Annotated in this window: 50 protein-coding genes and 3 tRNA genes (2 of these 53 running past the window's edge); 35 read left to right on the top strand and 18 right to left on the bottom strand. The window is 36.2% G+C overall.

From position 1 onward, the window contains the following. A protein-coding gene (dnaE, locus tag ACHZAX_RS17880; protein ID WP_320020042.1) for a DNA polymerase III subunit alpha crosses the window boundary here: on the bottom strand, positions 1-1880 show its 5' end (the start). 2497 nt of this gene lie to the left of the window's left edge; 1880 of the gene's 4377 nt are visible here — the first part of the coding sequence; the start codon lies at positions 1878-1880; the stop codon falls past the left edge of the window. Between the two features lie 291 nt (positions 1881-2171). On the opposite strand from dnaE, the gene ACHZAX_RS17885 reads away from it, so the two are divergent. Both ACHZAX_RS17885 and rimM read left to right on the top strand, forming a co-directional pair. Continuing rightward, positions 2172-2717 (top strand): 30S ribosomal protein S16, encoded by a 546-nt coding sequence (locus ACHZAX_RS17885; protein WP_101310026.1) that lies wholly within the window; start codon positions 2172-2174, stop codon positions 2715-2717. A gap of 10 nt (positions 2718-2727) precedes the next feature. After that, entirely contained in the window at positions 2728-3270 is a 543-nt protein-coding gene (rimM, locus tag ACHZAX_RS17890) for a ribosome maturation factor RimM (RefSeq protein WP_101310025.1), read from the top strand. 74 nt (positions 3271-3344) lie between these two features. On the opposite strand, the gene ACHZAX_RS17895 is transcribed toward rimM, so the two are convergent. Then, positions 3345-3767 (bottom strand): acyl-CoA thioesterase, encoded by a 423-nt coding sequence (locus ACHZAX_RS17895; protein WP_180327299.1) that lies wholly within the window; start codon positions 3765-3767, stop codon positions 3345-3347. A 223-nt stretch (positions 3768-3990) separates the two neighbouring features. Here ACHZAX_RS17895 and ACHZAX_RS17900 point away from each other — a divergent pair, with 223 nt between their 5' ends. Then, positions 3991-4710, top strand: coding sequence for a head GIN domain-containing protein (locus tag ACHZAX_RS17900; RefSeq protein WP_320020043.1), 720 nt, complete (start codon positions 3991-3993; stop codon positions 4708-4710). 35 nt (positions 4711-4745) lie between these two features. Here ACHZAX_RS17900 and ACHZAX_RS17905 read toward each other — a convergent pair whose 3' ends face one another. Both ACHZAX_RS17905 and ACHZAX_RS17910 read right to left on the bottom strand, forming a co-directional pair. Beyond that, positions 4746-5309: an L-threonylcarbamoyladenylate synthase gene (locus tag ACHZAX_RS17905; RefSeq protein ID WP_101310022.1), complete on the bottom strand. Its 564-nt coding sequence runs from the start codon at positions 5307-5309 to the stop codon at positions 4746-4748. A 95-nt stretch (positions 5310-5404) separates the two neighbouring features. Further along, positions 5405-6223 carry a 2,3,4,5-tetrahydropyridine-2,6-dicarboxylate N-succinyltransferase gene (locus tag ACHZAX_RS17910; RefSeq protein WP_101310021.1) on the bottom strand — a complete coding sequence of 273 codons (819 nt, stop codon included), beginning with the start codon at positions 6221-6223 and terminating at the stop codon, positions 5405-5407. 274 nt (positions 6224-6497) lie between these two features. Between ACHZAX_RS17910 and ACHZAX_RS17915 the strand changes: the two genes are divergently transcribed. From ACHZAX_RS17915 to ACHZAX_RS17925, 3 genes are all read left to right on the top strand, one after another. Then, entirely contained in the window at positions 6498-7241 is a 744-nt protein-coding gene (locus tag ACHZAX_RS17915; protein WP_320020044.1) for a uracil-DNA glycosylase, read from the top strand. Positions 7242-7351: 110 nt separating this feature from the next. After that, positions 7352-8194 (top strand): carboxypeptidase-like regulatory domain-containing protein, encoded by an 843-nt coding sequence (locus ACHZAX_RS17920; protein WP_143470892.1) that lies wholly within the window; start codon positions 7352-7354, stop codon positions 8192-8194. Between the two features lie 21 nt (positions 8195-8215). Beyond that, a complete protein-coding gene (locus ACHZAX_RS17925; protein WP_320020045.1) occupies positions 8216-9049 on the top strand; it encodes a carboxypeptidase-like regulatory domain-containing protein in 834 nt (277 codons plus the stop codon). Here ACHZAX_RS17925 and cls read toward each other — a convergent pair. Further along, positions 9033-10505: a cardiolipin synthase gene (cls, locus tag ACHZAX_RS17930; RefSeq protein ID WP_320020046.1), complete on the bottom strand. Its 1473-nt coding sequence runs from the start codon at positions 10503-10505 to the stop codon at positions 9033-9035. The genes ACHZAX_RS17925 and cls overlap by 17 nt on opposite strands. Positions 10506-10669: 164 nt before the next feature. Between cls and prmC the strand changes: the two genes are divergently transcribed. The 5 genes from prmC to prfB all read left to right on the top strand — a co-directional run bounded on the left by prmC (position 10670) and on the right by prfB (position 15800). Continuing rightward, positions 10670-11533, top strand: coding sequence for a peptide chain release factor N(5)-glutamine methyltransferase (prmC, locus tag ACHZAX_RS17935; protein WP_320020047.1), 864 nt, complete (start codon positions 10670-10672; stop codon positions 11531-11533). Continuing rightward, a complete protein-coding gene (locus ACHZAX_RS17940) occupies positions 11533-12024 on the top strand; it encodes a regulatory protein RecX (protein WP_320020048.1) in 492 nt (163 codons plus the stop codon). Before prmC ends, ACHZAX_RS17940 begins: the two co-directional genes overlap by 1 nt. A gap of 74 nt (positions 12025-12098) precedes the next feature. Beyond that, the gene (locus tag ACHZAX_RS17945; RefSeq protein WP_320020049.1) at positions 12099-13508 is read left to right on the top strand and encodes an LPP20 family lipoprotein; all 1410 of its coding nucleotides are present in this window, start codon (positions 12099-12101) and stop codon (positions 13506-13508) included. Between the two features lie 155 nt (positions 13509-13663). Beyond that, positions 13664-14263, top strand: coding sequence for a hypothetical protein (locus tag ACHZAX_RS17950; RefSeq protein WP_320020050.1), 600 nt, complete (start codon positions 13664-13666; stop codon positions 14261-14263). A 438-nt stretch (positions 14264-14701) separates the two neighbouring features. Further along, positions 14702-15800 (top strand): peptide chain release factor 2 gene (gene prfB, locus ACHZAX_RS17955; protein ID WP_320020051.1). Its coding sequence is split into 2 segments (ribosomal slippage): positions 14702-14764 and positions 14766-15800, totalling 1098 coding nucleotides; the frame shifts between segments, so codons are not numbered across the junction. A 26-nt stretch (positions 15801-15826) separates the two neighbouring features. Here the strand turns inward: prfB and ACHZAX_RS17960 are convergent. Continuing rightward, positions 15827-16030, bottom strand: a complete 204-nt coding sequence (locus ACHZAX_RS17960) for a hypothetical protein (RefSeq protein ID WP_101310011.1) — start codon at positions 16028-16030, stop codon at positions 15827-15829. A gap of 410 nt (positions 16031-16440) precedes the next feature. On the opposite strand from ACHZAX_RS17960, the gene ACHZAX_RS17965 reads away from it, so the two are divergent. Further along, positions 16441-17127, top strand: coding sequence for a toxin-antitoxin system YwqK family antitoxin (locus ACHZAX_RS17965; protein WP_320020052.1), 687 nt, complete (start codon positions 16441-16443; stop codon positions 17125-17127). 188 nt (positions 17128-17315) lie between these two features. On the opposite strand, the gene ACHZAX_RS17970 is transcribed toward ACHZAX_RS17965, so the two are convergent. Beyond that, positions 17316-17522 (bottom strand): hypothetical protein, encoded by a 207-nt coding sequence (locus ACHZAX_RS17970; RefSeq protein ID WP_320020053.1) that lies wholly within the window; start codon positions 17520-17522, stop codon positions 17316-17318. Positions 17523-17629: 107 nt separating this feature from the next. Between ACHZAX_RS17970 and arsC the strand changes: the two genes are divergently transcribed. From arsC to ACHZAX_RS18015, 9 genes are all read left to right on the top strand, one after another. Continuing rightward, positions 17630-17971, top strand: a complete 342-nt coding sequence (arsC, locus tag ACHZAX_RS17975) for an arsenate reductase (glutaredoxin) (RefSeq protein ID WP_101310007.1) — start codon at positions 17630-17632, stop codon at positions 17969-17971. Positions 17972-18008: 37 nt separating this feature from the next. Beyond that, positions 18009-19409, top strand: coding sequence for a class II fumarate hydratase (gene fumC / locus ACHZAX_RS17980; RefSeq protein ID WP_320020054.1), 1401 nt, complete (start codon positions 18009-18011; stop codon positions 19407-19409). Between the two features lie 50 nt (positions 19410-19459). Then, on the top strand, positions 19460-20509 hold the full coding sequence (locus ACHZAX_RS17985; RefSeq protein WP_320020055.1) for an endonuclease/exonuclease/phosphatase family protein: 1050 nt from the start codon (positions 19460-19462) through the stop codon (positions 20507-20509). 222 nt (positions 20510-20731) lie between these two features. Further along, positions 20732-22594: a methylmalonyl-CoA mutase family protein gene (locus ACHZAX_RS17990; protein ID WP_320020056.1), complete on the top strand. Its 1863-nt coding sequence runs from the start codon at positions 20732-20734 to the stop codon at positions 22592-22594. Between the two features lie 45 nt (positions 22595-22639). Then, positions 22640-24796 carry a methylmalonyl-CoA mutase gene (scpA, locus tag ACHZAX_RS17995; RefSeq protein ID WP_320020057.1) on the top strand — a complete coding sequence of 719 codons (2157 nt, stop codon included), beginning with the start codon at positions 22640-22642 and terminating at the stop codon, positions 24794-24796. Between the two features lie 91 nt (positions 24797-24887). Next, complete coding sequence (locus ACHZAX_RS18000) at positions 24888-25397, top strand: thioredoxin family protein (protein WP_320020058.1); 510 nt, start codon at positions 24888-24890, stop codon at positions 25395-25397. A 32-nt stretch (positions 25398-25429) separates the two neighbouring features. After that, on the top strand, positions 25430-25888 hold the full coding sequence (locus ACHZAX_RS18005) for a hypothetical protein (protein WP_101310001.1): 459 nt from the start codon (positions 25430-25432) through the stop codon (positions 25886-25888). Continuing rightward, positions 25881-26327, top strand: coding sequence for a DUF2752 domain-containing protein (locus ACHZAX_RS18010; protein ID WP_320020059.1), 447 nt, complete (start codon positions 25881-25883; stop codon positions 26325-26327). The genes ACHZAX_RS18005 and ACHZAX_RS18010 overlap by 8 nt, the downstream gene beginning before the upstream one ends. A 25-nt stretch (positions 26328-26352) precedes the next feature. Next, positions 26353-26688, top strand: a complete 336-nt coding sequence (locus ACHZAX_RS18015) for a hypothetical protein (RefSeq protein ID WP_143470890.1) — start codon at positions 26353-26355, stop codon at positions 26686-26688. Here ACHZAX_RS18015 and ACHZAX_RS18020 read toward each other — a convergent pair. Next, positions 26681-27523, bottom strand: a complete 843-nt coding sequence (locus ACHZAX_RS18020) for an MBL fold metallo-hydrolase (protein ID WP_320020060.1) — start codon at positions 27521-27523, stop codon at positions 26681-26683. The two genes, ACHZAX_RS18015 and ACHZAX_RS18020, sit on opposite strands and share 8 nt — an antisense overlap. Positions 27524-27634: 111 nt before the next feature. On the opposite strand from ACHZAX_RS18020, the gene ACHZAX_RS18025 reads away from it, so the two are divergent. Further along, positions 27635-29002 (top strand): UDP-N-acetylmuramate--L-alanine ligase, encoded by a 1368-nt coding sequence (locus ACHZAX_RS18025; protein WP_320020061.1) that lies wholly within the window; start codon positions 27635-27637, stop codon positions 29000-29002. Positions 29003-29067: 65 nt separating this feature from the next. Further along, the gene (locus tag ACHZAX_RS18030; protein WP_320020062.1) at positions 29068-31404 is read left to right on the top strand and encodes a tetratricopeptide repeat-containing sensor histidine kinase; all 2337 of its coding nucleotides are present in this window, start codon (positions 29068-29070) and stop codon (positions 31402-31404) included. A 115-nt stretch (positions 31405-31519) separates the two neighbouring features. Here the strand turns inward: ACHZAX_RS18030 and ACHZAX_RS18035 are convergent, their stop codons facing one another. Continuing rightward, entirely contained in the window at positions 31520-32833 is a 1314-nt protein-coding gene (locus tag ACHZAX_RS18035; protein WP_101309995.1) for an acetyl-CoA hydrolase/transferase family protein, read from the bottom strand. A 533-nt stretch (positions 32834-33366) separates the two neighbouring features. Here ACHZAX_RS18035 and ACHZAX_RS18040 point away from each other — a divergent pair. The 6 genes from ACHZAX_RS18040 to upp all read left to right on the top strand — a co-directional run bounded on the left by ACHZAX_RS18040 (position 33367) and on the right by upp (position 36603). Then, positions 33367-34308: a hydrogen peroxide-inducible genes activator gene (locus ACHZAX_RS18040; RefSeq protein ID WP_320020063.1), complete on the top strand. Its 942-nt coding sequence runs from the start codon at positions 33367-33369 to the stop codon at positions 34306-34308. 235 nt (positions 34309-34543) lie between these two features. Then, positions 34544-34615, top strand: a tRNA-Glu gene (locus ACHZAX_RS18045). A gap of 60 nt (positions 34616-34675) precedes the next feature. Further along, a tRNA-Glu gene (locus tag ACHZAX_RS18050) sits at positions 34676-34750 on the top strand. 29 nt (positions 34751-34779) lie between these two features. After that, a complete protein-coding gene (gene rpsT / locus ACHZAX_RS18055; RefSeq protein ID WP_101309993.1) occupies positions 34780-35031 on the top strand; it encodes a 30S ribosomal protein S20 in 252 nt (83 codons plus the stop codon). Positions 35032-35154: 123 nt separating this feature from the next. Beyond that, complete coding sequence (radC, locus tag ACHZAX_RS18060; protein ID WP_101309992.1) at positions 35155-35850, top strand: RadC family protein; 696 nt, start codon at positions 35155-35157, stop codon at positions 35848-35850. A 96-nt stretch (positions 35851-35946) separates the two neighbouring features. After that, the gene (upp, locus tag ACHZAX_RS18065) at positions 35947-36603 is read left to right on the top strand and encodes a uracil phosphoribosyltransferase (protein ID WP_124993529.1); all 657 of its coding nucleotides are present in this window, start codon (positions 35947-35949) and stop codon (positions 36601-36603) included. A gap of 47 nt (positions 36604-36650) precedes the next feature. Here the strand turns inward: upp and folK are convergent, their stop codons facing one another. Further along, positions 36651-37139, bottom strand: a complete 489-nt coding sequence (folK, locus tag ACHZAX_RS18070; protein WP_320020064.1) for a 2-amino-4-hydroxy-6-hydroxymethyldihydropteridine diphosphokinase — start codon at positions 37137-37139, stop codon at positions 36651-36653. Positions 37140-37320: 181 nt separating this feature from the next. Here folK and sppA point away from each other — a divergent pair, with 181 nt between their 5' ends. Both sppA and lpxK read left to right on the top strand, forming a co-directional pair. Next, on the top strand, positions 37321-39114 hold the full coding sequence (gene sppA, locus ACHZAX_RS18075; protein ID WP_101309989.1) for a signal peptide peptidase SppA: 1794 nt from the start codon (positions 37321-37323) through the stop codon (positions 39112-39114). 269 nt (positions 39115-39383) lie between these two features. Then, entirely contained in the window at positions 39384-40511 is a 1128-nt protein-coding gene (gene lpxK, locus ACHZAX_RS18080) for a tetraacyldisaccharide 4'-kinase (RefSeq protein WP_320020065.1), read from the top strand. A gap of 216 nt (positions 40512-40727) precedes the next feature. On the opposite strand, the gene ACHZAX_RS18085 is transcribed toward lpxK, so the two are convergent. After that, on the bottom strand, positions 40728-47030 hold the full coding sequence (locus ACHZAX_RS18085) for a lamin tail domain-containing protein (RefSeq protein ID WP_320020066.1): 6303 nt from the start codon (positions 47028-47030) through the stop codon (positions 40728-40730). Positions 47031-47124: 94 nt separating this feature from the next. On the opposite strand from ACHZAX_RS18085, the gene ACHZAX_RS18090 reads away from it, so the two are divergent. Continuing rightward, positions 47125-48114, top strand: a complete 990-nt coding sequence (locus ACHZAX_RS18090; protein WP_101309986.1) for an aspartate-semialdehyde dehydrogenase — start codon at positions 47125-47127, stop codon at positions 48112-48114. A 122-nt stretch (positions 48115-48236) separates the two neighbouring features. Here ACHZAX_RS18090 and hflX read toward each other — a convergent pair whose 3' ends face one another. Together hflX and ACHZAX_RS18100 are read right to left on the bottom strand one after the other, a co-directional pair. Beyond that, positions 48237-49463 (bottom strand): GTPase HflX, encoded by a 1227-nt coding sequence (gene hflX / locus ACHZAX_RS18095; protein WP_101309985.1) that lies wholly within the window; start codon positions 49461-49463, stop codon positions 48237-48239. Positions 49464-49687: 224 nt separating this feature from the next. Further along, a complete protein-coding gene (locus tag ACHZAX_RS18100) occupies positions 49688-50371 on the bottom strand; it encodes an energy transducer TonB (RefSeq protein WP_101309984.1) in 684 nt (227 codons plus the stop codon). Positions 50372-50928: 557 nt separating this feature from the next. Here ACHZAX_RS18100 and ACHZAX_RS18105 point away from each other — a divergent pair. Further along, positions 50929-51002, top strand: a tRNA-Ala gene (locus tag ACHZAX_RS18105). Between the two features lie 87 nt (positions 51003-51089). Here ACHZAX_RS18105 and ACHZAX_RS18110 read toward each other — a convergent pair. Continuing rightward, positions 51090-52301, bottom strand: a complete 1212-nt coding sequence (locus ACHZAX_RS18110) for an ATP-binding protein (protein ID WP_320020067.1) — start codon at positions 52299-52301, stop codon at positions 51090-51092. A 230-nt stretch (positions 52302-52531) separates the two neighbouring features. Here ACHZAX_RS18110 and ACHZAX_RS18115 point away from each other — a divergent pair, with 230 nt between their 5' ends. After that, positions 52532-53026 carry a helix-turn-helix domain-containing protein gene (locus ACHZAX_RS18115; protein ID WP_320019846.1) on the top strand — a complete coding sequence of 165 codons (495 nt, stop codon included), beginning with the start codon at positions 52532-52534 and terminating at the stop codon, positions 53024-53026. Continuing rightward, entirely contained in the window at positions 53001-53588 is a 588-nt protein-coding gene (locus tag ACHZAX_RS18120) for an IS630 family transposase (RefSeq protein WP_320020068.1), read from the top strand. Before ACHZAX_RS18115 ends, ACHZAX_RS18120 begins: the two co-directional genes overlap by 26 nt. A gap of 297 nt (positions 53589-53885) precedes the next feature. On the opposite strand, the gene ACHZAX_RS18125 is transcribed toward ACHZAX_RS18120, so the two are convergent. From ACHZAX_RS18125 to ACHZAX_RS18140, 4 genes are all read right to left on the bottom strand, one after another. Beyond that, positions 53886-55559 carry a glycoside hydrolase family 28 protein gene (locus ACHZAX_RS18125; protein ID WP_320020069.1) on the bottom strand — a complete coding sequence of 558 codons (1674 nt, stop codon included), beginning with the start codon at positions 55557-55559 and terminating at the stop codon, positions 53886-53888. Positions 55560-55582: 23 nt separating this feature from the next. Further along, complete coding sequence (locus ACHZAX_RS18130; RefSeq protein ID WP_281256430.1) at positions 55583-55711, bottom strand: hypothetical protein; 129 nt, start codon at positions 55709-55711, stop codon at positions 55583-55585. Positions 55712-55799: 88 nt separating this feature from the next. After that, a complete protein-coding gene (locus ACHZAX_RS18135; protein ID WP_320020070.1) occupies positions 55800-57467 on the bottom strand; it encodes a glycoside hydrolase family 43 protein in 1668 nt (555 codons plus the stop codon). Between the two features lie 46 nt (positions 57468-57513). After that, positions 57514-57671 carry the 3' end of a pectinesterase family protein gene (locus tag ACHZAX_RS18140; protein WP_320020071.1) on the bottom strand. It continues 796 nt past the right edge of the window, so the window shows 158 of its 954 coding nt (coding positions 797-954); its start codon lies beyond the right edge, outside the window — the gene reads right to left on this strand; its stop codon occupies positions 57514-57516.

Genomic DNA, 57671 nt, shown 5'->3' on the forward strand with positions numbered 1-57671 from the left:
CCCATTGTTTTAATGGTGTTCAACTCAAAATTCAGGCGCTCAATTATATGATCTTCCAGAGTATCGCCATAACGTTTTTTCGCACCTTCGAATGCAAGATGTTCCAGGTAGTCCGCCTCTAACTTAATTGGCAGCACCTTATCATAACCTCCAAGCTTCTCATAACGCTCCTCTTCAAACTCCTTAATAAGTGTTGTTTCGTCGTATTTCTCTTTATAGTCTCCCAGAGTGCCGAATTCTTCAGGTATGTCAAATGAAGGCATTATGGGATTGGAATTTAATTCAAAAGCCTCCACTTTTTCAGCAATCTCCATGGTATTTGCAAGTGCATCCGGCACATCAGCAAAGAGCTCATTCATCTCTTCGCTTGTTTTAAACCATTCCTGCTTGGTGTAACGCATGCGTGTACTATCATCGTAATCACGCCCTGTATTTAGGCACACAAGTACATCGTGAGCTTCGGCATCTTCGGGATTAACAAAATGGGAATCATTCGTGGCAATCACTTTAACACCAAGTTCTGCTCCCAATCTACGAATCACTTTATTCACTCTCACCTGATTTTCCCAAACATCGCTCTTTAAGCGTGGGTCATTGTTGGGATGACGCATAATCTCAAGGTAATAATCCTTATCAAAAACATCCTTAAACCAAAGAATAGTTTCTCTTGCCTTATCAATATTACCACCCATGATGTGCTGCGCAACTTCACCACCCAGGCAAGCACTACTTACAATTAGTCCTTCGCTGTATTCTTCAAGTAAATCCTTGTCGATACGCGGTTTGTAATACATCCCGTCGATGTGGGCAATAGATGTTAACTTTAAAAGATTCTGATATCCTTTATAGTTTTTAGCCAGTAAAATAATGTGATAACCTGACCCATCCCCTTTATTTTCTTTTATTAAATGTCCCCGTCTTGCCATATAGGCTTCAACACCAATAATTGGTTTGATGCCAACTCTGCCACAGGCTACGTGAAACTCTTTTACTCCAAACATACTGCCATGATCGGTAATTGCAACAGCCGGCATACCGTCTTCCTTTGCTTTGGCTGCAATATCAGCTGTTTTGGCTGCTCCGTCGAGTATGGAATACTGAGAATGAACATGCAAATGAACAAAAGCCTGTGGAATGATATTCTTTGCAGCCTCGTGTCTCTTGCGCTCTTCTTCTTCAATGGAAATTTCGTCGAAAGCAGTATTGACCTTAAAAGATTCGTATTCGATACCTACCAACTCAATAGCATCGGGATTGTTGAGTTTAAAGGCTTGAATCTGCTCCAAAGACATTTTCAGAAGTTCGGATCTTAGTCCGTCGACCCGAATCAACTCCAGAAAACAACGGGAAGTAGCCTCCACATCGGCAGCAGCATTATGAGCTTCAGCAAAAGGAACACCAAACAGCTTCATATGAAGTTCGGTAAGAGTAGGATTTTTTAGCTGGCCTTTGCGTTTCAAATCACAATATTCCTTACTGCCGGTCATTGTATCAAGAGCAGACACCGAAATAAGCTCCTGTTCGTTCATCTCACAACGCAGCAGTTCACAGCCTGCTATATTTATATCGAAGGAAACATTGTGTCCGACAACATACTTCGATTTCCTGACATCCTCCATAAAGTCAAGCAGGGCTTCATTGAGCGGAATTCCTTTTTCCAGAGCTATTTCAGTTGAAATACCATGCACCGCCACTACATCTTCAGGAATAGTAAAGCCTTCAGGTATGATAACATGATTTTTAGCAAAGAGAAATTTCCCCTCCATATCATGACATTGCCAAGCCAGCTGCACCATGCGCGGCCAGTTGTCAAAATCACTTAACGGTGCTTTCCATTTTTTTGGTAAGCCTGTAGTTTCTGTATCAAATATTAAAAACATCTCAGTATCAGAATTATTATAGTTATGCCTTTAAATGAGTGGCGATTTGCGAAGATTTAAGGAATTCATCCAAGCAAAATTAGTAAATATAGACGTACTATTCTTTCTAAATTACCAACATCTGTATAATATGGTAAAGGGCTTGTATGCAACATTCTTATATACATGAGTATTAGACTATGAAATAATCTTTTTAAGCGCTGTTTTTAATCAAAAATAAAATAGTATCTTTGTCGCGCTTATAAATCGTGGTATGTATACCACAACTTATTCATTTATTAAAATAAAGTTATGCCAGTAAAAATCAGACTAGCTAGACACGGTCGTAAAAGAAACGCATTCTACCACATTGTGGTAGCAGATAGCAGATCACCACGTGATGGTAAATACATTGAGCGTATTGGATCTTACAATCCAAACACCAATCCTGCTACAATTAACCTGGATTTTGACAAAGCTGTTAACTGGCTTGGAAACGGTGCTCAGCCTACTGACACTGCAAGAGCAATTTTATCTTACGAAGGTGTAATGATGAAAAGACACTTGCTTGCCGGTGTGAAAAAAGGAGCTTTTGATGAAGCTGCTGCTGAAGTAAAATTCGAAGCTTGGAAAAAAGAGAAAGAAGCAAAAATCAACGCTAAGAAAGAAGGTCTTTCGAAAAATGCTGATGATGCATCGAAAGCTCGTTTAGAAGCTGAAGCTAAAATTAGCGCAAACAGAGCAGAAGCTATCGCTAAGAGAGCTGCTGATGCTGAAGCTGCTGCCAAAGCTGAAGAAGCTGGAGCAACTAGCGAAGAGGCTGCAACTGAAGAAGGTTCAGAAGAAACTGAAGCTTAATATTGAATGCATGCTTAAAATAGAGGATTGCTATCTTGCCGGAACATTTACTAAAACTCATGGAGTTAAAGGCGAATTAGTTGCCAGGAAAAACAGCAACCTTCTTGAAAAAAATAAATTGGAATCAGTTTTTGTCGATATCGACGGAGGACTGGTTCCTTTTTTTATTCCTAAAAACGGAATTACTCCCCGAAATCATTCTACAGTTCGTATTGTTATAGAAGATCTGGATTCGGAAGCGAAGGCACAGCGATTTATTGGCTGTGATATTTACATTCCCATGAAGGATGCTCCGGAATTTATTGAAGAAGCGGATGATCTTGATCCGAATTTGCTGATTGGTTTCCTGTACATTGATGAGGAAAAAGGTGAATTGGGGGAAATTGAGGATATTCAGGATTACTCGGGAAACATTGTTTTGGTTATTTCGGTTAATAACCAGGAAGTTTTGATTCCTTTTGCCGAAGAAAACTTCATTGAAATAAATGAGGAAAATAAAACCATCACTATGGAAACTCCCGATGGTCTTATCGATATGTATCTTAGTGAATAAATCACTTCATGTTCTGCTGCATTACAAAACTTATTTTCCTGTAACCTGCTAATTAAAAATCTGTTATCTGTATATTATTTAATTAACAGCTCTCCTTCGAACTCAAGAATTCTAATTTTTAAGGTTTCGGGAACTTTTATGCTTTCTCCTAATTTTTGACTGTAGGCTACCATTACCTGTGATGTTTTGGTTTTAATCTCGCCTGTTTTTAAATCGACAATATTCTGGTACATTCCTACACTTTTATTGCCAATCCGAAAAATTTTTGTTTGCACTTCAATTTTATCACTCAGGGTGATGGATGACAAATAATCTATCTCCAAATGAGCTACGATTAATGCTGATTCGTTCCAATCAATTACTTCCCCATATACTTGCTGAAAATAATCCATTCGTGCCAAATCGAGGTAGCTTAACTGCACTCCGTTATTCGCATGTCCGATTAAATCGATATCGCCAAAGCGGATTTGTATTTTCTTTTTGTGCTTGAATTCCATTGTGCTAATTTTTATGCGAATGTATATACAAATTGTGAAAAGAATCAATGAGATGCAGATTTTTATGATTTTTTTAAGGTGCACTACTGTTCCTAAGTATACTTTGTATGTTTTAAACTTAGTTACTCGAATATTTAAAGCATTAAAATATTTCTTAGTGCAACTTTTCGCCAACTTGTTCGTCATTTATTAGAACATGATTTTTTATCTAAAACTAATTTATATGAACACAAAACGTATTACTTCCCTGCTGGCAGTTTTTGCTCTTGTTTTTAGTGGTAGTTTAGCCTTTGCCCAAAAAACAGAAACCCGGAATGTTGGATCATTCGAATCAGTTAGTCTTGCCATTCATGCCAAGGTATTTATCACTCAGGAAAATTCTACTTCGGTAAAAATGAAAGGCGATGCTGATGATTTAGAAGAAATTATTACTGAAGTTGAAAATGGAACTCTGAAAATTAAACGCAAAAAAAATAAAAGCTGGGGCTGGAACAATTCATTCAAAAATATTGAAGTGTATATTTCTTCCTCGCAAATAAAAAATTTAAGCATTTCCGGATCGGGTAACATTGTTGCCAAAAGCCCAATAGAAACTACCAATGCGAAATATGCAATCAGCGGAAGCGGCAATATTTTTATTGAAGATTTATCTGCCGAAAATGTTGAGTGTCATATTTCCGGTTCGGGAGATATTAATCTAAAAGGTAATGGATTGAAAGAACTTGAAATTCACATTAGTGGTTCGGGTGATGTTGATGCAGGTAATTTGAAATCTGAAAACGTAAGCGTTCGCGTATCGGGCTCGGGAGATTGTAAGGTGTATGCAACAAAAAACCTAAATGCAAGAGTAGCTGGCAGCGGTGACATTTACTACCGCGGAAAACCGGACTCCTTGGATTCAAAATCCGCAGGTTCCGGTCACATAAAATCAATTGGAATGTAAAAAATATATTCGTAGGGAAACAGAATACTGTATCCCTACGGTCTTATAATTTGAATCTCGCCTCCCAATCCAATTTTAATGATACTGGAAGCTTTGCATTTTTCCATATCCTCTTGCCGGTATTCCACAATATAATCCACCGCTTCTTTTATTTCATCACCAATCTCGTAAAAGTTGGCAGGCGAAACGTCTCCACTTCTATTTGCTGAAGTAGAAACAATGGGTTTCTTAAATCGTTGAATCAAATTTTGTGTAAACTCTTCATTGGTAATTCGAATACCAATGGTTCCATCTGAATTAATCAGATTTGGCGCCAGATTTTTCGCCCCGGGATAAATCAGAGTCATCGGCTGATCATTCGTATCAATTAAATCCCAGGCAATTTCCGGGACCTCATCAACATAGGAATTCAGGCGATTGGGATTCTCCATTAAAACCAGCATGGCTTTGGAATCTTCCCTGTTCTTAATTTCATAAACTCTTTTTACCGCTTCAGGATTTGTTGCATCGCATCCTATTCCCCAGATAGTATCGGTAGGATATAGAATAACTCCACCAGCGTGAAGTACTTCCAAAGCTTTTTTAATGTCGTTGTGCATTTCTAATTTGTTAGTATTCTTTCAAATCATTAGAAACAAATGAGTAATCAACTTTCATTGATTACTCATTATTGATTTATTCATCATTAATTAAACTATACCGCTACATTGTATTCACGCAATGCATCGTTCAACGAAGTCTTTAAATCTGTTGATGGTTTTCTTTTTCCGATGATCAAAGCACAAGGAACCTGATAATCCCCTGCAGGAAACTTCTTGGTTCTTGTTCCCGGAATCACTACCGAACGAGCCGGAATAAATCCGCTGTACTCAACAGGTTCTTCGCCTGTTACATCTATAATTCTTGTTGATCCGGTAAGCACTACATTAGCTCCCAAAACAACTTCTTTTTCTAAATGAACTCCTTCAACAACAATGCAGCGTGAGCCAATAAAACAATTGTCTTCGATGATTACAGGAGCAGCTTGAATCGGTTCTAAAACACCGCCAATACCAACACCACCGCTAAGGTGAACATGTTTTCCAATCTGAGCACAAGATCCTACCGTTGCCCATGTGTCGACCATGGTTCCTTCGCCCACATAAGCACCAATATTAACGTATGATGGCATCATTACCACATCTCTGGCGATAAAAGCTCCGTATCGTGCCACTGCATGAGGAACAACCCGAACTCCCAATTCAGCATAGTTGGTTTTCAATGCCATTTTATCGTGGAATTCAAATGGACCGACTTCAATAGTTTCCATTTTACGAATTGGGAAATAAAGAATTACGGCTTTTTTCACCCACTCATTTACTTGCCATCCATCTGCCAGTGGTTCTGCAGTGCGAAGAACTCCTTTGTCCAACAATTCAATTACTTCTTCTATGTTTTTTTGTACTGCAGGAGTACTCAAAAGTGACCGGTCGTCCCATGCAGCTTCAATGCTTTCTCTCAATTTCTGGTACATAATCAGTTGTATCTTATCTATTTTGGTTAATTAGCTAACAAAACTAGTCAAAAAGAATAAAAGTAGAAAGGTCTGCAAGAGCCTAAAAAGTCGAAAAGTAAAACAGTCTAACCAATTGTAAAATTGACTGTTCCAAAAATGAATCAAAATAAGATCTAAATTTACGCAGGTACCTGAAAAACAGCCAATATTCCTGCTGATGCAATTCTTAACTTATTATTATTAATTAATAATTGCATTTACTATTTTTGAGACTACAAAAACAATTATCAAAATGCATAAATCTACTTTCCTTTCTCAACTGTCAATACACCAAAGCTGGACTACTTTTCTATCAGAAGAAATTATTTGCTTGATTAAGGACATCGAAAAATCAATTCACATTGAAAAATCCACTCCAAAGTCAAATTTAACGCTGCGCTTTTTAGAAATGGATTTGAATAAAATACCGGTTGTAATTTTAGGACAGGATCCATATCCTCAAGCAGGAGTTGCTACCGGAAGAGCTTTTGAAGTGAATGGATTAAACTCGTGGCATGATAAATTTCGTAATGTATCGTTAAAAAATATTCTGCGTTGCATTTACAAGGCTGCAACGAATGAGGAACGTAAATATTCCGAAATTAAGAGTCAGCTTAACGAAGGTGACCAATTGGTGATGGATAATGATTTTAAGATACTCCCCCCCAATCAACTGTTTAAATATTGGTCGGAACACGAAAATGTACTCTTGCTAAATACAGCCTTTACCTGCGAAATAGGCAAACCAAATTCGCACACCAAACTTTGGGCTCCGTTTACTCAAAAATTACTGCAATTTATTGCCGCATCAAATCCTGATATGGTTTGGTTCTTATGGGGTAACAACGCTCACCAAGTGGTAAAAAACATTAAAATTTCCAATAAAATAGAGACCACTCATCCAATGATGTGTTATCAACGTGAAAATGATATTCTTTATGGTCATATAAATCCGTTTCAAAAAACCAGCCAACTAGTCAACTGGACAGGCAGATAGATCGTTATCACAATATTAATTTGGGTTAAAGTCTGTTAAAAAATGTAACAATTACAACATTCATTAAGATTGAAACCTATCTTTAGCGTTAAATAAAAAAATCGACCCAATTGAAAACAAGTTTACTAACCCTATTTCTCACATTATTCTTTGCCTTCGGAGTCTTTGCTCAGGAAGAAATGAATGATGAAAGTTTTATTGTATCCGGAAAGGTAATAAATGCTGAAAATCTGGAAGGTGTTTCCTTTGCTAATGTAAATCTTCAAGGAACTAATTGGGGAATTGTATGTGACAGCGCCGGTTTTTTCCGCTTACGAATTCATCCCGATCAAAATTTAAGAATATCTGCTCTCGGATTTAAAGAACAATCTGTGAGTATTACTCCTCCACAAGCTGAAGAAGAGGAAGTTTTTCAAGAAATATTCATGGAACAGGGAAGTATTCTGCTTAATGAAGTAAGCATTTACTCATTGGGAACCTGGAGCCAGTTTAAAGAAAATTTTATTAAGACCGATGCCCCCGAAGAAGAAAATATCGCTGCGTCGTTTGATTTTGGAAACTTGAAACTTGCACAGGCGGAAGCCAATACGTTGAGCAGGCAAGGTTTTGGTTTCAATCTACTCGATGGAATTAGTGCAATAAAATCTATTGGACAGAAAAGAAGAGCTCGAAAAGGAATTGTAGAAATGACTGATTGGCAACTTCGGATTCTTCAGCAAAAATACAACAAAGAAGTAATTGCTGAATTAACTCACGAATCTGGTTTTAGATTAGATCAGTTAATGGAGTATATTAATTCGAAGCAGAATTTCACATATCAAACCAGTGAAATGTATATAGGAGTAAGAATTCAACAACTTTACACAGATTTTTTACAGGAAAAACCACAGTTTGAGAACGATCTGAGCTTTACTGATTCTTTAGGTACCATAAGAAACCATCTGCGCCCTTAAACAATGAATTAAACTCTTCTCATGAAATTAAAGAGGGTATTGTACATTTCATTAGTTCTAGTTCTTAGCTCCCGTTACTGCTCTTTTTCGGAAGACTCTAAAATAGATTCCATTATCAGTATTTCCGGGCAAATTCTCCATTCGGAAAGTTTAACTCCTATTCCATTGGCCACCGTTAGTATAAAAAGAACACGCAGAGGAATTATTTGCGATAGCCTTGGCGTTTTTCATCTGCAAATTCAGCAGTACGATACACTTCGAATTAGTGCTTTAGGGTACAAAGCAATTGATTGGGCGGTTCCATTCATTTTTAATGCCGATTTTCCTCCATTTTTTCAAATTAAATTGGAAGACATTTCCTATTTATTAGATGAAGTGGATATTTATGCATTGGGAACCTGGGATGAGTTTAAGGAAGATTTCATAAAAACCAAACTGGAAGAAAAGGATCCAATTAATAAAAGCATTATGAAACAATTGGCTCCCTACAATACGAAAAAACCAAACATTGTGCCTGCTCAATACCGCCCTAAAAGGGATGGTAAAATGGGCGTTTTAGGTGCAATTTTTGCGCCCACAGATTTTTTGTACAGCAAATTGAGCAAATCAGAAAAATCGAAAAAGCAATTATCCAAAATAATCAGAAACGAGGGCAAGACAAAAAAGATCAGTTCGAAGTACAATGCTAAGATAGTGGCTGATGCAACAGGTTTAGAGGGGGAAGAATTACTGAAATTTATGGAATATGCAGGATCGGAGATTAAAGTGACTCCAAATTCTTCAGAGTACTACGTGATGAAACAAATCCTGTTTTTATTTAAAAGATATCAGGAAGAAACTACAAAAGTGGAGTAAATAACCGGGCCATTGATTCTTTCACTCTTTGACGTTTGGATCGATTCTGCCATTCCTGCAAATGCAATTCTTCGCTGTCTTCCAAATCAGCCAAAAAGCGCGCCCGCAATTCCAAAGTGGTCTCCTCATCGTAAATCAAGGCATTTACTTCAAAATTTTGTTCAAAACTCCTTACATCCATATTTGCTGTTCCAACCGTTGCCATTATTCCATCCACCATCATTATCTTGCTGTGATTAAACCCTCCTTTGTAAAAAAAGATTCTCACACCTGCCTCCAGCAATTCTTCAATGTAGGAAAGTGTTCCCCAATAGGTCATGAAAGAATCTGATTTATGAGGAAGCAATACACGCACATCAACCCCACTCATTGCAGAAGTTTTTAGTGCCATTAAAATACTGCCGTTCGGCATAAAATATGGCGATGAAATGTACACATTTCTTCTTGCCGAAGTAATGGCCGAGAAATACGCCTGCATGATACTTGCCCAGTCGGAATCGGCTCCGGACGCGGTTATCTGTAATAAACACTTTTGCTTCACTTTCTTGTAAGGAAGATATTTTTCGTCGAGTAAAACTTCCTGCCGAACAAAATACCAATCGATTAAAAATACAATTTGCAAACTGGTAGCTGCTTCGCCGGTAATTTTTAAGTGAGTATCGCGCCATGAGCCAATTTCAGGCAGACCATGAAGATAACGATCAGCAAAATTCAATCCGCCAACAAAGGCAGTTTTCCCATCAATCACAATAATTTTTCGGTGGTTTCGGTAATTCACCCGACTGGTTAAAATAGGGAAACGAACAGGAAGAAAGGCGTGTATCTTCACACCTGCATCTTGTAATAATTTCACATATTCCCTACTTAATTTCCAGCTTCCAACATCATCGTAAATCACACGAACCTCAACCCCTTCTCTTGCTTTTTGCATTAATATTTCGAGCAATTCCGATGCCAACTCTCCATCTTCAATAATATAATACTCCAAATGGATGTGATCCTTCGCTTTCCGCAGAGCTTTGAAAATAGATGGAAATGTTTCCTCACCATCGTTCAGAATTTTCACCCTGTTGTAACCGGTAAGCAATGCTTTTGAATTGTTCAAAAGCAAGGTCATCAAATTCTTTTTTTCATGAATCCGCTCATCCTTCAACCAACGGCTTTTATCCAAATGAAGTTTTTGATCCTGACTCATTACCTGCAGCCACTTCATATCGCCCAACTCTTTCATGTTGAACATTTTTCGCTTCCGAAAACTTTGTCCGAAAACCAAATAGGAAATTAAACCAACAACAGGCAAAGAAACTAAAACGAGAATCCACGAAATGGTTTTTAGAGGACTTCTGTTTTCAAGAATTACAATAATTACCGTAGAAATAATGGTGATGACATATAAAACAGCCAACACCTCGAAAAAGTGCATCCAGAATTCTGACCAATTAATTGTTAACAGCATATATCCAACTACTTCAGAAGATTTGTATCTTTGTTAATTTAATAATTTTGAGATATTAGATGTGAGAAATAAGACGGTGATATACTATTATAAGTAATCAATTACTAATTTTCAATTCCTCTACATTTAAAAGATTCAATTTTGAACCAATATTCTTACGTCAGATGACTCCATCAAACACAATACAATCTACAATAAATTACATAAAAAAAGAACTCGCGGAGTTATATCATGCCCGAGAAACAGAAAGTATGGCATACATTCTTCTTGAGTACGTTCTAAACTATTCAAAATCTCAAATTCAGTTGAATAGATCGGAAAATATTAGCGATGATGATTTTAAACAAATTGCTGCCTATACACAAGAACTTAAAACCAATAAACCAATTCAGTATATTTTAGGTGAAACTGAATTTTACGATCTTACTTTTAAAGTAAATGAGCATACCCTAATTCCCAGACCAGAAACTGAGGAGCTGGTTCATGCAATCATCAATGAGAACAGGCAAGAAGGTTTACACATTTTAGATATAGGAACCGGCAGTGGCTGCATTCCCATTTCACTGGCAAAAAATTTAAAAAATGCTCACGTTTCATCTGCTGATATTTCGGCAGAGGCAATTGAAAAAGCTAAAGAAAATGCCAAATTCAACCATGTTGATGTTCATTTTTTTCATCGCGATATTCTAAACTGGAAGAATTTTGATTGGGACAATTTTGATATTATTGTGAGCAATCCTCCCTACGTTACCGAAGCAGAAAAACGTAAAATGGAGAAAAATGTTCTGGATTATGAGCCACATACAGCTCTATTTGTAACAGATCACGATCCTTTACTATTTTACAGAACCATCGCAGAACTGGCTCTTCTGCATTTAAAAAAAGGCGGGAAACTTTATTTTGAGATCAACGAAAGTTTGGGAAACGAAATGGTGATACTTTTGAAACAAAAAGGATTCAACAGCATACGTCTAAGATCAGACATCAACGGAAAGACCAGAATGATATCAGCTATAAAACCGCAATGATGGATTACAAAAAAAAGAAAAGAGAAGTTAGCGTCGAATCTGCTTTATCAAAAGTCATGTTTATTTGCAGCAGACAAGAAAAATGCTGTTTTGATATTCGAAAAAAGCTTTGTGAATGGAGAATTTCCTCTGCCGATCAGGATCAGATTATTCAAACCTTAATTGACGAGAAATTCCTTAATGATGAACGTTACACCAATTTTTACGTTCGCGATAAATTCCGTTTTAACCGATGGGGACGAATAAAGATCGCTCATCATCTGAAACAAAAACAAATTCCGGAATACATTATCTCTGATGCAATAGATCAATTGGATGAAAGAGAATACACTCAAAATCTTCAAGACATATTATCCGGTAAAATAAAAACCATCCGGGAAGAAGATCCTTATCAACTAAGAGCCAAATTATTCCGGTTTGCACAAGGAAGAGGTTTTGAATCTCAGCTTTCACTTCAGATAATTGATCAATTAATTTCGAAAAAGGACTAAATTTTAAATTAACTTTGGCATCCTTATTGTTTACAATTATTATCTTTAAACTACAAAAATTCAAAATCATAAAAATGATTAAATCTTTACGCACCTTATTGCACTTTTCCATTATTCTTACACTTATAATGAGTTGCTCGCCAAATACGACAGCAGCCAAACGCAGACCTCCGGAATGGGTAAAAGAGCGTCCAATTTCATCAGAATATTATATCGGCATAGCTGTGGTTAAAAAAGATGCCAATGAAACAAGCTATATGCAATTGGCCAGAAATCAGGCTTTACAGGATTTGTGTTCTGAAATTTCTATTTCTATTTCGTCCAATTCTGTTCTGCATCAATTCGAAAACAACACGAGTTTTAAAGAAGAGTTTGAAGCAGATATCAGAACATCTCTTGTTCAGGATTTGGAAGGATACGAAATGGTCGCTTCCTGGGACAATAAAAAAGAAGGAGAATATTGGGTTTACTATCAATTGTCAAAAAATCAGTATGCTCTGCTAAAAAGAGTGAAACTGAACAAAGCAAAAAAGCTGTCGCAAAGCTATTTTGAAGAAGGAAAACAATACGAAAACCAACTCGACCTTTTTCAAGCATTAAATTACTATGCCAAATCTCTGAATGCAATAAAAAATCATTTGGATGAAGATCTTAGCGTAATGACATTGGATGGAACTATCAATTTAGGAACAGATATTTACAATTCCATCCAAAACATTTTTAACAGAACTCAACTTACTCCTGAAAAAAAGGCAATTCAACTCGAAATCTCAACTTCACAAAAGGAACCTATTCTGGTAAAAGCTGTTTGGCTTGCCGATGAAGGTGAAAAATTGATTTCTCAATTGCCCTTAAAACTTGAATTTACAGAAGGGGAAGGTATTTTGAATGGAAACGTTTCTACAGACCAATTTGGTTATGCAACTTCTCAGTTGTCTAAGGTAACTTCGCGCCAAAAACTGCAGGAAATTACTGTTTCTCTTGATCTTTCATCAATTTTGGATGAAAGCAACGAGAATTTCGAATTAAACAAACTCTTCTTCACTGAAGAATCAGCACCTAAAGGTAAAATCATTTTAAATGTAGAGCGACTAAAGGCTTACCTGAATTTTAGCGAAAAAATATTTGGAGAAGATTCTAAACGAGGAATTTTAGAGAACAATTTAAAGAAAGAATTATCTGAAAATTTCTTCTCATTTACAAACAATAAAGATCAGGCCAAAGTTATTCTCGATATCAATACCAATGTAACAAAAGGTGAAATTAAAGAAGGCCGCAACTACAAAGTATATATTGTGTATCTGGATTGTTTTTTCTCGCTTACCGATGTTAAAACAGGCATGGAAATTTTTAACGATGCCATTTATGAAGTGAAAGGCATGAAACCCATTAGCTACGATTACGCAGTGAAAGAAGCTTACGAACAAGCTGTTGATGAAATAAACAACACGATTGTTCCCAAACTAAATCAACTTGATTTATAAGAATAGATTTGAGAGATCACATCTCCATTGAAATAAATTAAATAGTAAAATAATTTAAAAGATAGATATTGAGATTTTCAAAAGAGAAGCATTTGTCAACAATAAAAATCATCTCACTTCTCCCGTCTCATTTCTAAAATCTAAAGCAGAAAAATATGAAAACAAAAAAATTACACAAAAACTTATTCCTTGGATTAGGAATTTTACTGATTGCAGGAATGAGTTCTTGCGGATCGGCTGAAAAAGCAGTTAGTACTAAAGCACAAGGCGAAGAATTGATTGAAGTTTATTGCACCGGACCAGATTACCAAAGTGATAAAAACAATTTTAGAGCTTCTGCTATTGGCGAAAGTTTAGATCAGATGGTATCTAAAAAGAAAGCCGGCACCAATGCACGTTCCGAACTGGCGACACTAATTCAGTCGACAATTAAAGGAACTATTGACAACTACGTGAACTCCACGGAATTAAATAATGTTGAGCAAGTTGAAGAACGTTTTGAAGGTTTAACCCGCGAGGTGATCAACCAACAATTGAACAACATCAAAGTAATTTGCGAAAAGCAAACCAAAACCGGTGAAAACAAATACAAAACATACATTGCCTTGGAGATGAGTTCAAAAGATTTGGAGGAAGCAATCAACCAAAAATTATCGCAGGATGACAAGTTAAAAGTTGATTACGATTACGAAAAATTCAAAGAAACTTTTAATGCCGAAATGCAAAAATTAGAGACTCAGCAAAGAGGATTTTAATAATGAATAATGTTTAAGGATTATTGACTTAAACTTGTTAATACAAACAGCGTATGGATAATTTCATGCGCTGTTTTTATTTTACTAAAACAAAGGTTACTGTAATGAATGCATATAAACAACAACTGATCATTGCTAATTGCTAATTGCTAATTGCTCACTGTTGACTACCTTTACACTTTAATTAATAAATTTCAAAAATGATCACATCAGACCAGCTAAAAAGTTTAGCGGAATGCACAGAAGCGTCGAAAAAAGTGATCTGAGGTATCTTTGACATTGATGCCAAAACAATTCTGATTCCCTCCAATAAATCGGAGCCTTAAATCTTCATCTAAGTATTATTTCTTTTTCCTGAAAACAACATTACACCTTGTTTTCAGATTGTTCCTTCCTCTTTGTTTATTACCTTTACACTTCAATTAATAATTTACAAAAATGATGACATCAGACCAGCTAAAAAGTTTAGCGGAACGCACGGAAGCGTTAAGGAGGTATCTTTGACGTTGATGCCAAAATAATTCAGATACAGGAAGAGGAATTGAGAACCCAGGCTCCCGGATTTTGGGATAACCCCAAAGAGGCTGAAATTCAAATGCGAAAAGTAAGAGGGCTTACATCCTGGGTAGATTCTTACAAGGAAGCAAAAGAAGCAATTGACGACCTGCAGATATTATTCGATTTCGCCAAGGAAGGCGAAGCATCACCTGAGGAGGTAGACGAGCAATTTGCAAAAACACAAGACTTAATTGAAGCTCTTGAACTAAAAAATATGCTCCGGAAAGATGAAGACAAACTGGGAGCAATTTTAAAAATAAATTCGGGTGCCGGTGGAACCGAAAGTTGTGATTGGTGCGAAATGCTTTACCGAATGTATTTAAGGTACGGAGAAGCTCATGGCTACAAAGTAAGCTCTTTGGAATATCAGGAAGGTGACGAAGCCGGAATTAAATCGGCGACTCTCGAATTTGAAGGTGATTTTGCTTACGGATATTTAAAATCGGAAAACGGAGTGCACCGCTTGGTGCGTCTTTCTCCCTTTAATGCGGCCAACAAACGAATGACCACTTTTGCATCGGTCTATGTTTATCCTGCCATTGACGATACCATCGAAATAGAAATAAATCCTGCTGATATCAGTTGGGATACTTTCCGTTCGGGCGGTGCCGGCGGACAAAATGTAAATAAAGTGGAAACAGGTGTGCGGTTACGACATGCTCCAACCGGAATCATTATTGAAAATACCGAAACCCGCTCCCAATTTGGAAACCGTGAAAATGCACTTCGATTGCTGAAATCGCAGCTATATGAATTGGAACTGAGAAAACGTCAGGAAGAAACTGACAAGATTGAAGGATCAAAAAAGAAAATTGAATGGGGTTCACAAATTCGTTCCTATGTAATGCAACCTTACAAACTGGTTAAGGATGTAAGAACAGGCCACGAAACCTCTAATGTGCAAGCCGTTTTAGATGGTGATTTGGATGGATTCATCAAAGCATTTCTAATGGAATTCAGCGAGGAAGAAAAAAAATAAGAGTAGGGATCTTGCATGCAAGATCCCTACTCTTTTGTTTGTTTTGGTTTAAACATCCCTCCTATCAGCACACCAAAAAGCAATCCGTAAGGAACCATGGTATACCAGTTGGCCTGAATGGGGCAAGTTCCTGAAACACAACCAACATATTTCCAGTAAAGGAATCCACCCAGCAGACCAAATAACCCTCCTATAATTTCAAATTTTCTTTTTTTTATCAAATTCTTCATGCTATTTTATTTGAATCTGTGCCAATGAATTTGAAATTACCAGACGGTTTTGCGGCCTCCAAATCCATAACTGCATAAACCTAGTAAAGAAATTTGAATAATTGTGTTTGTTGATTTACAAAGAGGCATACTTTTTCTAAAAGCAATGAGGATACAATAATCTTCCTTCATTTTTATTTCCCCTAAATCCCCTGAAGGGGACTTCCGTATTGAATAGGAATTTTACGCCAATTTAAGAATAAGCCCCTTTATAGTTTCGAATTCGAAATGGGATGAAAAACAAGACAACAAATTATACTTAATGTTCTTCAGTGACTTTTTTCATGCAATACAAATGAGTAAATTTCGTAATTCAAATTATCTCCCAGATAGTTTCCATTGCTCAGAATATTTTTATCAGGAAACCTAAAATGAAAACATATATCACTTTTTTATTGGCATTTTTTTTATGCTCACAAGCAAATCTCTTTGCACAGGAAAACAGGCTAAACAAAGAGGGAGAAAAGGAAGGCAGATGGAAAGAATATTTTAAGGATGGAAAGCTAGCTGCCACTGGAGTATATGAAAACGGAAAAAAAAAAGGAAAGTGGACAGAATACACGAATTGGGATAGAAGCTTCTGCAAGCTAAAGTATAAAGACGGAAAAAAACAGGGAGAGCAAATTTGGTACAGGAACCGAGAATTGTATAAAACCCGTTTAAAACTTAAAAAAGTTGGGAAAATAGCAAGTAAAGTTAGATTTGAAAATGGAAGGAAAAAGGGGAAATGGAAAGATTATTTTATAAGCGGAAAGTTATGGGGCACAGGGAAGTATAAAAACGGAAAAAAAGAAGGCCTGGAGATTTGGTATTGGCCGAACGGAAATTTAAAGAATAAGTGTACTTATAAAAATGATGTGAGAGAAGGAGAATGGATTTTCTACTCCAAAAATGGGAATTTAGAGGAAAAAGGGACTTACAAAAATGGTGTGAGAGAAGGAGAATGGACTACCTATAATGAAGATGGAAGTGTGAATCAAAAAGCCATGTTTAAAAATGGCCGTACAAAAGATAAATATCCTATAGAGGTCATTAATACAGATAACACAAACCCCTAAAATGTAAAATGGGAGAGTGTTCACGAAATAGTTTGATGTTTTTTTTAGTAGAATGGCCTTTCCTTGCAACAGAAAAGTGCATCCGGCTGGTCAAACGGACATTTCCAGTACAAGAAAAGCCCGTGCTGTTGATCGAAGAGGGTTTTCTGCAACTGGAAAATGGCATTAGAATGATCGTACGCTGCTTTTTACCAAATGAAAAGCTCACCGGATGAGTCAAACGGCATTTTACTGCACCCGAAAAGCTTTCTTTTTAATCGAACGGCATTTCCCGGATTCAGGAAGTGCGAACCGATTAGAAGAATGTAAATTTCCAGACTAATGGAAAGGGATTTGCGTGCTCTTCCAAATAATCCGGCAACAGGAAGCAAGCCGGTTTTCAAATTTTCACTCACCTAAAGCCAGGTATTGCAATAAATAGGTGAATATCTTCAAATCTGTCTTTCCATTATCTGTAAAGCCGTATATTTGTATCACATTAAACAGTAAATCAGAAATAAAAATGTTGAAAATCTATCACAATCCGCGTTGCTCCAAAAGTAGAGCAGGTTTAAAATATTTACAAGACAAAGGCCTTGAACCTGAAATTCGTTTGTATCTAAAAGATGAGTTTACTGAAGCCGAACTTGCTGATGTATTGATGAGAATGGCGAAACAACCCTGGGAAATTATCCGCACTCACGAGAAATTATACAAAACCGATTTTAAAGGGAAAAATTTCAATGCCGATGAGTGGATCAAAATCTTAATTGAATATCCAAACCTGATTCAACGCCCTATTGTTGTAAAAGACCACAAAGCAATTTTTGCTGTGCCTGCTGAAAATGTAGAAGAGATTTTGTAGTTGATTTATTTCTGATTAATCAGTCAAAATTTAGATCATGAAATACCGGATAGAGTCCGACACAATGGGGGAAGTTAAAGTTCCTGCCGACAAATACTGGGGAGCACAAACACAGCGCTCTCTTGAGAATTTTCAGATAGGCCCTGTAGCTTCTATGCCTATTGAGCTGATCAGAGCCTATGCTTATCTGAAAAAGGCGGCGGCCTTTACAAATCACCAGTTGGGAGTGTTAAATGCTGATAAAAAGGAAATTATTTCAAGAGTATGTGATGAAATTTGCAGAGGCGAACTCGATGAACATTTTCCTTTGGTTATTTGGCAAACCGGATCAGGCACACAAACCAACATGAATGTGAACGAAGTAATTTCCAATAGGGCTCAGGTACTTATGGGCTTACAAACAGGAACAGGAAGTGCATTCGTTCACCCCAATGATGATGTCAATAAATCACAATCATCTAATGACACATTTCCAACGGCAATGAATATTGCCGGTCTTATAAAATTACAGGATCACACCATTCCTTCCATAGAAAATCTTAGAAATGCTTTGGCCCGCCATTCCCATGCAATGAAAGATGTTGTGAAAATAGGAAGAACTCACTTAATGGATGCAACGCCGTTAAGTCTTGGACAAGAGTTTTCGGGATATGTTTCGCAATTAGATCATGCAGCGAAGGCAATCCGAAACAGTTTGGAGCACTTAGGTGAAATTGCTCTTGGAGGTTCTGCGGTGGGCACAGGCATCAACACGCCACACATGTATGCTGAAGTAGTGGCTGATTATATTGCAGAATTTACTAATTTACCTTTTACATCAGCAAAAAATAAATTTGAGGCCATAGCCTCTCACGATGCAATTGTTGAATCGCACGGTGCATTAAAACAAGCTGCTGTTTCGCTGCTGAAAATTGCCAACGATATTCGCTTAATGGCATCAGGACCACGTTCGGGGATTGGTGAACTCATTCTCCCTGCCAACGAACCCGGATCTTCAATCATGCCGGGAAAAGTAAATCCCACACAGGTGGAAGCACTAAGCATGGTTTGTGCGCAGGTAATGGGTAACGATACAACAATTACCATTGCTGGATCAAGCGGTCATTTCGAGTTAAATGTTTTTAAGCCGGTAATCATTTACAACTTTTTGCAATCGGCTCAATTACTGGGCGATGCCTGTAATTCCTTTGCCAAAAACTGCGTGGAAGGAATTCTCCCCAACAAGGAACGAATCAAACAACATTTAGACAATTCGCTAATGTTGGTAACCGCTCTAAACACTCATATAGGATATAAAAAATCAGCCGAAATTGCTAAAAAAGCCTATTCGGAAAACAAAAGTCTGCGCCAGACTGCCCTTGAACTTGGCTACGTAAGCAATGAGGAATTTGACAAGTGGGTGAATCCAAACAAAATGATTCACCCTGATAGAGAATAATTAACAAAAGAAATTTTTCACCCATGCTAATTTCAACAATCACTAATAAGATGAAGCTTTTAGGTAAAATTTATTTGATCGTGGTATCGCTGCTATCCAGTGCCTGCGATCCTTTTCACACCAAAATAGGAACCGAAGTATCCTTATACGAAAGTTTGGAAAAACAAGAATTCGCCTTCCCGGATACCTTAAAAGTAATGACCTGGAACATTAAATTTGGTGGGGGAAGAATCGATTTCTTTTTCGATTGTCATGGCAATCGGGTCATCATGGAAAAATCAGAAGTGCTGGATAACATGAGCATGCTTTCTGAAAAAATCCGTGAAGTAAACCCCGATATCCTGTTTATTCAGGAAGCCGATGTGAATGCAAAACGAAGTGCTTTTGTTGATCAGGTTCAGTATTTGCTTGACAATACCGATTTTAATTATGCGGCTTACGCCTCACAATGGAAAGCCAAGTACATTCCCAGCGACGGCATCGGAAAAATGGATTCGGGCAATGCCATTTTATCCAAATGGAAATTTACCGATGCGAAACGAACTCCTCTGCCCCTTATTCAATCGCAAAATTTCATTGTTCGTTATTTTTATCTCAAACGAAATATTCTGGAAATAAATCTGGAACACAAGGGTGAAGCAATTAAACTTTTAACAACTCATCTGTCGGCCTATGCCAAAGATGATACCAAGAAAATACAGTTGGAAATTTTGAAGAATTACGTCGATTCTTTAAATCAAAAAGGACAAAAATTTATTTTAGGCGGCGATTTTAACTCTCTTCCTCCATTTAGTAAGCAAACCAGTAATTTCGAAGATTCAGCATGCACCGACGGCGATTTTGAAGCGGATAATTACAGCTCCGAAACAGAATGGATGATGCCTTTTTACGAAAGTTATACAGCAGCAATACCTTTGGAAGAATTTAAACAAAACAATTCGAAACATTTCACACACACAACAGATAAAAACGGGTACTGGAACCGAAAAGTGGATTACCTGTTTACCAATGGTCACTTTGTTCAAAATAGCGGAAATACACTTCAACAATGGATGCAGGCATCCGATCATGCCCCTATTGTTGTGAATTATAAATTCTGAGTCAGCAATTATTAATGGGTAAGTCATAAGACCTTAACTCATCATATAATTCCAGACAATTCCATTTTTAATTGACCGGAAATCCTGTTTTATTCATAAATCTTAATTAATAATTCCTAATTCGAACGTGTTTTAAAAGTATGATTAAGAACATTTTTAAAACCTTCCTTAAATGATAAAAAGGCCTTATTTTTAGGCTCTAATTTTTAAACAGTTACAGTTATGGCAGATAATAAACTTTTTAGTGACTTTGCTCCTCAATCTACACAAGAGTGGATTGACAAAATCACTAAAGATCTTAAAGGTGCTGACTTTGATAGAAAGTTGGTTTGGAGAACTAATGAAGGATTCAATGTGCAGCCTTTCTACAGACTGGAGAACATGGAAGACAAAGCCTTCATGAATACCTATCCTGGAGATTTTCCTTATGTTCGTGGTAATAAAAAAGACAATAACGACTGGTTAGTTCGTCAGGATATTATTGTTGAAGATGTAAAAGCAGCTAACGAAAAAGCTCTTGATGTTCTGAACAAAGGTATCGACTCAATTGGATTCGTATTGAATTGGAAAGACCTAAGCAAAGATGAATTAGCAACTTTGTTGGATGGTATTTTTCTGGATTGTGTAGAAATCAACTTCGAAAAATCTCACGGTTCTGTTGAATTAATTAAAAACCTACAGGCAATTGCAACTGAAAAAGGTATCGCTCTTGATAAATTAAATGGCGGGGTTTCTATCGATATTCTTTCAGGATTCAGTACTGTTGGCAACTTCTGTCAGTCAGAGGAAAGTTCTTTTAATTATTTAAAAGAAGCTGTCGAAGCAGCAAAAGCTCTTCCTAACTATAAAGTTGTTGCAGTAGGCGGAAGCCTTTTTAACAACTCAGGATCTTCAATTGTTGAAGAATTAGGTTTCTCTTTAGCCGCTGGTGCTGAATATCTAAGCAAAATGATTGATGCAGGTCTTTCAGTTGATGAGGTAGCTCCAAAAATCCGTTTCAACTTTGCAACAAGCTCTAAATATTTTATGGAAATTGCCAAGTTAAGAGCCGGACGTATGGTATGGGCAAACATCGTGAAAGCATTTGGTGCTTCAAACGAAGAAGTTTGCAAAATGAATGTTCATGGCGAAACATCAGAGTGGAACAAAACTGTTTACGATCCTTATGTGAACATGCTGCGTACTCAAACAGAATCAATGTCGGCTGTTTTAGGTGGTCTTGATTCATTTACAGTAAAACCTTTCGATTCTGCATTTGCCAAATCATCGGTATTCTCCGAGAGAATTGCCCGTAACCAACAATTATTACTAAAAGAAGAATCGCACCTGGCTAAGATTGCTGATCCAGCTGCAGGTTCATACTATATTGAGTCATTAACTGAATCAATTGCTGACGAAGCATGGAAATTATTCCTGACTGTTGAAGACAAAGGTGGATATCTTGCAGCATTTAAAGCTGGATTCGTTCAGTCGACAATTAAAGCAACAGCTCAGAAACGTGATTTCCAAATCGCTACACGTCAAGAGAATTTCTTAGGAACTAACCAATTCCCAAATTTTGGTGAAGTATTGGAAGCTCTTCCTGAATCAGTTCTTGCTCCTGCAGATAAAACTGCTGCCGATGCTGTTTGCGAAACGCTTAAACCATATCGTGGTGCTCAGGCTTTCGAAGCACTTCGTAACAAAACCGATATTTACAGCAAAACAAATGGTCGTCCTAAAGTGATGATGTTCCCAATCGGAAACTTAAACATGCGTAAAGCCCGTGCTCAGTTTGCTTGTAACTTCTTCGCCTGTGCCGGATTTGATGTTGAAGATCACAACGGTTTTAAATCAGTAGAAGAAGGTGTAAAATTCGTAACAGAAAAAGGTGCGAAGATTGTTGTTGTTTGCAGCTCTGATGATGAATATGCAACTATCGTTCCTGAAGTTTACGAAGCTCTTAAAGGAAAAGCTGTTACCGTTGTTGCAGGTGCTCCGGCATGTGCTGATGAACTAAAAGCTAAGGGTGTTGAGAACTTTATTAACGTGAAGTCGAACGTTCTTGAAACTTTAAAACAATACCAAGCCGAGTTAGGAATTTAGTAAAGACGTAGCATGCTACGTCAGTACAGGTTAAAAAGAAAGAAAATGAAGCCAAATTTTAAAGATATAAATATCAAGTCATCTTCAAGATCTACCGCCACTTCTCAGGAATGGGAAAAAGAAAACGGCATTGAAAAATCGTGGATGACACCAGAACAAATTCCTGTTAAAACAGCTTTTAACAAGGAAGATTTAGAAGGTATGGAGCACCTTAACTATGTTTCAGGTTTACCTCCATTCCTACGTGGACCTTATTCAGCGATGTATCCTTTGCGTCCCTGGACTGTTCGTCAGTATGCAGGTTTCTCTACTGCTGAAGAATCAAATGCATTCTACCGTCGTAACCTTGCTGCTGGTCAGAAAGGTCTTTCTGTAGCATTCGATTTAGCTACTCACCGTGGATATGATTCAGATCATCCCCGTGTAATAGGTGATGTTGGAAAAGCGGGAGTTGCTATTGACTCAATTCTGGATATGGAGATCCTTTTCGATCAAATTCCATTGGATCAGATGTCAGTATCCATGACAATGAACGGAGCAGTACTTCCAGTATTGGCTTTCTACATTGTTGCAGGTTTAGAGCAAGGTGCTAAACTGGAAGAACTTTCAGGTACTATCCAAAACGATATCCTAAAAGAATTTATGGTGCGTAACACATACATTTACCCACCAAATTTCTCAATGAAAATTATTGCTGATATTTTCGAATTTACTTCGAATTTCATGCCTAAGTTCAACTCCATTTCTATCTCGGGTTACCACATGCAGGAAGCAGGTGCTACTGCAGATATCGAGTTGGCTTATACTCTTGCTGATGGTTTGGAGTACTTGAAAAAAGGTGTAGCTGCAGGTATGGATGTTGATACATTCGCTCCTCGTTTGTCTTTCTTCTGGGCAATCGGAATGAATCACTTCATGGAGATTGCTAAAATGAGAGCTGGTCGTTTACTATGGTCTAAGATTGTAAAACAATTCAATCCTAAAAATCCTAAGTCGATGGCATTGCGTACTCACTCGCAAACTTCAGGTTGGTCGTTAACCGAACAAGATCCATTCAACAATGTTGGACGTACTTGTATCGAAGCAATGGCTGCTGCATTAGGTCACACTCAATCTCTTCATACCAATGCATTGGATGAGGCAATTGCATTGCCAACAGACTTCTCTGCACGTATTGCCCGTAATACTCAGATCTTCATTCAGGATGAAACTACCATCTGTAAAGCTGTTGATCCTTGGGCTGGTTCTTACTACGTTGAGTCGTTAACTCAAGAGTTAGTAAACAAAGCTTGGTCTCACATCGAAGAAGTTGAGAAATTAGGTGGAATGGCAAAAGCGATCGAATCCGGTATTCCAAAACTTCGTATCGAAGAAGCTGCTGCCCGTACTCAAGCTAAGATTGATGCGAACACTCAAACTATTGTAGGTACCAACAAATATCGTTTGGAGAAAGAAGATCCATTGGATATATTGGAAGTAGATAACACTGCTGTACGTATTGCTCAGATTGAACGTTTGGCTAAGCTTCGTGCTAACCGTGACGATAAAGCTGTTCAAGCTGCTCTTGAAGCCATCACCGCTTGTGCAAACGGAGGTGAAGGTAACTTATTGGATCTTGCTGTTAAAGCTGCACAATTACGTGCTTCCCTTGGTGAGATTTCAGATGCATGTGAAAAAGTTTGTGGTAGATATAAAGCTGTAATTAGAACCGTGTCAGGAGTATATTCATCAGAATCAGGACAAGATGCTGATTTCGCTGTAGCGAAAGAAAAAGCAAATCAATTTGCAGAAATGACAGGACGCCGTCCTCGTATCATGATAGCAAAAATGGGACAAGATGGTCATGACCGTGGTGGTAAAGTTGTTGCTACCGGTTTTGCTGATATAGGATTTGACGTGGATATGGGACCTTTGTTCCAGACTCCGGAAGAATCTGCTAAGCAAGCTGTAGAAAATGATGTACACATCGTTGGTGTTTCTTCATTAGCCGCTGGTCACAAAACTTTAGTTCCTGCCGTTATCGCAGAATTGAAAAAATTGGGCCGCGAAGATATCATGGTTACTGCAGGTGGTGTTATTCCAGCTCAGGATTACGATTTCTTATACGAAGCTGGTGTTGTTGGTGTATTTGGTCCTGGTACCAAAGTATCTAGATGTGCTATCCAAATGTTGGATATCCTAATTGAGCAATACAAAGACTAGTTCTTTTATTATCATTATATTTAAAGACAGGAGCAATGTTCCTGTCTTTTTTTTGTGCTAAATTTCAGCTTAAACTAAAACTTCAAATTTTATGAAAAGACCAGCCATTCTTCTTCTTCTCTCCTTAATCATTGGGAATATTTCGGCTCAAAACCAAACCAAAGAAGATTCCAGAATCAAAATGAATATTCTTTACGGACAAATTACTTTAGATGCATTTGACATGGATATTTGTTCCCCTTGGTACACGCCTGAGCACGATTCTTATCTTCCGGACACAACGATTCTAAAAGAGCTTCGGGAACAAAATCTAACGGATATTTCAATTCTCCTGATTATCGGTTCATGGTGTCACGACAGTCATAGAGAAGTGCCTCGTTTCATTAAAATACTGGAAGAAATAAATTTTCCGTTTGATCAATTAAATATGAATGCTTTAGACCCCGGAAAATCTTCACCGGATTTTGATGCAAAAGCCAATAAAGTTACCAATATTCCAACAGCTGTCATCTACCGAAATAGCAAGGAAATAGGTCGGATTATCGAAAGTCCGAAAAAATCTTTGGAAAAAGATCTTTTACTAATAATCTCAAAAAATTAGTACCTTTATCCTTTAGACTAATCAACTCAATCATGGAACAAGAGCGCACAAATGCCGGACAAACGTTAGGAATAATTGGATTAATACTTGGTATCATAACTTTCATGATAGGATTTATTCCCTGTGTAGGAATTATTGCAATTGTTCCGGGAATTATTGCGATCATCTTAAGTGCAGTCGGACTAAGTCAGGCAAACAAAGATAATGGTGCCCGTGGAATTAATATTGCAGCTTTAATCGTTTCTATTATCGGGGTTTTAGTTGCATCGCTTTGGCTGATATTTGTTGTTGGGATTGCTAACCTAAGCGAAGATCAAATAGAGGGTTTTGTAGAAGATGCAATTGAAGAAGTGATTGATGAGTCTACTCAAAATGCTGACTTACAAGATGCTCTGCAGGAATTGGAAGAACAACTTGATGAAGTTTGTGTGGATTCAATTCATATTAAAACAGACAGCATCAACATCGAAATAAAAATTGATAATGAGTAATTCTCAATATTCGGCTAAACAGAATTACAAAATAATTAACCTCTCTTTAGCCGGAATTATTCTTTGTATTTTTATTTATTCTGCTCTGTTTTCTCCTAAAGAATGCAATCATCCCATACCCTCTTTTTACACCCAAATTACAAACGAAATAAGTCCGTCTACCGGTCTGTCCCGAAGCTTCTCAGCTATTGTCCGTGGCAACCTGCAACAGGCTCTGGCATTTAACCCTTTCGGCGTGCAAATATTTCTCTTTTTCGCATTTCAATTCATTTTTAGGATTTTATCATTTTCTTTGATTAACGATAAATTTCAGTTGATAAAACCTACTATTTTAATGGATATCATACTGTCGCTAATAGGCTTTTATCTGGCCTTCAGACCATTAATCCTTTTCACATTAAAACTTTTTCAAAAATCCATCGTAAACTACGGGAGTTAATCTTTATTAAACAAATCCTTACACTATGTCAGCACTACTTGTGATTGTATTCCTTGCACTTCTGACCAGTATTATGGTTTTACATATCCACAATGAACTCAATCTTTCCAAAAGGATTATTCGAGCAGGATATTTTGTGCAGGAATTAATGGATCAACATGGAATTAAGCATCTGGATCTGGAAAAGAAATTTGAAACTTCGACTCTAACCACTCAACTTCGTGTACTGGAGTATTATTTGCACTCACTCAATTCATCCTACAAGGATTTTGGCACAAAAAAAACCATCTTTCAAAGGATAATAACTATCGAGCAGACTTTGGCAAATTACGGATACCAGAGCGAATTAAGTATTATTTAATATCAGTAAGCGAAAAACATTTGTCAACTTTTACACCTTTTGTAGTTTGCACCAAGCTGCAACACTCGTTTATTATATCGTGCTGAAAAAATAAGATATAATTATTCTCCACTGCCTCCTTCAGAAAAACCTCCTTCTCATGCAAAGATGCCTTTGGATTTAAATCGTAGCTGGCCAACCATTTTACAGGAACATTAGCTGTTGTAGGAATAAAATCTCCGGCAAATACAATGGTATAGTTTTCATTTTTAATAATAGAAACCATCAGACCTGGAGTATGACCATTAACCAACCGCACTTCGAAATCAGGAAACAACTCTCCATCTTTCTCAACAAACTTCAATTTTCCAGCCTCCTTTATTGGAACAATATTTTCCTGAAAATAGGCATCTGCTTCACGAATATTTGGATTTCTGAAATTGTCCCATTGCAATTTACTCACCCAATGTGTGGCATTCGGAAAAACCAATTCGAAACCATCTCCCTTTTCATTATGCTTTACGGCACCACCACAATGGTCAAAATGCAAATGAGTAAAAACTACATCTGTAATATCAGTTGGCTGAAAACCAATATTCGCAAGAGAAGACAATAAATCAGCCTCTCCATTTAAATGCTGGTGTTTAAAAAATTCAGCACTTTGCTTGTCTCCGGTACCATTATCGAGCAGTATTTTTCGCTCCCCGTCAACAACAAGCATGCTTCTCATTGCACAATTGCATAAATTATCTTCATCGCTTGGGTATTTTCGACTCCAAAGAAGTTTTGGAACCACACTGAACATAGCACCTCCATCGCACTTAAAATTGCCTGTTTCTATATTATATATTTCCATTATTTTTAAGTAAATATGTTATCTTTAATCTTGAATCGCGCTGTAAATACAGCTTTACAGACCAATTCATTTAATACAGATCAAAAATACAATTTTTAAAAGCGAATACCAATGAGAGTACATTTTATAGCAATTGGCGGCAGCGCCATGCACAATCTTGCAATAGCACTGCATTTAAAAGGTTTTACTGTTTCGGGTTCCGATGATGAAATTTTTAATCCCTCAAAATCCCGTTTGGAAAAACACAATATACTGCCAAAAGAATGGGGCTGGTTTCCTGAAAAAATAAATACAGATCTCGACGCTATTATTCTTGGAATGCACGCCCGTATTGATAATCCTGAGCTTTTAAAAGCTCAGGAATTAGGCTTAAAAATCTTCTCTTATCCTGAATACATTTACGAGCAAACAAAAGACAAAACCAGAATTGTAATTGGTGGCAGCCATGGAAAAACAACTACAACATCAATGGTTATGCATGTTCTTAAAGAAAATGATATTGATTTTGATTATATGGTTGGTGCCCAAATTGAAGGTTTCGAAACCATGGTTAAGTTGACCAAAGAAGCTAAAATTGCAATCTTCGAAGGTGATGAGTATTTGTCTTCTCCAATTGACAGAAGACCCAAATTCCATCTTTATCATCCACACATTGCCTTACTTACCGGTGTAGCCTGGGATCACATCAATGTTTTTCCAACTTTTGAAAACTATGTTGAGCAGTTCGGGATATTCACAAATCTTATTCAGCCCAATGGGAGTTTAATCTATTTTGAAGAGGATGAACACATTCAAAAAATTCTCACTAAAAGAAGAAATGATGTGAACTACATTCCATACAATACGCATCCATTCAGACTGGAAAACAACCAAACCATTTTAACAACAGATGATAATGAATTTGCTCTTGAAATATTTGGGGAGCATAATTTACAAAACCTTATGGGGGCTTATCACATCTGCAAAAGCATTGGAATAAAAGACCTTGATTTTTATCAATCGATTCAAAATTTTTCCGGAGCTGCCCGTCGCCTGCAAAAGTTGGCTGAAAGCGATAACTGTAGTGTATTTCAGGATTTTGCTCATTCTCCTTCTAAATTAAAAGCAACGACCGAAGCTGTAAAAAAGCAATATCAGAATAGAAAATTGATTGCCTGTATGGAACTTCACACTTTCAGCAGCCTAAAGAAAGAATTTCTGCCTCATTATAAAAATACAATGAGTATGGCTGATCAGGCTTTTGTTTATTTTGATCCGAAAACAATTGAACACAAAAAACTGGAACCAATAACCAGCAAACAGGTGGAAGAAGCGTTTGGAGGAACTAATCTTAAAGTATATATTAATTCAGATCAACTAATTTCAGATTTACTTTCAATAGATTTTAAGAATACAAATGTTTTATTGATGAGTTCGGGAAACTTTACTGGTGTAAACCTCGCTCAGCTTGCAGAAAACATTATCGTAAATACAAAGTAAGCTAAAGTGCACTATTTCAAATCTCTTTATGTTGCCAAGAGATAAATTAATACTATTTTTACGGTATGATGAACCCCAAAGTCAGGACTGTTATGCTTTGTAAGCTTAAATATATTTTTTTAATTCTTCTTTTTTTCCCTATAACTTTGGTGTTGGGCGAATCTCAGGATCGAATTCAGAAGGTCGAAGAATTATTAAAAAGTACTGAAGGTGGTGAAAAAATTGCTTTACTTAAAGAACTATCGAGCTTATATATTGATATAGACCCTGACAAAAGTATCGACTACGCAAAAGAAGTTGTCATTCTCAACTCTACAGATCCTGCTGAAAAATCAGCTTCATTATACAATCTGGGAAATTTATATCGTCGGGTTAACAATTTTAGACTGGCGCTCGATTCCCACAAACAGGCTCTGGAAATCCGAAAAACGATTAATGACCTGAAAGGGACTGCCAGTTCGTTGAATAACATTGGAGAAATATATAAAATACTAAATAAATACGACGAAGCCCTGATTCACCTTAACCGGTCGCTTGAAATAAGGGAGAAAAATGGAACTCAAAAAGAAGTTGCTTACACCTTAAATAATATCGGAAGTGTTTTTTGGCTAAAAAAAGATTACGCCAGCTCCTTAGAATTTTATCTTAAATCGCTGGAAATAAGATCTGATTTAGGCGACAAATCAGACATATCATCCTCTCTAAACAATCTTGGGAATGTATATAAGAACCTTAATAAACCGAACAAAGCACTCGATTATTACACCAAGGCTCTTGAAATTAGAGAAGAAATAGGCGACAAAACCCTTATTGCGTTTTCGCTAAATGATATTGGAGGAATATATTGGAGATTGAACAATTTCAATGAATCTTTGGCCTACTACAACAGATCTCTTGAAATAAGAAAAGAAATAGGAAATAAAATATTTATTGCCGCTACTCTCAAAAATATAGGAACGGTATACAAGGATCTAAATGAATTGGATTTTTCTTTAAAGAACTACAATGAAGCTTTAAAAATTTACGATGAAATTAATGATCAAAAGGAACAGGCAAATGTCTTTTCGTTAATTGGGAATCTATACGAGAGCTACAATAATTTCGACAAGAGTCTGGAATATCATAAAATATCACTTAGTCTTCACCGCAGAATTGGAAATAACAAAGGAATAGCATATTCCTCGAACAGCATTGGAGAAATATTAATGAAATATTACCAAAGCGAGGAAGCCAAAGACTATTTGCTTTCAGCATTCGATCATGCTAATCTGTGCAAAGACAGAAGCCTGCAAAAAATTGCATCGGAGAATTTGTTCGAGTATTTCTCTAACCAAGGAGATTATAAGAAAGCATTGGAATACTTCCGTGAATACTCGAGCACCCAATACGACAGTATTATAGATCAGATTGATAAAGATAAAATATCTGAATTTGAGGCTAATTATCAAATTTCAAAAAATAAAGATGAAATCAAGAGCTTAAAAGCGTACAATCGCCAGCAAACCATTGTAATCTATCTTTTTGTAGCCTTAATAATACTTGCAGGAATAATAGGTTATGTCGCAAACAGGAACATCAAAATAAGAAAGGAAGCTACGCAAGCCTTAACGGATAAGAATGATGAACTGGAAGAAATGAACTCCAGATTAAAAGAAACCGAAGTAACACTCAAGGATTTGAACCTTACAAAAGATAAAATATTCAATATTATTTCGAACGATTTACGAACCCCTTTTATTGATATGAAGCTTATGAGTTCAAAACTTCTTGATAGTTTTAACCAGGCTAAAATTGAAGAACAAAAGCATTTATCGAAAAACATCAGAGACTTGTCTTTCCAAACTTATGATCTTGTTGAAAATATTTTACTGTGGTCTGCCTCTCAGTCCGGCAAAACAAAATTTTCACCTCGTCTTTTTAATGTGAAAGAACTTTTAGATTATAGTTTAACAAAGCTTTCAGAACAACTTATTGAGAAAAATGTTAAGGTTATTTTTAATTTAGACAGTACCTCCAAAGCATATGCAGACACAGCGGCTATCTGCGAAGTATTTAAAAATCTGCTCTCCAATGCAATAAAATTCTCCTATCGGGAAGGAAAAATTACGGTTTCGGCCCGTGAAAAGAAATATTGGGTAGAATTGGATATTTCTGATGAAGGAGTGGGAATGAGTAAAACCAATCTTCACAAGATATTCCGTTTGGATAATAATTACCTTGCATTAGGAACTGCCCAGGAAAAAGGTGCTGGAATTGGTTTATTGCTTTGTAAAGAATATGTTGAGAAAAATGGCGGAAAGATATGGGCAGATAGTGAAGAAGGAAAAGGAAGTAGTTTTTACATTACCATTCCTAAATCAGATAAATTGATGGGCTCCGTTCCTAAGAAAGAAGATCAATAACGAAGTACAACTCCACCAATACAAACCAATATTTCTTTTTTTTATGGACAGACAAAATGCAAAACGAGGCCTCAAGTGAAGCCTCGTTTATTTTGATCAGAATATCTGAACTATATTAGTATTTTTTAGCAACAAAATGGTAGTGACTACCAAATCTTTCGAAAGCTGCCTGATCCAATTCTTCTCTAAAATTAGGATGTGCAACCGAAATAATAGCTTTAGCTCTTTGTTGTAATGTTTTTCCAAACAAATTAACTGCTCCATGCTCAGTTACAAACCATCTCATGTTGTTACGTGTAGTCACAACACCAGATCCCTGCAGTAGTGTTGGAGTGATTTTTGAAACTCCTTTTCCTGTAACAGAAGGCATTGCAATAATCGGCACACCACCTTCTGAAGCAGAAGCACCACGTGTAAAGTCAATTTGTCCGCCAACACCAGAGTAGTGTCTTGTTCCGATTGAATCGGCACAAACCTGACCTGTAATATCAATAGATAATGCAGAATTAATTGCACACACTTTAGGATTTTGCTTGATGATACCAACTCCATTAGTATAAGCAACATCCATCATTAAAACTCCGGGATTATCATCAACAAAATCGTAAAGCTCCTTTGTTCCCATTAAGAAACCAGCAACAATTTTACCTTTATCCAATTTCTTGTTCATTCCGTTAACAACACCGCTGTAAACCAAAGGAAGAAGACCATCAGCAAACATTTCAGTGTGCACACCAAGATTCTTGTGATTGCCTAATTGAGCCAAAACTGCATTTGGAATACCTCCAATACCCATCTGAAGACAAGCTCCATCAGGAATTAAACCTGCAACATTTTTACCAATCTGAATATCAATCTCGGTTAATGGTGCATTATGGTGCTCGATTAGTGGAGTATTATCCTCACAAAATACATCAAAATAACTCAAAGGCATCAAGGCATCACCAAATGCACGAGGTACATTAGGATTGATTACCGCAACAACAGTATCTGCTGTTTCAACAGCTGCTTTTGTAGCATCAACAGAGGTACCCAATGATACATATCCATGCTTATCCGGCACACTTACCTGAACCACGGCTACATTCACTTTCAAAATTCCTTCACGAATCAACTGCTGCGTTTCGCTCAAAAACACAGGAATATAATCTGCATAACCTGCCTGTGTTTGCTTCCGTACGTTGGCACCAACAAACAACGACTCCAAATTAAAGATACCTTCAAATTCAGCGTCTGCATAAGGAGCCGGACCTTCTGTATGGAGGTGCTGTATTGCCACATCGTAAATTTCGCCATTACGACCTCTTTCACACATTGCATTTATAAACTTCTGCGGAGCCAAAGCCACGGAATGTAAATGTACTCTATCCCCAGATTTAATCACCTTCGCTGCTTCCTCAAAAGAAACTATTTTGATCTCTTTGTGCATCTTTTAATCGATTTTATGATGTTTTTTAATAATTCCTAAATCGCCGACTAAAGTAGTATATTTTTTGAGTCCAATTTCTGCTATTCAGCATTAATGCTACAAAACATATCTGCATTATCAGTTCATAACTAAGCTTTTGCGATTCGATTTCCAGAAATAATTGAGAATAAAATCAGTACCACTTAAATGGAATTTAAAAATGTATCCTGGAACAGGTGACAAATTCTTACAGGAGCAATTAAAACGTAGAATCACATAAAAAAAGAAGCCGGAAATAAATTTCCGGCTGCAAAACCCAAACATCTAATAAAACTTAAATAACAAAAACTATCAAACTATTATTTTTGTAACCCTATTATTTCGCAAAGTATGCTGCTTTAGCTCTTTATAACTTTCTGCCGAAATAAAAAATAATCGTTGTTTTGTATTAGTATTACCAAATGTACCATACTTTTCATTATCTATCAAATCAATAATGCTTATAATCCGATAGATAATCTTTATATTTGAGCTTAAATCCAAATTCAATAAACATGATTACAATTACCCAGTTGGAATATATCGTTGCAGTTGATACATACCGTCATTTTGCCACTGCTGCTGATAAGTGCTTTATTACACAGCCTACGCTTAGTATGCAAATTAAAAAATTAGAAGAATTTCTGGACATTACTATATTTGACCGCAGCAAACAACCAATCATCCCAACTGATGTTGGTAAATCTATTATAGAACAAGCCCGAATCATTTTAGGTGATACAAAAAAAATCAACGACATTATACATGATCATAAAAATACAATTGTAGGAAGTCTTAAAATAGGTATCATTCCAACCCTTGCTCCATTCCTCCTACCCATGTTTATTGGAGACTATATCCGAAATTACCCTGCTCTTAAAGTAGAAGTGGAAGAAATGGTATCTGAAGATATAATAATGAGTTTAAAAAAAGACAAAATAGATGTCGGCATATTTGTGACACCAGCCAAGGAAGATAAAATAAAGGAAAAACCGCTGTTTTACGAAGAGATGATGATTTATGCACACAAAGATCATGAGCTTCTTAAAAAAGCAGTTATTGAGGTGAAAGATATTGCCACTCCGGAAATATGGATGCTTGGTGATGGTCACTGTTTTCGAAATCAGGTCATCAACCTTTGTGAAATGCACGATTTGCAGCATCAGGAATTGCCTTTCGAGTTTGAGAGTAATTCTTTAGAAACTTTAATGAAAATTGTGGATAAAGAAGGTGGTTTTACGTTGATTCCCGAATTAGCCACTCAATATTTACCCAAAGACAAGTTAAATCAAGTTAAGAGATTCACAAATCTACACCCTTTACGAGAAGTTAGTTTGGTGTATTCCCGTCATTACTCAAAGAATAAATTACTCGATCTTTTGGCTGTAAGTATTCGAAACATCATCCCTAAAGACCTTTTAAATAGTACAAGAGGAACAATAGTTGAATGGCGCTGATTACTCTTTATTCTAAGAAAGAAGCAGTTAGAAATTTCTGATAAAAAAAGTCTTGTTTTTTTTCAAATAAAGTATTGTCAATTCAAAGAATTATCTCTTTCTTTGCATCGCTAAAGAAAAAAAATAGTGATCACGATTGCTTCTTTTAGTTCTTCAGCTTTTAAAAAGAAAAAATACAAAAATGTATTTGCAAAATTAAATTTTTGATTTACCTTTGCATCTCTTTAAAATAAATGGTCCGTTCGTCTAGGGGTTAGGACGCCAGGTTTTCATCCTGGTAACAGGGGTTCGATTCCCCTACGGACTACGAAAAGTTTGTAGCAAGTTGTTTTTTAACTTATCTTTGCTACGCAAAAATAAAGATAATGGTCCGTTCGTCTAGGGGTTAGGACGCCAGGTTTTCATCCTGGTAACAGGGGTTCGATTCCCCTACGGACTACCAAGATAAATAAATTTAGATAACTTTAAGAGATGGCAAATCATCAATCTGCAATTAAAAGAATAAGACAGTCTGAAGCAAAACGAGTACACAACAAGTTTTACGCTAAGACTACTAGAAATGCTGTAAGAAAGTTACGTGCTACTACTGATAAAGAAGCTGCTAACGAATTATTACCAACGGTTACTGCAATGTTAGATAAACTTGCAAAAATCAATGTAATTCATAAAAACAAAGCGGCTAACTTAAAATCTAAATTAGCTTTACACGTTAACAAACTGTAGGTAAGAAATTACTACTCTATAATAGAGGGTTCTCAATGAGAACCCTTTTTGTCATGCAATAAATTCTCATTTGATTATTTCGTATATTTTCATAACTTTAATTAAGTTATAACACATCGCGAAATGGACGAATACAAGAAATTAAGCATTAAAGACTGGGCTATTGAAGATCGCCCCAGAGAAAAATTAATGTATAAAGGCGTTAAAAGTTTATCTTCTGCCGAGCTTCTGGCAATTATTATTGGAAGTGGTAACCGAAAGCAATCTGCAGTCGAATTATCAAAATCAATTCTATCTGATTGCGACAATGATCTTAATCTGCTCGCAAAAAAAAACATTCATGATTTAGTGAAAATCCCAGGTATTGGGGAAGCAAAAGCTATTAGTATCATTTCAGCTTTGGAATTAGGCCGGAGACAAAAAGCTTTTCCCTCCAAACAAAAACAAAAAATAAACTGCAGTCAGGATGCTTTTGAACTCATATCTCCCTATGTTGAAGATTTAGGCCATGAGGAGTTTTGGGTCGTTTTTCTTAATCAAGCAAATAAAATAGTCGAAATTAAAAACGTTTCATCAGGAGGTATCACCGGAACCGTTTTTGATGTAAGATTAGTATTTAAAGATGCCCTGCTTTTAGGTGCAACCAACTTAATTCTTTGCCACAATCATCCGTCTGGTAACCTTCAACCTTCCAATGCAGACAAGGATGTAACCTCAAAAGCCAGTGAGGCAGGTAAACTAATGAATATTTCGGTGTTGGATCATTTAATAATTGCAGACAATCAATTCTTTAGCTTTGCAGACGAAGGACTAATTTAGAATGAATTAGTCTTATCAATTTTTTAAGGAATTCCTTGTTTAATATTTTTGAAATATGGCTATATTTGCGCTCAGCTAAATTTTAAATAAATAATCATGGTGGTCAATACTTTAGGAGAAAAAAACTCTCTTTTTAATCAATTCATAGCTGAAATCAGAGATATAAATATTCAAAAAGATCCTCTTCGCTTTAGAAGAAACCTGGAAAGAGTGGGCGAAATTTTTGCTTACGAAATCAGTAAGGAATTGGATTTTACTGAAAGCTCAATACAAACTCCTCTTGGAGAATCACTTACAAGCCTTCCATCCTGCGAAGTTGTAGTAGCTTCCATTCTTAGGGCAGGCTTACCTTTACACACTGGCCTTTTAAATTACTTCGACAGATCGGAAAATGCCTTTATTTCTGCTTACAGAAAATATTCTGATGATGGCGAGTTCAAAATCAATTTTGAATACATTTCATCTCCATCGATAGATGGCAAAGTTGTTATTCTTGCCGATCCGATGTTGGCTACAGGTTCTTCAATGGAATTAGCGTATAAAGCAATGCTAACAAAAGGAACACCTAAACACGTTCACATTGTTGCAGTTATTGGTAGTGAAGAAGGTGTTGAGTTTATAAAAAGTAAACTTTCTAATGAAAATATTACTATCTGGATGGGTGCTGTTGATAAGGATTTAAATTCGAAATCATATATTGTTCCGGGATGCGGCGATGCAGGTGATCTTGCATTTGGTGCTAAACTGGGATAAATAAAATATTTATTAGAAAAGGGTTGTTTTTTAGGAACAACCCTTTTTTAGTGCTTGAATTTTTTCACTTCCATTTTATCCGGACAAACCGCGTGCAATTCTCTTATGCTTTTTATTTCGATCGGATGAATTAATTCAGGTGCAACATCGAGCATTGGAACCAGTGCAAATAATCGTTCCTGAATCCTGGGATGAGGAACAACCAAACGGTCGGTAGAAATAATCTGATCCCCGTAAAAAAGAATATCAATATCAATTGTTCTTTCACTGTACTGATCTTTTTTACGAACCCGCCCTAAATCTTTCTCAATTTGCTGGATCACATCCAATATTTCTTCCGCCTCAAACCCGGTTTCAATTACGACAACCTGATTTAAAAAATTCAATTCGTGTTCAAAACCCCATGGTTCAGTTTCGTAAATAGAAGAACAATCCACCAACTCCCCTATTTCCATTTTCATCTTCGAAATTGCTTCAGAAAGGATTCTTTCTCTATCATCTAAGTTACCTCCCAATAAAAAATATACTCTCGCCATGTAAAATTCTCTTTTTATCGGTAAAAGAAACAAAGAAAACCCCGATATCAAAATGTATATCGAAAATAAGGCATTGCACCAAGCCAGTTTCAACTAAATTAAATATATTTGTTTGTTTCTAATTTTACCATAATTTACAATTATTACTAATTAATTGATTATCCACAAAACACATATAGTTATGAAGAGTTTTTTCAAATTTACTTTCGCCTCAATTCTTGGAGTTATTATTGGAGGTTTTATATTATTATTTCTTGGAATAATAATCATTGCCGGGATTGCGTCAGGTAGTGATAAACCTGTCGACATAAAAGACAAAAGTATTCTGGAAATAAAATTAAATCAGCAATTAGTAGACCGAGGTTCAGACAACCCGATGTCTAACTTCAATTTTTTCACTATGAGTGCTGATGCCAACATCGGGCTAAACACCGTTCTTGAAAATATTGAGAAAGCCAAAACAGATGAAAAAATAAAAGGAATTTACCTTAATGTAACTGATATCCCAGCCAATTTTGGAGGCATGGCGTCTATCGAAGAAATCAGGAATAAACTAAAGGAATTTAAAACAACAGGTAAATTCATAGTTAGCTACAATAATTTTGGTCATTCACAGAAAGCATATTATTTAACTTCTATTGCTGATAGTGTTTTCCTCAACCCTGAAGCTGGCTTATTTTTATTAGGTATGGGAGGTGAAAGAACCTTTTACAGGAAATTTCTTGAGAAAATTGGCGTTGAGGCCCAGGTTATTCGGGTTGGGAAATACAAATCGGCAACCGAACAATATTTTCGTGACGATATGAGTGATGAAAGTCGAGAACAAACCATGGCTTATGTTGGAGCTATGTGGAATCAACTTCTTGAAGGAATATCGGAAGAGAGAAATATTACTGTTGAAAAACTGAATCAGCTGATTGATGAAGTAGCCGTTAGAAAAGCTGCCGATGCAGAAAAATATGGCTTAATCGACGGAGTTATCTATGAAGATGAAATGGAGGATAAGCTAAGAAAACTATCTGATATTAAAGAAAATAAAAAACTAAGATTGGTAAGCACTTCTGATTATGCAAACGCGCCAGATGCAAACTATAAATTTTCGAAAAATAAAATCGCTGTTATTTATGCAAGTGGTGCAATAGGTTTAGAACAAAACGAAAGCTCAATTGGACCCGGATTGGCTAAAACCATTCGTGAGGCTCGTCTTGATTCTACAATTAAAGCAATTGTATTAAGAGTTAACTCTCCGGGAGGATATGCAAATGTATCTGATTTTATATGGAGAGAAGTTAAATTAGCTTCGGATGCAAAACCTGTAATTGCATCAATGGGAAATGTTGCCGCCTCCGGTGGGTATTATATTGCATGTACTGCTGATACAATTGTTGCTGATAAAAATACGATTACCGGTTCGATTGGAATTTATGGTTTATTCTTTTCTGGAGAAGAGCTAATAAAGGAGAAATTTGGCTTGACAACTGATTCTTACGGAACCAATGAACATGCAGCTTTTGGTGGCAGCTATCCATTGATGCTTCCTATTTCATCCAGAAAATTTACTCCAACAGAAAAAGAAATTGTTCAGAATATCATTAATAACGGTTACGATACATTCGTAAGTAGAGTTGCTGAGGGACGTAACATGACTGTTGAACAGGTGCACGAAGTTGCTCAAGGCAGAGTTTGGAATGCAATGGATGCACAGAAGAATGGTTTGGTTGATGTTTTGGGAGGATTGGAAACAGCCATTCAAATAGCCAAAGAAAAAGCTGGAGTTGAAGATTACCGAATTGTTTCTCTTCCAAAATTAAAAGATCCTTTTGAAGCAATTATAGAAGAATTAACCGGTAAAGCAAAAATCAAAATTCTTAAAAACGAATTGGGAAACTTTTACAGTACTTATGAAAAAACACAAGACCTTATACAACTTGGTGGAATTCAGGCCCGTATTCCCTACGAAATTGACCTGCACTAGGAAAAATTAACTTTAAATAATTAAGATCCTCATGTTATTCATGAGGATTTTTTTTCTCAGGAATCGATATATTTCAGAAAAACACATTATTTAATTATCAATTCAACTACTGATTCCCTATCTTAAAGATTTAGCAGAAATGATTTTTATTGGCTGGAGCAAGAAAATTATTATCATTTGAATTATTTCAGTAATTTTAGGCAATATAATCTACTAACCAAAAAACATGTCTGGGAAAGGCCGATTCCCTTTTTCAAACCCAAAATCAAATGAATAAACTATCTCCCATCCTGAAAAGTCTGCTTTTCCCTTTTAGTTTACTATATGGGCTGATTGTATCTGTACGGAATCTACTTTTTGATTTTAATATATTACCTAGTACCGAATTTAAAATTCCCATTATATCTGTTGGCAATATTACTGTAGGTGGAACCGGTAAAACTCCTCATATCGAATACCTGATCACCTTACTAAAAGATGATTATAAAATAGCCACATTAAGTCGGGGTTATAAACGAAAATCAAAAGGATATATTCTTGCTGATGAAGCATCAACATCATATCAGATTGGTGATGAACCAATGCAGATTAAAAGAAAATTCCCGGATATTTTAGTCTCAGTTGATAAGAAAAGAGTGAATGGCGTAAAGAATCTGCTTCAATCGGAACATGGTACCGATTTAGCTGCAGTACTGCTTGATGATGCTTTTCAACACCGATCTATAAAAGCCGGTTTATCGATTTTATTGATAGACTACAACCGGCCAATTACCCAGGATTATATTATGCCATATGGCAGACTGCGAGAAAGTGCAGGTGAAAAGGACCGGGCCAACATTATTATTGTAAGTAAATCACCGGAAAATATGACTCCTATTGATAGAAGAATAATTGTTAAAGAACTTGATCTTCTTCCCTTTCAGTCCTTATATTTCACAAGCCTTGATTACGGAAATTTAGAACCTGTTTTTAGAGATAACGCTATCAATATTATTAACGAAGATTGGGATAAAGATAATTTTTCTATTATTTTGGTAACTGGAATTGCCAATCCTAAACCTTTAAGAGAATACCTTGAGAATTTCTCCGATTTGGTAGAAGAATTGAAGTTCCCGGACCATTATTCATTTGGAACAAGAGATATTGATTTGATTCATTCCAAATTTGAACACCTGAAGGGTGAAAATAAAATAATTGTTACTACGGAAAAAGATGCGACTCGATTTTACGATATGAATATCAATCATGAATCGATAAAGAAGCATTTGTTCTATATTCCTTTACGGATAAAATTTTTGAATGAAGACAAGTCAAAATTCGATGTTCAGATTATGAACTATGTGCAGAAAAATAAGCGTTCAAGCAATCTGCATAACATCAAGACCGACTCAATATAAAATAAAAGAGGAATCAAATTGATTCCTCTTTACTTTACCATTAAATTAACCACTACATTAATTAACAGCTATCACTAAAAGCAGTTTGAGATACATTTAATTTCTAAACCATTCAAACCCCCTATGCATCATTAAGTTACGAAAACAAACATAAATAATCAACAGTTAATTTCTTTTTTTTGAAAAAACTCTATTGCCGTTCAATTAAGTGCTGTTTTAATTGAATTTTCCACCCAAAACACAGGTCTCTTTAAAAATTTTACGTTTTCCATCCGGACTAAATAATTCGATATACACCAAATAGATTCCTATTGAAGCTCTCTCTTTTTGTGAAGTTAGTCCATCCCAAAACAAAGAATCCTCATTGGCTAAGTTCAAATTGTTCGCTAATTTCCTAATTTCAATCCCCATCGAATTATAGATTCGAACCGTAGCCAGGTAACCATCCATTTCCAGATTAAAATTAATTAGAAGGCGATCATCAAAACCATCATTATCTGGAGTAAATATTTTAGGAGACAAACCTATTTCGGAATTTGAACTGCTGAGATCATTGTAAACTGAATTTTGAATTCCCGGAGTACCAAATCCGATATTTTGAGCCGCCGATTGCCAATTCGATTTACTATTCGTTTCACCTTTTGGATTTATCCTTTCCAAGGATACACCTTCAACCGAAGCCAATAATTCAAAATGCATATTTTCAGTGTATACAAAATCATCAATAAGTTCATTATTGGAAATAAGAACGACTCTTCCTGCATCATCTGAAAAAGATGGAAGAGATTTAACTTGACAAAAAACATCAGGATTGGATGTAAAATAATTTTGTTGAACATTGAGAGTATCTTCTGTCACTAATATATATTCATTGGGAAGCAGGTATTTGTCTGAAATTGAAACTTCATTGTCTAATTCAAAATTATCTGTTCGAGCAGCCAATTTTACGCTTGACAAATCAATTACTTTTTCCGATACATTTACAATTTCCACATAATCCGATCCATCGGGATAAGGATTGAACAATACTTCATTTATAACCAGATCACCTTCCGTGACAATTCCCGGTACCCAAAACTCAAATTCTTTGGTTATTATGGAATTGCCTGCTAAATCTTTAATTTCATCAGATAAGGTGAGTTGACATTGACTGTTCTCAACAAAATCCTCATTGAAAATCAATTGAAACTCTTTACCTGTTAAATCAGCCTGAATCACTTTCTTAGGATATACTAAATCAGGAGAAAGTTGAAAATTTGATAAAACACGACCTGTATTTTCAATTGGCTCGCTAAAAACAAGTTTTAAACAATTTGCTGAAATACACCTGCAGGATTCGATACCTGGAGCAATCAGATCCTGATTTATTGAATAAATTGAATTCACTTTACCCGGAGTTCCTCCCAATTCGTTTTCAGAAGCCTTCCAGTTATTTTCCTGCCAAGATGTATTTGCCGGATCGATTCGTTCCAATGACCAGCCTCCGTTCGATTTTTCAGCAGACCTGTACCATGAATCAGAATAGGAAACCTGATCAATAACGATCTTCTCTGCAGATTGTATTTCAATTGTTCCTCCTGAATTTGTTAATCCAGGAAAACCGGAAACACCTAACACATCTCCAAAAGAAGTAAATTCCTCTACCGCAGAATTTGAACACAAAATTAAATAAGCTTTGGCGGGAATTGTGTCCTCAGCTAAAACAGTCTCCTTCTCTCCTACTTTTAAAATCCAATTCTCAATGGATATCGGATATTCACTGGAATTGTACAATTCAATAAATTCATATTCCGGCAACCCAACTGCAGGAGTTTCATCTGCCATGATTTCATTGATCACAATATCGTTGGAATGAACCTCATACCAAATAAAACTCACAACTGTATCCAACACATTGCCGCACTCATCCTGCAAGCTGGTAATATTTAGTTGCTGTTCATGACCATCTTCAAAAGAATTGGCAAACTCAAGGTGAACAATCATTGGCGTTTCCACCTTAATTGTAAAAACAGGATTATCAGCCAACGAATAATTCTGGAGATTAAGCAAAGAAAATGAGTCAATTTGCTCACTCAGCTCTATAGACAGGTGATTTTTGGACAATACTCTTAAATGAGAAACTTCTGGAGCCAAATTGTCAATATTATTCCCATAAATGGAATTTTCCTTCCCGGGAGTTCCTCCCGTTTCACTATTCGAAGCAGACCAGTTACCAGCGGTACTGCAGGTATTTAAAGGATCGATTCGTTCCAATGACCAGCCTCCGTTCGATTTTTCAGCAGACCTGTACCATGAATCCGAATAGGAAACCTGATCAATAACGATCTTCTCTGCAGATTGTATTTCAATTGTTCCTCCTGAATTTGTTAGTCCAGGGAAGTTACTAACTCCAAGCACATCGCCAAACGAAGCAAATTCTTCTACTGCAGAATTTGAACACAAAATTAAATAAGATTCGGCGGGAATTGTGTCCGCAGTTAAAACGGTCTCCTTCTCGCCTACTTTTAAAATCCAATTCTCAATAACTATAGGATATGTCCTGGTATTGTACAATTCAATAAATTCATATTCCGGCAACCCGACAGAAGGTGTTTCGTCGACCATGATTTCGTTAATGACCAAATCATTACTTTTTGCAGGAACAAAATATCCGAAATTAATTGACTCCTTTTCCTGCACTGCGCCCTTAGCATCAGTAATATTATACAGATCTAATAAATAATTCCCGGTTTTTAATGCATCATCCAAAACAAGAAGTAAGCAATTATCTTCAACTCCAGGCAGAACTTTCATTCCCAAATATTCTCCATTGGTTCTTGTCAATTTAAAATTTTCGATTTCAGCTGATTTTGAAAAATCAAGCTTCTCCGAATATTCCAAAAGCAAAGAATCCGCTGCCAAAATCTTATAAGACTTAAAAAACGGCGGTGTATTAATGGATTTTATTTCCAAATCATCAAACCAAAGATTTCCTGCTCTGGAGGCTGTTTCATAGGTAAAATCCAAACCCGAAAACCATTCCTTTGCATCTGGCATAACTTGAGATTGAATTTTTCCTGCAACTAACCAGTTTTCTTTTTTTCCCAATCGGTTGTATTCCATTTTCCATAAACCATTTGGGTAATAAGTGATCTGAATTGCAACGGCCTCATTTTCATTCCAGTTAAATTCTGATTCTAATAAAACTTTCAATTTCTGATCTTTATTCAAAGTACACAAACTCAAAATATCATTTGATCCACTTTGATTTACACCAACAGAATATTTAGTAGTAGCTGCACTCGGATCAGAATCATCCATGAGCAAATGAAAGACAAATTTATTTCCCGAGGATGGATCCCAATCACCATTTTGAACAATAAAACGCCAATTAATTGCACCCGATTTGGGGTTAAATCCCTTCAAAGGAGTACAAATATAGCTTGAACCTAATTCTTCTGACAAATTGTGTTTCAATGAATATTCACCTGCAATTGGCCGGTAAGACGAAATACTCCAATCCTTCGTATTTATCCAATTTTCAAGATTCCCAGTTTCGAAATTTTCATCAATACCTAATTCATCTTCTCCTAAAAGAATTTGAATTGAATCAGGTTCTAAACTGGATTCAATTTTCAGTCTAAAATATTCACCTCCAATACATTGAACGGAATCGTAATCAACAATCCCATTTACTAATTCCAGATTGTCATCCGTAACAATTAATTCTCCATTCCCATCCAACAAACTGAGATGCACTGCTCCAATTGCATCTTTATCTATACTCTTAAAATGATCACAGGCTGCAATTTTCAAAGAAAATTTCTCATTCGAATTATTAATTCCGAATGGGTATGAAGAAAAAGAGAGTTGACTAGCTTCAACCTTAATAAAATGGATTTCAGATATAATGTCATCCGGTAAGATCTCCTGTATCTTCGAGCCACTTTCCAAACACTTCCACTCATGAACCTTTGGTACTTCTACCTGAAAAGTCTCATTATCAGGAAGCTGTCCCTTGCGAAAAAAAATCGCCAAAGATAAGTTCATCTCCGAATTGTTGGGCAGTTCCAATACGCCTTTCGATGAATTAAACTCAATCCGATTATCACTAATGTTTGAAGATGCAGCAATCATCTCTCCTTTTGATAATAGAACCGCTCCGGAAATATGTTTTGCCCAGGAAAAGTAATGCTCGGGATATTTGTTGTAAAACTTCAAATTTGAAATTATTGTTGGTAACTGATCGTGTGTAGCTAAATCTGAGATTTTAAAATTGAGAACAGATATGGCATCATCTTGAGTTGTTGCCAATGAACTGAGTGGTTTTGCTAAAATTGGATCCGCAGAGCCGATTACAGAGGTTTTGTCAACACCTGATATGTTATCACTCAATATTGTTGGGAAATGATCGCATTCCGCCTGAAGAGTAAAATTTTCCGCTTCACTATAAATTAAATCCTCCCATCGAAAATCTCCATCCTCACTTGTAAGCTTTAAATTTTCGGATGAAAGCTCTCCATTCCCGGAAGCCAGGGAAAGTTCTATTTCAAACTCAGAGTTGGTATCACTGTTTCCCAAACTATCAACAAGCTGAACAAGAACAGTAAATTGTTCCTGATAATTTACTGATTCAGGAACAGTTTGAAACAACATTTCTTTGGCCTCTACTTCAAGGGTAAACTCTTTCCCTACCAAATTACCGCCAAAATTAGGACTAAGACCACTGCTTCCATCAGAAATAATCCAACCCGCATGCAAAGAATCTATTTTCATTTGAAATAATTCTTCATCAATGGTTTTTCCTTCTTTTAAAAAGCAAAAAACAGAATACCCGACACTTTCTTCACTTAATATCTCCTTATTTAGCTCAGACTCTAAAAAATGAATATCTACTTGTTTATCTTTTATAGTACATTCAACATCCAATACCTCCCCATCCACTTTTACAAAGAACTTTTCAATTGATTTCTTCCAATTCACTTGGTTTTTCTCCGATCCGATCAATCTTATCTGCTCAAGAATAGTTGAAGCATTGTCATTCCCCGAATCCGTCACCGAAAATCGAAAAACTTCAAACGCATCCACTTCCCGAATGCAAAGGGAAGAGATGATAGAATCTGAAAAATATGAATCATTCACATTTACAAGTGATTCATATGTATTCTTAACCTTTATATTTTCTGAAATTGCCTTGGGCAGCACATCATTGCTTACAGCCAATTTTATGAATTCAGGATGGGAATATTTTAATGATTCAAAATTCACCTCACCTTTAACAAATGAATTCTGGAATCCATTCAACGATTCCAAATTTCCGGTTCCGGTTTCCAAGGATAATAAAACCGCATAATTTACATCAAGATCCTTATTATTAAAATCATCTACAGCATCTACTAAAATGGAAAAATCATTATTGCGAATAAGGGTATCCGGACACCCAGAGAAGATCATTCGTGTGGCCTCAACCTCAATACTATGAATTGCAGAGGGAAGCTCTTCATTGGCAGGATTAAAACCAGAGCCCGACACAAAAGTTTCGAAGCTTTTCGCGGAATCTTTACAATACAATTGAAATGTTTCACCATCTGTTAAAGGATGATCTGAGTTTAAATAACAGCGCAATTCAAATTCCATTTTTTCTGCATCGGGAATACTTATTTGATTTTCTTCAAAATCCATTAAAATAGAATCTGATTCAATGATGAGATTTTGAGGAATAATCTCCTCATTATTTATAAACAGGCAAAAGCCACCCGAACAATCTTTCCAATTTATCCCATTATCCGGCTTTGAATTGTAAAAGATCATTCTTGATATTTTAGTTGGAAGGCCATCTGCAGCTTCTGCTGTTTCGTCAATAACAAATCGAAAGCAGGTTAATGCCTTTTCTTTTTCATTACAATTTGTGCTAAGAAGTTTCGACTCAACAGGATTGTCAGAAGCCCTAATTTGAGTCAGGTTATCGGTCTCGGGAACAACAGGACTTCCCGTAACGACCACATTATCAAAATAAACCAAATCACCCGAATTAGGATTATTCATCCGAACAATGATTTCCAAACTCGATCCGTTTAAATCAGCTTGTGTTGCATTTACACTACCCCAATTACCACTATTCTCACCATTTAATTCAAAAAGAATCTCCTCCGATCCATCAATTACATAGTAGGCTTTTGCATATTTACTTGAATTTGTTGAACTTCCGGTTTCTGCTAATACAACAGAAATTGATACATCTGTAAAACCTGAGATATCTATTGACTTACTTTTCCAAACAGCTTCCCCATCAATATCCTTAGCTTCAAATCTGCCACCTCCTGTTACAACCACCTTCACATAATCCTCATCATCAGAAAGAGTGCAGTTAGAAACATCCAAAGACCAATCCGTAATTCCGGTTAAATCTGAGTTACTACCCCAATAACCTTTGCCTATGTCACTGGTAAAATCAATTTCCCAAATATCATAGGCATATAAACAATTACTATTCAGTAGAAACAGCAATAAAAACAATTTAATAGAAAGAGTTTTTTTCATGGAAAAATCCTTTTAAATTTGACTTGGCTTTTGAACAAAAAGCTAATTTAACTATAATCCAATTTATAATCAACAATTTAAACCACATTATGTTATGAGAATTGCAGTTGTTGGCGCCACAGGTTTGGTTGGTCAGAAAATACTGGAGGTTCTGGAAGAAAGAAATTTTCAGATTAGTGAGTTGTATCCTGTAGCCAGTGAAAAATCTATAGGAAAAGAAGTTGTATTTAATGGAAAAAAATACAAGGTTATCAGTATGACAGATGCAATTGAATTAAAACCACAAATTGCAATCTTTTCAGCTGGTGGAGACACCTCTTTAAAATGGGCTCCTGAATTTGCAAAAGCAGGTACTACAGTTGTAGATAATTCATCGGCTTGGCGAATGGATAAAGACAAAAAATTGGTTGTTCCGGAAATAAATGCTGTGGATTTAACCACTGAAGACAAAATTATTGCGAATCCGAATTGCTCAACCATACAATTAGTTGTAGCCCTTGCTCCTTTGCATAAGCGATACAAAATGGAACGTTTGGTGATCTCAACCTATCAATCAATCACAGGAACAGGTGTTAAAGCAGTTTCGCAATTGGAAAATGAGAGAAATGGGATTGATGGAGAAATGGCTTACCCATACGAAATTGATAAAAACTGTCTGCCTCATTGCGATGTATTTACCGAAAACGGCTACACCAAAGAAGAGATGAAATTGTCCAACGAGACTAAGAAGATCTTAAAAGACGACAGCATTAGGGTAACTGCTACTGCTGTTCGAGTACCTGTAGTTGGGGGGCATTCAGAATCTATAAATATCGAATTTGCCAATGATTTTGATCTTGACGAAGTAAGAAAAATTCTTTCGGAAGCAGAAGGCGTAATTGTTCAGGACAATTTGGATACAAACGAATACCCAATGCCAAAATATGCTCATGGAAAAGATGAAGTATTTGTTGGAAGAATACGTAGAGATTTTTCTAATCCGAATACTTTAAACCTTTGGATTGTTTCAGACAACCTGCGAAAAGGTGCTGCTACAAACGCAGTTCAAATTGCAGAGTACCTTACAAAAAACAATCTTGTATGAGACTATAAATAAGGACAATGGAAATAATTCCATTGTCCTTCATTTTATTTGCGAACGGCAATCCTTTAAGTTACATAAGAACAGTTCGCATGTTAACTATGTATCAATTTCATTCTTATGAATTAATCCATTAAATTAGAATAATCCTGATATAAAAAGTTATTATACGGGAAACGCGCCGAATGTATTTCCTTTACTGCATTGTAAACCACCTCACGAAACTCCTCAACATTTTGCTTATGCACTGCAGAAATAAACAAACAAGGGGTATCTCCTTTGGCAATCCACATTTGTTTTAATTCCTCCAAACTGTAATTCTCTCTTGTTTTTGGTAAAAGATCATCCTCATCTTTTTTCACATAAGTAAAAGCATCAATTTTATTAAAAACCAAGAAGGTTGGTTTTTCACGTTTGTCAATTTCAAGCATTGTTTCATTCACAACCTTAATTTGATCCTCAAAATTAGGGTGAGAAATATCAACCACATGCAAAATTATATCAGCCTCGCGCACCTCATCCAAAGTTGATTTAAATGACTCGACTAAATTATGAGGCAATTTCCGAATGAATCCAACAGTATCAGCCAATAAAAATGGTACATTTTGAATAACTACTTTGCGAACAGTAGTATCTAATGTTGCAAAGAGCTTATTCTCAGCAAACACCTCCGATTTACTAATCATGTTCATCAAAGTTGATTTTCCAACATTAGTGTATCCAACCAGTGCAACACGAACCATTTTTCCCCGGTTTTTACGCTGGGTTGCCTTTTGCTTATCAATCTTAATCAAATCTTCCTTAAGCTTGGATATTTTATCAAGTATTATTCTACGGTCGGTCTCAATCTGGCTTTCACCCGGACCGCGCATACCGATACCACCACGCTGACGTTCAAGGTGAGTCCACATTCTTGTTAATCGAGGAAGAAGATATTGATATTGAGCCAACTCAACCTGCGTTTTTGCATTAGCCGTTTGAGCACGACTGGCAAATATGTCCAAAATTAAATTTGTTCGATCCAAAATCTTACGCTGCAATGCCCGCTCAATATTTCTAAGCTGTGATGGTGAAAGTTCATCATCGAAAATCACCAGTTTAATATCATCATTCCTTTCCAGGTAATCAAGAATCTCCTCGAGCTTTCCCGTCCCAACAAACGTTTTTGGATGAGGATAGTCCATCTTCTGAGTGAAACGCTTAACCGTTTCTGCTCCAGCAGTTAAAGCAAGAAAGTCCAGTTCGTCAAGATACTCCTGAACTAAGCTTTCAGTCATGTTTTTTGATTTATCGATAACACCAATCAAAATTGCTTTTTCTACTTCTCTATCTAATATTAGGTTCTCTCCCATTTAATCAATTTGCAAAAAAACAAAGGCTTAGTTGCCTTTATCAATAATATTTCCTTTTTAGAGATAGATGTAAGAAGACTACCTTAAAACAAATACCAATAACAAAGTACGTAAACTACAGGGCAAAAATAAACAATATTCGAGAAAGCAACAGTGCTTAAGTCATAAAAAAAAGGCTCTGAAAAATCAGAGCCTTTACTATCTAAAAAAATTATAGATTTGTTTTATTGTAATTGGAAGTTAATAGGTACAGTATAAGATACTTTCACAGCTTTACCCCGCTGTTTACCAGGCTTCCATTTAGGCATTTCTCCAATTACGCGTACAGCTTCCTTATCCAAAGATGGATCTACTCCACGTACTACACGAATTTGCTCGACCGCTCCAACTTTGTTTACAACGAAAGTTACAAAAACACGACCAGTAATACCATTTTCCTGCGCTATCACAGGATATTTAACCGATTTTGCAATCCATTTTTGTAACTCTAAAGCTCCTCCTGGAAATTCAGGCATATCTTCTACAATTACAAAAACTTGTGCTTCATCTTCTTCTTCCTCTTCCGCTACAACCTGAATTTCAACTTCAGCATCCATGTCAGCATCCGAATCTTCAATCTCTAGTTCATCCTCAATCTCTTCTTCGTTATCTACGATGTTCAAAACATCAGCAACTTTAGGAGCTGGTGGTGGTGGTGGTGGTGGCTTAATTGGTTCTTGTCTGGTAACAGGAATCATTTCTTCCTCTGCCTCCATTTCTTGTTGATCTTGCAGGCCGGTAGCTTCGCTAGAATCTACACTCCATTCAAATGCAAGAAGTACAAAGGCAAGAGTAAGAGCCAGACCAATCTCAAGAAAAAGACCTCTCTTATTTTCAAGATCTGCTTTTGGTGACTTCTTAACTTCCATAATCTTCTTTTAATTTTCTTTTAATTTCAGCGCTTAAAACTAAGTAATTCAATTTTATAATCAAAATCCTTTTCGATTAGAAAATTAATTCGAGGCATAAAGATATAAAAATTAAAAGCAAACTGATTTTCCTAAGCAATAAATTTGATTCTCAGCCGATAAACGATTGAAAATTCACATTTCAGATAGGAAGTTTGCAGTAATTTAAATTAGGATAAAACCTCTGTGTATAAATGAACTATAAACTTAGTCGATTTTTTCTTTATAGCCAATCTAAATTATAATTTACACATAGGAAGAGTGAAGAATCTATTAAGCCCGTACTCATCCTACCTAATACACACACTATACATTGCTACCAATCAATTGTCTATTGATAAACAATTTTCGAACTAAAATAGATTCTTCACTCTTCTTATCCTTACGTATAAAATCAAAAAATGTTTTAATTTCAAAAAAATCATCCTACTTATATTTTGAGATGTGTAATTTTCATCTATATTTGCACTCCAATTGAGGGGATCAAGTATTTTTCTTTTACTCCTCATAAAAATGATGGGGGATTAGCTCAGTTGGCTAGAGCGTTTGACTGGCAGTCAAAAGGTCACCGGTTCGATTCCGGTATTCTCCACACTAAAGATAAGGCGTTTGCGGGCTTCCACCGCGGGCGTTTTTTTTTGGTTCGCAAACATTCTGGTTCTAATTTATAGATGATCTATTAATAAATAGTACTCAAGAAGTCTCTAATATAGATGTGATCAACCCCATCGTAGCCATCTCCAGCTAACTTATCCATTGAAACAACAACTTTAGAATGATTGTCATCTATCTTAAGAAGATTACCAAATTCTCTTTTAATAGTTTCTTCCTTCTCTAAAAGATATGAAACTTGCACATACTTCTTCTCATTATTTCTTTCACAGACAAAATCTATTTCCTGAGTATTTAAAACTCCCACTTTGACAGTATATCCGCAAAATAGCAGATGATTGTAAACTACATTTTCAAGTATTTTAGCAATATCATTCGTTTTATAGCCCACTATGGCATTTCGAATTCCAATGTTTTCAAAGAAATATTTGTCCCCTATTTCAAAGATTCGTTTCCCTACAATATCATATCGTCTGGCAGGAAGAATAATAAATGCACTTGATAGATATTTGATATAGTTTTGAATCTGTTGTGAGGAAATACTCACCTTCTGTGATTTTAAAAAATCACTAATTTTTTTCGCAGAAAAAAGACCACCTACATTATCTGCTAAAAAAATGACCAAGCGTTCCAAAAATTGTGAATTTCTTAGATTGTATCTACTTACTACATCTCGGTAGATAATAGTGCTGTATATATTTTTGAGGTATTCAAAAATAACATCATCGTTAAGAGGTAAGTTCGTAATATAAGGCAAACCACCATATTTCATAAATAAAGCTAAACTATCATCAGAATTGTCAAGAGTATGAAATTTTAAAAACTCGAGGTATGATAAGCTATAAACAGTGAACTCAATATATCGTCCACTTAAAGTGGTCGCGAGTTCTCCTGAAAGCATTTTAGCATTACTACCCGTAATATAAATATCAATATTATCATTTAATGCCAGGGATCGTAATGCTTTCTCAAAATCGTCGACATCCTGAATCTCATCCACAAATACATAATTAGGATGTGTTGATGATAAATTCTTAATCACATATTCATTCAAATCTTTCGCAGTTTTGATATGATCAAAAGTAAGATCCTCTAAATTTATATAAATGATGTTTGCATTGTTTTCTTTTTCAGAAATAAGATTCATTAACTGAAAAAGCAAATATGATTTACCAACACGCCTTTGCCCAGTTAGTACCTTAATCAATGAAGTATTAATAAAAGGTTCAATTTTCGAGATATAACTATCTCTCGAAATTATATTTTTGGGAATATTCATCACAGAATTATTTAATATACAACAGAAACTTTTACAAAAATACGTAAAAGTTTCAAGTATAACGTAAACTTTTCATCATTTTCATAAAAGCTTCAGGTATACCATGAACTTTTCAATGGTTTTGGATGATGTAATTCCTTAAATGATTTCTCCACTATAGTAAGTATTGCGATTTTATGTGTAATACGGTTCTGTTTGTTAATTTACTCAAAAAAAACTTATCTTAGTATATGCCAAAAATTATAGATGTAGAAATCACCGAAAGTGAATCAGAATTACTTTACCTTCTGAGAAAGCAGACAAAAATTCTTCAGCATAGTAGAGTTAAAACCCTTCTTTTTATCAAACAGGGAAAAGTAAAATATACAAGTGAAATTGCAACTAAGCTGAATAGAAGTAGAAAAAGTATTTACAACTGGCTTCAATTGTATCAAAATGAAGGAATTCACGCTTATTTGGAAGTTGCCAGTCGAGGATCCAGAAAGGAACAATTAAGCGATTATACAAAAGAGTGTTTAGCCACTAAACTTGAAAATCCCTATACTGATATTACCAGTTATGTAGAATTACTTCAGTGGGCGGAACAAAACTGTCAGGAAAAGATTCCCTATCATGCTTTGTATCACTACTGCAGGAGCAAACTCAATAGTAAATTAAAGATCGCCCGTAAATCTCACCACAAAAAAGATAAGCAGACCGTTGAGGTCTTCAAAAAAACTTCCTGATCTGATAAATTCATTTAGAATTGGACTGGATAAAGATAAATACGACTCCCTGAATATTTATTTTCAAGATGAAAGTCGATTTGGATTAATGACCAAACAGAAACGCGTATTAGTTTCCAAAGGTGTAGAGCCGGTGGGTAAATATCAGCATAGTTACAAGTGGTTATGGCTTTGGGGATCTTTTTCACCTTTGACAGGAGATGCATTCTATTGGGAAACATCCAATGTTGGGAATGATATTTTTGAAGCATACCTAAAAGTTCTTAGCGATCAAAATCCAAGAGAACTAAAACTATTGATAATTGACAATGCAGGGTTTCATGCATGTCAAAGCATAGAAGTCCCTGAAAAAATAAGGCTAATAAGAATTCCAGCCTATGCTCCTGAACTAAATCCTGCAGAAAAAGTATGGCAATGGATGAAAGATAAGGTATCCATGAAGTTTTTTTCAGAAATATCAGATCTACAAGAAAAGATTACAATGATGGTAAATGAGTTGAATCCCGATTTAATCAAATCCATTACTGGCTATCCAATTTATACAAATTGCTTTTGTGAGTAAATTAGTCTGTAAAATGGTATAACGTGAACTTTTCGGTGATTTTGGATGATATTGTTCCTTATAATTTATCTCCAATACAATGGTTCGTGTACCTTTCTTATTAACTGCCCTAGGCAATTAACCTTCCGGAGATCGTCAGATCATCAATAAATTTATTGATGATCTGAACGTCTTCATCTCACCCATCATTGGTAAAACGCCTAAAATATTCGACTCCGGGAAAGGCAAACTGCTGAGCCAGCACAATTACAAGGAACAATAAAAAAACAACATAATTAATTTTCGCATTCTACTCATTTAGAATGTGTTTACTTGCAGTATATTTCGATTCACTTCATGTCCAACTTCTAGAATCGAATTAACATCTGCTGCTGAATGAACATCGATATGAATCTGTTCTGTCTCTTCTCCGTGAACTGAAATAAGTGGCTTCTCAGATTCCGACAACACAAGCTCTTTTACAGATACATTTTTTGAATTATATAAGGCAATTGCAGGAAATACATTGGTTTGCAAATGCAAATTTCGAATCGTAACACCTGTTGCATCGATACACAACAGCCCTTTTTCTGTTTCCATTGTAATATTTTCCAACAAAATGTTTTTAAGATTCATTTCGGGCAGGCCTTGTAAATAAATGGCTTGAGCGGCTCCTTTACAAGTGACATTTTTAATACTAATGTCTTTAAATTGCGGAGTTTCTTCTGTTATCTCAGGAAGCATTTCGGAAACCGATTTCCCTCCATAATACAAATTAAAGGAGATCGCCTTGTTTGGAATGTTAATCATATCGATATCAGAAATGTAAATTCCTTCCACAACACCACCTCTACCACGATTACTTTTAAATCGCAATCCAACATCAGTTCCCATAAATGTACAAGCCGAAACATGCATATTTTTAACTCCTCCCGACATTTCACTACCTACAGTTAAACCTCCGTGCCCGTGATACACAATACAATTTTTCACAATCAGGTTTTCGGTAGGCATGGCTCTTTTGCGACCATCTTCATCTTTACCTGATTTAATACAGATTGCATCATCGCCCACATCAAAACTACAATTTGTTAAAATGGTATTTTTACAAGACTCTATATCAATGCCATCACCATTCTGAGAGTACCAAGGATTACGTACTGTAAGATTTCGCACCGTTAGGTTTTCGCACATCAGCGGATGAATACACCATGCCGGCGAATTCTGAAACACGGGACCATCCAACAACACCTCTTTACAATTCACGATACTTACCATTACGGGACGTAGAAAATCTTTAATTTCCTCGTATTCTTTTATCGTTTTTAAATTTTGAGGCACATTCATTTTACTTTGCCTGTCTCCTTTTACAAACCCCTCAGACGGATACCACTTCTCTCCATTTTCATCGACAACTCCTCCTGAAGCGACAAGCTTTTTCCACTGGTCACCGGTTAATTTCGAACGCTTTACCATACGCCATACTTCTCCTGACCCATCAAAAACACCACTTCCTGTTATGGCAACATTTCTTAAATCGTTCCCTTGAATTGGCGACAAACACCTAACTGTATTTAAGCCTTCGAAACTTGCATTCACTAATGGATACAAATCTTTATTGGTACTAAACAGCACCAAAGAACCAGCCTCGGCGTGAAGGTTGATATTACTTTTTAAAATAATGGGTCCGGTTATCCATATTCCCCTTGGAATAATTACTTTTCCTCCTCCTTTACCTGCAACATGCTTAATAGCATCGGCAAAAGCCTGTGTATTTATTGTTTTCCCATCCGCTACAGCTCCAAAATCAGCAATTGAAACTGAAAAATCAGGAAATGCAGGCTCTACAACCTGAGGCATATCAAACTCGATTCCCTCGTACAGCTTGCTTATTCCACTATTTTCAATTGGTTTATTCTGACAGGCAAACGCCAATACTAGAACCAAAACCGAATAAAAAAATCTCTTAATTTTTTTTTCTACCACTCTCATTCTATCTTATTGATTTAGGGTTACTATTCTTCAAATGTTTTCATTCCCTCAAAAATCAATCGGACTATTTCTTTTGCTCCGACCGATTGAAAATGTTTATTATCATTCTGTCCATCAGGAAATGCTTCATAAATCCCCGCAGGTAAATTCATGAAATAATATTTGGAAACATATTCTTTTCTTTTACTGGGAAGAAAATCTATCGACAATTGTTTTAAACCGATCAACTAAATATGCGTCCTATTCCTCAATCTTCTCTATTCGAAACCAATCAATGTCAGCACTTCCTGCATTATTAATTACACCATCGCGAAGAGCAAAGAATCCTACTTTTGCCCCAATCCAACGTCCCGGAACTGCATTAAAATTATCTCCTGCCTCTGTAAACTTCTCTCCATCGGCGCTATAACTAAAAGAGCAAACGGCACCAGCTTTAACTTTTAGTCTGAAATAAACTGTTTTCTCTTTAAAACCATGTTCAAACAGTTCTTTTTCAGCTCCATTCTTTCTTGCATTACCGCAACGAACAACCCGAATTTTTAATTTCTCATTGATCTGTTTTAGAGAGATAAACTGATAATTTTCTCCCATTACAACAAAACCTATTTCCTCACCATCAAAATGATTATTGAATGTAAATTTCGTTGTCACCATAAATTCTTCAGCCGGAAATTTCTGTAGTAATAAATTTGGAGTCTCCCACAAATTCACATAATCGTCTGATTTAGGAATACAATTTAGACGATAAAAACCCATATGTCCGGTTGGAAATCCCCATGTTATTTTTGGATTGGCATACCATTGCCATTGTAAACCCAATGATGGTTCATTAAACTCATCACTTTCGGATGGAGTCATTACTTTCCCTTTTGGCAAATCAGGCTTTTTATAACTAGACACAGGCTCTCCAATTCCATCCCCATCCAAGTCAATACCCATTACCGGCCAATCGTTTTTCCAACTCATTGGCTGTAAATGAACAATTCGACCGTAAGCATCTTTATCCTGAAAATGAATGAACCAATCTTCTCCGGAAGGAGTATCGACCCAAGCACCTTGATGCGGACCATTTACAGCTGTTTTTCCTTTTTCCAAAACAACCTTTGAGTCGTATGGTCCATAAATGTTTTTAGATCGAATAATCAATTGCCAACCTGTTGAAACACCACCTGCCGGAGCAAAAATGTAGTAGTATCCGTTTCGCTTATAAAATTTTGGCCCTTCTAAAGTCGGATGATCTTGGCCTCCATCAAAAACCATTACCCCATCGTCTAACAGCTTGATTCCATCAGTACTCATCTTGCTAATAACAAGAATACTCTTTACACCAGCACGACTACCAGCAAATGCATGAACCAAATATGCTTTTCCATCATCATCCCATAAAGGCGATGGATCAATCAAACCTTTTCCTTCTTTCACCAATATTGGCTCGGACCAAGGTCCCATTGGATCTTTTGCTTTGGTTAGGTAAATTCCGAAATCAGGATCAGGATAGTAGATGTAATATTCCCCTTTGTGAAAGCGAATGCATGGAGCCCAAACACCATTTCCGTGCTGCGGTTTATCGAACACATCAAAAGGCGGTTGTTTATGTAATGCATAGGAAATTAGTTCCCAATTAACCAAATCGGTTGAATGTAAAACCGGCAAACCAGGAGTACAGTTAAACGACGAAGCTGTCATGTAAAAATCATCTCCCACCCTTACTACATCAGGATCTGAATAATCAGCATGCAAAATTGGATTTTTATAGGTTCCATCGCCATTGTCAGCGACCCATACCTGAGAGATGTCCTGTTTATTTTCATCATTAGATTGTGCTATCGCAGGACTAACAATACCTGCAAAAAAAGCAATCAGCCAGAACGGAACTATTTTCTTCCTATTTATTTTTTGTTTTCCCATAACAATTTATTCTCTTCAAAATCGATTAAAAACAATAATATCTGATTTATTTTATTTCCCACTTACTAAGCTGAAGCACATTCTCTACTGTATATTTCTCAGCTTGTTTCGCCGTTAATTGTTTCGACCAAACAACTCTATCGCTTGTATCAGCTCCTAAACCACGATTCCGATACTCTGCATAAAATGCTGTTTCTTCTCTCT

Origin of the sequence: Labilibaculum manganireducens (assembly GCF_963665805.2) — a bacterium.
GTDB classification, from domain to species: Bacteria; Bacteroidota; Bacteroidia; order Bacteroidales; family Marinifilaceae; genus Labilibaculum; species Labilibaculum manganireducens.

Bases quoted from the DNA above. Each gene is read 5' to 3' on its own strand.
- ACHZAX_RS17885 (WP_101310026.1), top strand. From the start codon at position 2,172: ATGCCAGTAAAAATCAGACTAGCTAGACACGGTCGTAAAAGAAACGCA.
- rimM (WP_101310025.1), top strand. From the start codon at position 2,728: ATGCTTAAAATAGAGGATTGCTATCTTGCCGGAACATTTACTAAAACT.
- ACHZAX_RS17895 (WP_180327299.1), bottom strand. From the start codon at position 3,767: ATGGAATTCAAGCACAAAAAGAAAATACAAATCCGCTTTGGCGATATC.
- ACHZAX_RS17900 (WP_320020043.1), top strand. From the start codon at position 3,991: ATGAACACAAAACGTATTACTTCCCTGCTGGCAGTTTTTGCTCTTGTT.
- ACHZAX_RS17905 (WP_101310022.1), bottom strand. From the start codon at position 5,309: ATGCACAACGACATTAAAAAAGCTTTGGAAGTACTTCACGCTGGTGGA.
- ACHZAX_RS17910 (WP_101310021.1), bottom strand. From the start codon at position 6,223: ATGTACCAGAAATTGAGAGAAAGCATTGAAGCTGCATGGGACGACCGG.
- ACHZAX_RS17915 (WP_320020044.1), top strand. From the start codon at position 6,498: ATGCATAAATCTACTTTCCTTTCTCAACTGTCAATACACCAAAGCTGG.
- ACHZAX_RS17925 (WP_320020045.1), top strand. From the start codon at position 8,216: ATGAAATTAAAGAGGGTATTGTACATTTCATTAGTTCTAGTTCTTAGC.
- cls (WP_320020046.1), bottom strand. From the start codon at position 10,505: ATGCTGTTAACAATTAATTGGTCAGAATTCTGGATGCACTTTTTCGAG.
- prmC (WP_320020047.1), top strand. From the start codon at position 10,670: ATGACTCCATCAAACACAATACAATCTACAATAAATTACATAAAAAAA.
- ACHZAX_RS17940 (WP_320020048.1), top strand. From the start codon at position 11,533: ATGGATTACAAAAAAAAGAAAAGAGAAGTTAGCGTCGAATCTGCTTTA.
- ACHZAX_RS17945 (WP_320020049.1), top strand. From the start codon at position 12,099: ATGATTAAATCTTTACGCACCTTATTGCACTTTTCCATTATTCTTACA.
- ACHZAX_RS17950 (WP_320020050.1), top strand. From the start codon at position 13,664: ATGAAAACAAAAAAATTACACAAAAACTTATTCCTTGGATTAGGAATT.
- ACHZAX_RS17960 (WP_101310011.1), bottom strand. From the start codon at position 16,030: ATGAAGAATTTGATAAAAAAAAGAAAATTTGAAATTATAGGAGGGTTA.
- ACHZAX_RS17965 (WP_320020052.1), top strand. From the start codon at position 16,441: ATGAAAACATATATCACTTTTTTATTGGCATTTTTTTTATGCTCACAA.
- arsC (WP_101310007.1), top strand. From the start codon at position 17,630: ATGTTGAAAATCTATCACAATCCGCGTTGCTCCAAAAGTAGAGCAGGT.
- fumC (WP_320020054.1), top strand. From the start codon at position 18,009: ATGAAATACCGGATAGAGTCCGACACAATGGGGGAAGTTAAAGTTCCT.
- ACHZAX_RS17985 (WP_320020055.1), top strand. From the start codon at position 19,460: ATGAAGCTTTTAGGTAAAATTTATTTGATCGTGGTATCGCTGCTATCC.
- ACHZAX_RS17990 (WP_320020056.1), top strand. From the start codon at position 20,732: ATGGCAGATAATAAACTTTTTAGTGACTTTGCTCCTCAATCTACACAA.
- scpA (WP_320020057.1), top strand. From the start codon at position 22,640: ATGAAGCCAAATTTTAAAGATATAAATATCAAGTCATCTTCAAGATCT.
- ACHZAX_RS18000 (WP_320020058.1), top strand. From the start codon at position 24,888: ATGAAAAGACCAGCCATTCTTCTTCTTCTCTCCTTAATCATTGGGAAT.
- ACHZAX_RS18005 (WP_101310001.1), top strand. From the start codon at position 25,430: ATGGAACAAGAGCGCACAAATGCCGGACAAACGTTAGGAATAATTGGA.
- ACHZAX_RS18010 (WP_320020059.1), top strand. From the start codon at position 25,881: ATGAGTAATTCTCAATATTCGGCTAAACAGAATTACAAAATAATTAAC.
- ACHZAX_RS18015 (WP_143470890.1), top strand. From the start codon at position 26,353: ATGTCAGCACTACTTGTGATTGTATTCCTTGCACTTCTGACCAGTATT.
- ACHZAX_RS18020 (WP_320020060.1), bottom strand. From the start codon at position 27,523: ATGGAAATATATAATATAGAAACAGGCAATTTTAAGTGCGATGGAGGT.
- ACHZAX_RS18025 (WP_320020061.1), top strand. From the start codon at position 27,635: ATGAGAGTACATTTTATAGCAATTGGCGGCAGCGCCATGCACAATCTT.
- ACHZAX_RS18030 (WP_320020062.1), top strand. From the start codon at position 29,068: ATGATGAACCCCAAAGTCAGGACTGTTATGCTTTGTAAGCTTAAATAT.
- ACHZAX_RS18035 (WP_101309995.1), bottom strand. From the start codon at position 32,833: ATGCACAAAGAGATCAAAATAGTTTCTTTTGAGGAAGCAGCGAAGGTG.
- ACHZAX_RS18040 (WP_320020063.1), top strand. From the start codon at position 33,367: ATGATTACAATTACCCAGTTGGAATATATCGTTGCAGTTGATACATAC.
- rpsT (WP_101309993.1), top strand. From the start codon at position 34,780: ATGGCAAATCATCAATCTGCAATTAAAAGAATAAGACAGTCTGAAGCA.
- radC (WP_101309992.1), top strand. From the start codon at position 35,155: ATGGACGAATACAAGAAATTAAGCATTAAAGACTGGGCTATTGAAGAT.
- upp (WP_124993529.1), top strand. From the start codon at position 35,947: ATGGTGGTCAATACTTTAGGAGAAAAAAACTCTCTTTTTAATCAATTC.
- folK (WP_320020064.1), bottom strand. From the start codon at position 37,139: ATGGCGAGAGTATATTTTTTATTGGGAGGTAACTTAGATGATAGAGAA.
- sppA (WP_101309989.1), top strand. From the start codon at position 37,321: ATGAAGAGTTTTTTCAAATTTACTTTCGCCTCAATTCTTGGAGTTATT.
- lpxK (WP_320020065.1), top strand. From the start codon at position 39,384: ATGAATAAACTATCTCCCATCCTGAAAAGTCTGCTTTTCCCTTTTAGT.
- ACHZAX_RS18085 (WP_320020066.1), bottom strand. From the start codon at position 47,030: ATGAAAAAAACTCTTTCTATTAAATTGTTTTTATTGCTGTTTCTACTG.
- ACHZAX_RS18090 (WP_101309986.1), top strand. From the start codon at position 47,125: ATGAGAATTGCAGTTGTTGGCGCCACAGGTTTGGTTGGTCAGAAAATA.
- hflX (WP_101309985.1), bottom strand. From the start codon at position 49,463: ATGGGAGAGAACCTAATATTAGATAGAGAAGTAGAAAAAGCAATTTTG.
- ACHZAX_RS18100 (WP_101309984.1), bottom strand. From the start codon at position 50,371: ATGGAAGTTAAGAAGTCACCAAAAGCAGATCTTGAAAATAAGAGAGGT.
- ACHZAX_RS18110 (WP_320020067.1), bottom strand. From the start codon at position 52,301: ATGAATATTCCCAAAAATATAATTTCGAGAGATAGTTATATCTCGAAA.
- ACHZAX_RS18115 (WP_320019846.1), top strand. From the start codon at position 52,532: ATGCCAAAAATTATAGATGTAGAAATCACCGAAAGTGAATCAGAATTA.
- ACHZAX_RS18125 (WP_320020069.1), bottom strand. From the start codon at position 55,559: ATGAGAGTGGTAGAAAAAAAAATTAAGAGATTTTTTTATTCGGTTTTG.
- ACHZAX_RS18130 (WP_281256430.1), bottom strand. From the start codon at position 55,711: ATGAATTTACCTGCGGGGATTTATGAAGCATTTCCTGATGGACAGAAT.
- ACHZAX_RS18135 (WP_320020070.1), bottom strand. From the start codon at position 57,467: ATGGGAAAACAAAAAATAAATAGGAAGAAAATAGTTCCGTTCTGGCTG.